The organism is Streptomyces sp. NPDC027962 (assembly GCF_055566095.1).
The window spans coordinates 111,971-167,638 of record NZ_JBVHTA010000012.1; the positions used below are offsets into that span (position 1 = coordinate 111,971).

Here is a 55,668-nt window from a genome sequence, read left to right on the forward strand (position 1 = left end):
CGCTCAACAAGCTCTTCCCCGCGATCGACGAGCACTGGGACACCCTGTTCGAGCCGAACACGACGCGCATGCTGGTCGCCATGGCGTGGTGCCTGGCGCTGGGCCTGGTGCTGCCGGCCCTTCCGGCGCTGCGGCGGAGCGCCACCGTGCGGCCCCGGCCGCTGCCCCTCGTGGCGCTCGGGCTCGTCGCCCTGACGGCCGGCGGCGCGCTCGTCGCCTTCCGCACCCCGGTACCGGATTCCTACTGGGCCGTGCGCAAGGCGCAGCCCTCCCAGGCGGCCTGCGCCACCAGTGGCCGTACGACGGCCTGCCTGTGGCCGGAGGACCGCCACCTGCTGCCCCGCGCGGAGGCCGCCGTCCGGCACGTCGACACGGGCCTGGGCACCCTGTCGGGCCTCAACCGCGGCTACTACGCCACGGGCCTGGAGCTTCCCCAGGGGCACACCGCCGAACTGCCGCTGACTTCCCCCGACATGAGCGAGGAGGAGCTGACCGACGCCATGTTCACGGCCTCGCTGCCCCAGCCTCCGCCGGAGTGCGAGCCCCACCTGCTGAAGGAGACCGGAGGTTACCCGGACACCTTCCTCTTCGAGGCCGTGGTGCGTCACCGGCTCGGTGCCCCCGTCGAGTACTACGGGGACGACTTCGGCGCGGCCCTCGAACGCGTCACCACCGCCCCGCGCGCCGAACAGGACCGCTGGATCGAGGCTTCGGCCGGCCACATCCGAGCCTGCCGCCCCGTCCCCGCACTCCCGCCGGCGCCCCGGGCCCGCCCGTGAACGCCGCCCTCGCCTACGCGCGCAGCCGCGGCCTGCCGCGTGCCGCCGCCATCGGCGCGGTCATCGCCTCGGCGACGGCCCTGCTGGCGCAGCAGCGCGTCGCCGTACCGGAGTTCCGCCACCTCGTCGACTTCAGCGTCCCGGTCGCCGAGGTCGCGCCGGTGGCGTACGCGGTGGTCCTCGGCACCACCCTGTTCTCGCCCATGGGCGACCTGGAACAGACCGCCGCCCAGCCGATGCGCCGTCACCGCGCCGTCCACCTGTCCGTGCTGCTCGGCCTGGCCGTCGCCCTGAGCGCCCTCCCGCTGCTGGGCGGAGCGACCGGCGCGGTGCTCGGCGCGTCCGTACGCAATGTCGTCGGCCACCTCGGCCTGGCCATGATCAGCGCCCGCCTCTTCGGAAGCGGCCTGTCGTGGTTGCTCCCCCTGGGCATGCTGGGCCCCACGCTGCTGCTGGGCGTACGGTTCGACAACACGCCCGAGCCGTGGGCCTGGTCGCTCCACCCCGCCTCCGGGACCTCGGCCGCCGCCGTGGCCGTGTCGCTGTGGGTCCTGGGCGCGATGGCGGCGGTGACGGGGCAGCCGAGGCGGACTGAGCGGGCCGAGCAACGCTGAGTACGGAAACCGCTAGTAGGACTCCGTTAGGTCGGTCTGGTCTGCCGTCTGGCGTGTGGTGCGGGTAGGGGGCGGTGGCAGGTGGTGCAGGTGCCGGTCCAGCAGTTCAGCAGGTCTTGGAGGGCGTCGAGGATCTGGTAGAGGGACAGGCCGGTGTGTCGGCTTTTGGGGTCAGCCGCTGCTCGGTGATGGCTTTGTTCACGAGAATGGGTTCTGGCTCAGGTTCTGTGGAGTGGCCACGGCGAGTGAGCGAGCCGCTGCCGAATCGGATGCGCTCGGAGCTGGGGTGAGGTGAGCTCCAGAGCCCGGTTGTCCTGTCCGGCAGCCATGTGGTCGAGCCATCGTTCACACCAGGCGAGAAAGTCCGGGGCTGAGGAGACGTTCGGGCCCCAGAAGCCGTCTGCGTTGCCGATGAGCACGCGCCCGGTGAGAGGGCCGGTTATGCCTATGAGGACGAGATCGCTGCAGCCGCGTTCGATGACGTGCAGGAACAGGTCACCACGGCGGGTGGGGCGGTAGGCCCGGCTGAATCCTCTTGAGCCCGTGCTGGCGTCTCTGGAGTTCATCGTGAAGAGCGTGCAGTCCTCCAGCGGGATCAGTCCGTAGTACGGAGCCGCACCACTGCCGCCCATGTTGGTGAGGAAGTCTCGGTAGAGCTGCGGGAGTTCCACGTCATGCTCGGCCTGAAAGGCATCTGCCTGACCTTTGGTGAGGCGGGGGCCGAGACGAAATTCGTGCCGCTCCTCCCCAAAGGAGTGGCTTCGGTTGGGCGCGTAGGGGATGCGTGCCAGCTTGCGTCGCAACCGCGGGATGCGGGAGTCCATGCGAGCTCTTCTCTCGTGTCGCCCGCAATCTATCGCACGGCACCAGAGCTCATCCTGCGAGCAGGACTCGCTTCCTCAGCAGTTGGAAGCCGGCCCGGCCGAACATCTGGCGCTTGAGCATCTTGATCCGGTTGACGTGCCCTTCGACGACGCCAGAACTCCACGGCAGAGTGAGGCCGGCGATGACGGCGTCGCGGTCGCGGTCGATGCCCGCGGCGAGGGTGTGGAGGCTGGGCAGGTCGTCCTGCCGGACGGCGTCGAGCCAGTCGGGCAGGCGCTCGCCCTGGCGGTCGGTGAGCATGGTCGCGAAGGAGCGGACGTGCCCGGTGAGGGCGTCGAGTTCGGAGCAGTGCGTCCGGACAGCCTTGAGCTGGAGTTGCTCGGTCTCGGTGAGGGTGTCCGGACGGCGGAGGATCCATCCGGCGACGGTCCGGGGCGAGGGCGGCCGGGCGGTCACCTGCTGCGGTGAGGTGCGCTTGTCGTGCAGGTAGGCGCGAACGCGCTGGTAGCTGCCCTTGTAGCCGAGTGGCACGATCTCTTCCCACAGCTTCCAGGCGTTGGTGCAGCCCTCGCTCCAGCGGTCGTCCAGGTAGGGCTTGTAGTCGTCGAGGACGGAGGGCCGGTTCTGCCACTGACCGGTGAACAGCTCTTCCGGCGTCGCGGCGTCGGCGAACTGCTTGACGGTGCGGTAGGTCATCCCGAGCTGCCGCTGGACCGAGCGCCGGCTGTGTCCCGCCGTCAGCAGTGCGTGGACGGCGGCATGCCGGGCCCGGGTCCGGTCGGCGAACCGGTGCCCGCGCGGCCAAGGAGAACCGGACGAGTCCGCGGCTGGAACAGCCTTGGGTTCGGGTCCGGGTTCAGAGGCCGTGGGGACCAGAGCGCGGAGGCAGCGACGGTGCTGGGCGACGCTCCGCTCGGTGGCCTCGCTGAGGTTGTGCCAGAGATGCCACCGGTCCGCGACCTGGACGGCCTGCGGTGCACCGGCGGTGGCGCCCTCCGCGAAGAACGGCGCCCGGTCCCTGCACACGACCTCGACGCCGGGCCGATCGGCGAGCCAGGCCGCCAGGCTCGATGCCTCCCGGTCGGGCAACAGGTCGACAGGGCGGCGGGTTTCGACGTCGACGAGAACGGTGCCGTAGTGGCGGCCCTTGCGGGTGGCGTACTCGTCAACGCCGACCACACGCGGGGCGGGCACTTCCGGCTCGGGAAGGGCGTCGACCAGGCGCAGGACGGTGCTCCGGCTGACGCAGACCCCGAGCGCGGAGCTCAGGCGGGCGCCGGCACGGCCCGCCAAGGCGAGACCGACCGCGGCCAGCGTCGCGCGCAGCCGCTCGGTCCGCTGACCGTGCCGACGGGTCAGGCCGGGTATCTGCTCGACGAAGGTGCGGCGCGTGCACCCCGAGTTCCTGCAGGAGAACCGGCGGACCCTCAGCTGAAGAACAACGCTTCGTCCGGCGCTGGGCACATCAGCAGGAAACCGCAGGTAGGAACCATGAACCCGGTTCGACCAGACCCCGCACGCCGGGCAAGCGGCACCGTTCGCAGTGCATTCCGCGTCGACCCGCACTATCGCGATGCTCACGTCCACCGACAGCACCGCAACGTCCGCGATCGACGGGAACAACAGCTCCTTCAACCGGAGCACGATCTCTTCCACGGCCCCGAACTGTCATCCCAACCGCCTTGACCACGGCTCATTTTCGGGCGACTTCACCTACTGCCCGGAGAAGCTCAGCCGTCACTCAGCGTGGCCGCGTCACAGAAGTTGAGCCAGAACCCAATCTCGTGCACAAAGTCAATCCCCTTCGCCATCGGTATGTCCGACGAGATCGGCGATACCGACGCAATCCACTACGCTGCCCAGTTCTACGCTGCAGTCGCCAACGGGCAGTCCATCGCGGCCGCTCATGCGTCCGGACAGGCCGCTGTCGAACTCGCCGGCCTTCCCGACCATGACCTCCCAACTCTTGCCCACGCGACCGATGTCGACCCTCGGGCGACCTTCCTCGTCAAGCCACCCCAGTAGCCGTGCCACACCGCGGCACTGCAGTGGTGGGCAAGGTAGCGCTCCTCGCTGGCGGCGCGCTCGCGACTCTCGGCGCTGTGCGCGTGAATGTGAGGGCCTGCACGCCGTCATGGGAGGGGGAACCGGCCCGCTGACGCGCCATGAGCGCAGCAGAGGGCCAGGGCGGAGTGGCGGCGCAGTCACTGGGGGTCGGACACAGAGACGTTGTAGGTACCAGCCATGGCTGGTACCCCTCACGATGGCATTGCACCCACAGCCGCACCGGGGCACGGTCGTAGCGCTCGCGCCACGACACGGGATCGGCCCACGTAGGGGCGAAGCTCCGCTTCAGGTGGAGCTTGCGCTACTCGCCCAGCTCCATCGGGGCGGCAGGCACCTCACGGCTATTACGCGAGGCACGATCATTTACTGAAACGCCCGCATCGGCTGTGCTGACATCCCCGAGTGAGCCCTCGTGTCACTTTCGCCAGAACAGGTGGTGCGTCACGCCGCTCGGGCTGGGCACGACCTCAAGGTGGAACCGGTCGAGCAGCTCATCGGGTGACTCCCAGAGTCGTACTCCGGACCCGAGCTTCACCGGCGAGACCGCCACATGCATGGTGTCGACGAGGTCGGCGTCGAGGAACTGCCGGATGGTGGTAACCCCGCCGCCGAGTCGGACGTCCTTGCCCTGCGCCGCTTCCCGCGCCTGCTCGAGGACCGTGGCCGGGTCGCCGTCGACGAAGTGGAACGTGGTGTCGGAGAGCGAGAACGAAGGCCGCTTGTGGTGGGTCATGACGAGCACCGGGGTGTGGAACGGGGGCTCGTCGCCCCACCAGCCCCGCCACTCATGGTCCTGCCAGGGCCCGCGCTGGGGCCCGAACTTGTTGCGGCCCATGATCTCGGCGCCGATGTTGTGGGTGAAGTCCCGCGTGAAGTAGTCGTCGAGGCCCCGGCTCCCCCCGGGGTCGGTGCGCCCGGGCCAGCTCGCCGTGGCGCCGGCCCAGGAGACCAGCCTCCCGGGATCGACATGACCGAACGGCCTCTCGAGGGTCTGGTCCTCACCGGCACCGATCCCGTCACTCGAGATGCAGAAGTTCTGCACTCTCAGTAGCTGAGCCACGTGTTCCTCCTCTGTTGTCGATAACGGTGGTGAGACTCTCCGGGCCGCGAAAACTCATCGCTGCGTCCGCCACAACAACGATCCCCAACGCTTCTTCGTCTCCAGGATGGACCGGGGGCCGATGTCGGACACTCCACACCTCACAGTCTGCGGGAGAGCGGCGGACGTTCGAACGGTCGCTCGACGCCTCCGAACGCACTGAGGTGGGGCCAATCGACTCATTCACAGCAGGCCCTGAAGATCGCTAATCGGGGCCAAAGGACTCGTTCCCCTGGGGCCAGAAAACTCGTTCGCGGCCACTTCACCTCGACGGCGTCCAACCGCTCCAGCGCCGGTGGTCGTTCGAACGTCAGCATCAGGCCGGCCTGGTCCGTCGCCGGTCCCAGCCTGGTGATCGTGACGTCGAAGCGCGGGGTCATCTCGTGGTGCCACCGGTCCCGCTCGATCTGCGCCACCGCCTCGGCGGCGGCCCTCGATCGGTCCGCGGCCGGTTGGACTGGCGGGCGGCCTCATTGGCGGTACGGCCGATCTTCAGTGCAATCAAGGCCGTGCCAACGCCGGCTAGGGCGGACACCGCGCTGAGGCCATCGGCCCAGGAGATATCTGCCATAGCTGAGCACGGTAGCCCGCAGTGGCCCGTTGTGTCCGAAGGGTCGGTGGAAGCCCAGGACTGCTCTCCCTGCCCTGCGGCACGAGGTAGCGGTCAGCGCTTCACGGCTGTGGTCTTCTTTGGCTGGCGGGGAAGGCTGCGATGTCTCTCAAGACACGCAGGCTGCGCTCGGTGCGTGTTCGAGCGGCCTCGGAGGCGGAGCGATGCAGCCGTTCGGGAGCCGGGACGTGAAGGCGGCTCCCAAATGGCTCCCAAAACGGCCCCCACAACCACTCAGGGGCCCGACCCGCGATGCGGATCAGGCCCCTGACCTGGTGTTTCTCTGTCGGGGTGGCGGGATTTGAACCCACGACCTCTTCGTCCCGAATGAGGTTCGGTTGCTGATCTGGCCTGCGTGGCTGGTATTTGGGCAGGTCAGAAGGTTGGTGCTGGTTGGTCTCGGTGGGTACGGAAGGGAGCCGGGGAGCAGGTCGGCTCCCAGATGGCTCCCAGAGCCCACGTCCGCCGACCGCGATCACTCGCTGTCGCCGCGAACCGCTAGGAGCTCGGATGCAGCGGTTGCTACCGCCCTGCTTTCGTTCGGGCGAAATCCTCGCTGTTTCCGTCGCTGTCCGGCTCAGAGGTCCTAGCGTCAGCCACGTTGCGTTGCATGGGTGAGAGGACCTGAGTATGACCGACCTCGCCGAAGCTGTTTGGCCACCTCCTTCGCCGCGCCGACTTCCCGGGCGGGCGAGGCGACGCACGGATGTTCTGCGCGAGTACGAGAAGCCGGGCGTGGCGGTCGGCGGGCGGGCTTCCGCGGCTTCGTCATGCTGTCGCGGCGGAGGAGCCGGATACCGAGGAGACCCGCAGCCGCGTGCCGCGTTCGGCGCACCGACGGATGGAGCGTGACGTGAGCTTCCTCGACACGGCCCGCGGGGCCACCCGGCTCCCCGCCCGGGACCTGGACCGGGCACGGCGCTCCTACCTCGGCGCTCCTTCCCCGATCACCACCCGCCGACACGGTGCCGGCGGTGGAGCCCGGCTCGTGGCCCGCATCCGAGCGGGGCGCCGGGCCCGTCCGGCATGGCGCCGGGGACCACCGTCCCGCGCGACGGATGGCGATGCCTCCGCCCCGGCAGCGTCGCCCGTCCGCGCCCCACACGGATCCGTGGCCACGGAGGGGGCAGAAGCGACGGACGGCGTCTCAGACCAGATGCACGTCCGGCACGTAGAGGATCCACTTGCCGCCCGCCGCCCGGAACTCCTTCTCCTTCGCCATGATCTCCTCGGCGTGGTTCCAGGCGAACAGCAGCGCGTAGTCCGGGTACGGGGCGGAGAAGTGCTCCGGACCCACCACGGGGATGTGGGTGCCGGGGGTGAGCCTTCCCTGCTTGGCGGGGGTGGTGTCCGTGACGAAGGGGACCAGTTCGGGGCCGATGCCGCAGTAGTTCGTGACCGTGGCACTCTTGGCGGTGGCGCCGTAGGCCACGACGCGGTGGCCCTCCTCGCGCAGCTTGTCCAGCAGCGCCCTCAGCTGTTCGCGGATCGCGACCACGCGCTCCGCGAAGGCGGTGAGCGCCGCGCTGCCGGTCAGGCCCCGGCGCTCCTCCTCGCCGAGCAGCTCGCCGACCGCCGCCGAGACGGGACGGGTGCCCTTGCGCGCGACGGTGTAGCGGACCTCGCCGCCGTGCACGGTCAGGCGCGTGACGTCCACCAGTTCGAAACCGTGGCGTGCGGCGAGGGCCGAGACGGAGCGGGCGGTGAAGAAGTAGAAGTGCTCGTCGTAGATCTGGTCGAAGGAGGTTCGCTCGACGATGTCGCCGAAGTACGGGTCCTCGAAGACGAAGACGCCGCGCTCGGTGAGAAGCGCGTCGAGGCCGCGGAAGACCGAGTCCAGGTACGGGATGTGGCACAGGGTGTTGGCCGCGTACACCACGTCGGCCGAGCCGTCTTCGGCGGCGATCTCCCATGCGGTGGACTCCTCGAAGAACGCGGTCCGGACGCGGATTCCCTTGCCCCGGGCGACCTCGCCGACCCCCGCGGAGGGCTCCACGCCCAGATGCCGCACACCGGCCTCCCGGACGGTGCCGAGCATCACGCCGTCGTTGCAGCCCAGTTCGACGACGAACGGGTCGGCCCCGGTGAGTTCGTCCGTGAGGAAGTGCCGTGCCACGGAGGTGAAGTGCTCCCGCATCACCGAGGAGCCCGAGGAGTGGTACGGATAGCCGGCGTGGAACATCCGCTCACGCGGCACCTCCTCCATCAGCTGGACCATGGTGCACGAGGTGCAGCGGCCGACCGCCAGGCGGAAGAAGAACTCCTCCTCGGTGGCGTCCGGGGCGCGGAAGGCGTCCGAGACGGGCTGCCGTCCGAGGTCGAGGAACTCCTCGACCGGTGCTGCGCAGACGCGGCAGCGAGGGGCGGCGGCGGTGGCGGAATCGGGGGAGGTGGTGCTGGGGGTCATGGATCAGCTCTCCTGCGCGGCATCGCGGTGGTTCGGGAACGGTCCGCCGTCCGGGCGGTACATGGGAAGGTCGCCGGTCGCACGGGCCTCGGCCAAGGTGGGCGCCGCTCGGTCCCGGTCCGAGAGGACGGGCACGACGTCGCCGGGAATCGGCAGGCCGAGCTCCGGGTCGAGGACCGACAGAGCACGCTCGTGGAGCGGGTCGTAGCTCTCCGCGAGCAGATACGACATGACGCTGTCGTCCCGCAGGGCGACGAAGGCGTGCCCGACCCCGGGAGGCAGATAGACGGCGCGGCACGTCAGCGGGTCCAGCACCACCGCGTCCCAGGCGCCGAAGGTCGGAGAACCCTCGCGGAGGTCCACCACCAGGTCCAGGACCTCGCCGCTGGGGCAGTGCACGAACTTCGGGTTGCCCCCGGGCGACATCGTGTAGTGCACGCCCCGGACCACTCCGCGCCGGGACCGGCTGTGGCTCAGCTGGGCGACGGGGAACAGCGGGCCTGAGTGCGCGTCCGTGAAGACCGGACTCTGGAACGGCGAGACGAAGGCGCCGCGCTCGTCGGGATAGACGGTGGGACTGAACTCCAGGGCCCCGGCCACGGCGAGTTCGCGCACCTCAGTGTCGCCCGTTTGCCGCACGGCGCCCTTGGCCGTGGCCGTGGCGGACATCCTCACAGCGCCGCCAGGACGGTGCGCAGGGCGCCGATCACCTCGTCCTGGACGGACGGGGGCAGTGACGGGTACATCGGCAGCGAGAAGATCTCTCGGGCGAGGCGTTCCGTGTCCGGGAGCGAGCCTTCGGGCACGCCCAGCCCGGCGAAACCGGACATCGTGTGCACCGGCCACGGGTAGCTGACGTTGAGCGCGATGTCGTGCTCGCGCAGCGCCTCCAGGACGGCGTCCCGCTTCGGGTGCCGTACGACGTACACGTAGTAGACGTGGTCGTTGCCGTCGGCGAGGACGGGCAGTTCCAGGTCGGTGTCGGCGAGTCCGGCGGCGTAGCGCGCGGCGACGCGCCGCCGGTCGGCGATGTAGGTGTCCAGGCGGCCCAGTTTGCGGCGCAGGATCTCGGCCTGCACCTCGTCCAGGCGGCTGTTGTGTCCGGGCGTCTCGACGACGTAGTAGCGCTCCGCCATGCCGTAGTAGCGCAGCCGCCGCAGCCGTTCCGCGACTGCCGCGTCACCGGTGACGACGGCGCCGGCGTCGCCGTATGCACCGAGCACCTTGGTCGGGTAGAAGGAGAACGCCGCCGCGTCTCCCATCGTCCCCGCCAGCCTCCCCTGATGACGGGCACCGTGGGCCTGCGCGCAGTCCTCCAGGACGACCAGGTCGTGGCGGTCGGCGAGCTCGCGCAGCGGGCCCATCTCCACACACTGGCCGTACAGGTGCACGGGCAGCAGGCACCGGGTGCGCTCGGTGATCGCGGCGGCCACCCTGCTGGTGTCCATGAGGTGGTCCTCGGGGCGGACGTCCACGAAGACGGGCGTCGCGCCGACCGCGTCGATGGCGACGACCGTCGGAGCGGCGGTGTTCGACACCGTGACGACCTCGTCGCCGGGGCCGACGCCGAGCGCCTGCAGAGCGAGCTTGACCGCGTTGGTGCCGTTGTCGACGCCCACGCAGTGCTCCATGCCGTGATAGGCCGCGAACTCCTCCTCGAAGCCGCGCACACTGCGGCCGAGGATCAGCCGGCCGGATTCGAAGACGGTCTCGACGGCGTCGAGGATGTCCTCCCGCTCCGCGCGGTACTCCTCCTGGTAGTCCCAGACGTATGTGGTCATCACAACCTCCTTGTGTGGGGCCCGCCGTGGTCCTGGGCCGCGAGGGCGGCTACGGTCCGTTCCAAGGCGGATCGGGTGTCCGGGCCGGGGCGCCATCCGGTCACCGCGCGGAAAGCCGCGGAGTCGGCACGGACGTCGCGGAAGTCGGAGCCTGTGGCGGCGCCCTCCGGTGGTTCGCTGAAACGCACGGGCACGGGAGACCGCCCGGTGCGCGCGGCGACGAGCGCGGCGATGGTCCGGAAGACCTCGCCGATCTCGACGGTGCCGTCGGCGCCCACCGTCCAGCTGCGGCCCGCCAGCTCTGGTGCGTGGTCCAACGCCGCGAGGAAGGCGCTGACCGCGTCTGCCGCGTACAGCAGGTTGCGCCGTGGCGTGCCGTCGTTCCAGAGCGTGAGCGGCTCTCCGGCGAGCGCGCGCCGGATCATGGCGGTCACCACGCCCCGGTCCGGGGCCTGCGGCGCGGCGGGCGGGCCGAAGACCGTGGGCAGGCGGAGCGGGACGCCCAGGAGGGTACCCGCCGACGTGGCCCGGTGCAGGGCTTGTTCGGCCGTGTGCTTCTGGCGCTCGTAGCCGGCCAGGGGTGTCGGCCCGTCCACGTCCAGGCCGGCCGTCGATGCGAACACGACGGTCGGAGGACGCCTGCCTTCGATCCGCGGCCGTTCCGCGAGGAGTTGGATCACGTCGGCAAGTACGGTGACGTTGACGCGTTCGGCGACCGGGTCACCGTCTTCGGTACGCCAACTCCCGGTCGCGGCACGACGGGTGACGAGATGGACCACCGCGTCAGCGTCGGCGATCGACTCGGCGAGCCGGTCGCGGTCGGTCAGGTCGGCGGTGCGGACCTCCGTGCGCGCGGCCACGTGCGGGGCAAGCGCGACGGGCCGGCGGGCGACGGCGCGCACCGTCACCGGGAGTCCGGCGAACGCGTGCACGAGCGCGGAGCCCAGGAAGCCGGAGGCGCCGAGCACCGTCACGCGGGCGGCCGTGCGCGTCGCGGTCAACGCTCGTCCCCCGGAGCCTGAGAATCCCTCGCGGTCATGGCGCGCAGGCACACCAGCAGGCTGCGGGCCTGCATGTTCACGTAGTGGCTGTGCCGCAGCAGGGTGGCGAGCTGGGACTCGCGGACCCAGCGGTGGTGGGGGCCCTCCTCCAACCGCTCCGTCTCGACCACGACATGCCGGGTGCGGGCGTGCAGGAAACGGCCGCCCTCCTCGGAGAGCACCGCGTCGAAACGGACGGACGACCGACGGGAGCCGAGGGCGTCCAGGACCCGGTCGACGTGGCGCGGGCGCAGCGAGGCGGGCAGGAACTGTTGCGACCCGGCGTCGTACTGGACGGTGGGGCCGAGTTCGGTGGTGTCCACGAATCCGGGTTCGGCGCGACAGTGCACGAGGACGTGCGGGACGCCGTCGATGTGCGTGCGCAGGAACGCGACCAGCCCGGTGTCGGCCGGACTGATCATCGGCTGGCTCCAGCGGGAGACCTCACGGCCGGCCGCCTCGACCCGTACGCCGACGACGCTGAAGAACCGGCCGCTCTCGTGTGTGATGCCCCAGCCGTCCTGGTGCCAGGAGCCGAGGTCACGGAGCGGTACGCGTTCCACGTGTACGTCCGTGCTCGCGCGTACGTCGATGATCCAGCTGAGCAGCGACCGGGTGTCGTGCAGTGCGGCCGGCTCGTCCGGACCGCCGGGGCACGGCTCCGGGGCGCCGAATCCTTCGGGCAGGCAGGCGAGTACGGACCGGGTGTCCATGTTCACCAGGTCGTCCACGGCGAGCAGTGAGAGGAGTTCGCCGAGCGGCAGCCAGACGAAGCCCTCGTGCAGCGGCACGGGATGGCCCGGGTCCACCTCGACCGCGATGTTCCGGTTCCGCTTGCGCAGGAACCAGTCCCCCTGCTCGGACTGGCGTGCGTCGCACAGCACCCGGTGCCGACTCCGTCCCTCGGCGGTGAAGTACTCGACGTACGGGACGCGTCTGCCGCCGTGGACGCCCTGGTAGTTGCTGCGGGTGGCCTGCACCGTGGGGGAGATCTGGATGCCGTTGCAGTTGCCGGGCTCGGCCTTGAGCTGGACGAGCACCTGCGGCACACCGTCGACGCGGCGCGTGAGCAGCCCGAGGATGCCGGTCTCCGGCTGGTTGATGATCGGCTGGTCCCAGAGCGGCACCGCGTGGTCCGGGCGCCGGACGCGCAGGCCCTCCACCGAGAAGAACTGTCCCGAACGATGCCGCAGGCAGCCCGTCGCCGCGTCGACGTACCAGTCGTCCAGGCGGTCCAACGGGACGCGTTCGACGCTGGTGCGCATCCATCCGCGCGCCTCGTCCAGCAGCCGTCCGAGGCCGGCGGGGAGCGGCGGCGGGCCCGACGGTCGTACGAGCGTCGGAGTCATCGAACCGTCCCCGTGAGGACGTGTCCCGTGCCCGCGAGGTGCTCCTCGGGCGATCGCACCACACTGCCGGCGGGCAGCACGTTCTCGAAGAACGCCATCTGGTGACGCATACGGGCCCGGAAGAACTCGCTGTAGCGCGCCGCGTGTTCGGCCGTCATGGTGCCGAGGACCATGGTGAGGGCCACGTAGCCGTCCTTGGGCTCGATGATGAGGTTGTTCCAGACCGGTTCGACGTTCTCGAGGTGCCGGGACACGGCCCGTTGGAGTTCGGCGGTGCCGCCCTGCCAGCCGAGAGGGAGGACGAGCTCGCCCCGGTCCGCCAGAGATCCGTACCAGTCCCGCAGGTCGGCGGAGACGGCCTCGGCGCCGGCCGCGAAGTGCCGTGGGTGCGTCAGCGCGCGGAAGGCGGCCCGGGCGGTGCGCAGGTCGGGGAAGCGGGCGATCTCGTGGTCGTGGTCGCAGGGCAGGTTGTGCTGCCGGGTACCGGGGTCGTGGAGCATGGTGACCGTGCAGTCGAGCAGGGTGGTACAGCGTGCGCCGAGATCGGTCAGACGCAGCCACAGGTCCCAGTCCTCAAGGCCCACGCGCGACTCCCGCCAGCCGCCGGCCCGGGCGGCGAGACCGGTACGGTGCGCGGCGCAGGAGTTCTCGAACAGGGGGTTCATGAGCTGGAGTTCCGGATGCCAGCACATGGTGAGGGGGTCGGCGACCGAGATCAGGGTGCCGTTCGCGTCCACCTTCCGGGCCCGGGTGGCGGCGAAGTCGGCGCCGTCGTCGAACACCTCGGTGAGCAGGGCCAGGTGGTTCGGATCCCACACGTCGTCGTGGTCGAGGTAGGCCACGAACTCACCGCTGACCTCGCTCAGTGCGATGTTCGTGGGCCCGGCCTGGAAGCCGAACCTGCGGGTCCGGATCAGTCTGATCCGCGGGTCGCGGGCGGCGACCCCGGTCGCCACCTCGTCCGTGTCGTCATCGCTGGCATCGGACATGACGAAGAGCTCCCAGTCGGTCATCGTCTGGGCGCGGACGGATTCCAGGGTGGGCACGATGGCGGGGCCGCGATTCCAGGTCGGGCAAATCACGGAGATGCGGGGCATCCTCGCGTCCTTTCGTGCTCAGTGGGATTTCGCGGTGCGCGTCCGCAACTGCGCGCGAATCATGAATGAGCAGACCTGCCGTGAATCGGGCAGGCCGCCGAACGGTGCTGGGCACCGAGAAATCCCCCGTGAATGCCATGCGAAGAGGCATGTGCGAGGAACAGGGTTAACGGAACACTCTCGACGTGTCAATCCGGGAACTGCGTGCATGCGGAGGGTGAGCGCGTGCCGTCATTAAGTGAGGGAGCGGGCGAGAGGCGCCTCCTGGCGGCCGATCAGGTCTGGACCTGGAGTGGGCGCTTTGGCCTCGGCTTTACCTAGCGTGCCGTTCCTGCGATGATCGCCGGGACCAATCGCAACCCTCGGGGGAAAAACAAGGGTGGACGCTGTTGCTGTCTCTGTCAGAACGCCGTCGCTGAGATACAGGGTGACGAAGGCTCTGTCCGCGGCCGGCATGGGGGTGTCGGCGGCGCCGCGACCGGGCGACGTGACTTCTTCCGTGACGATCGTGGAGTCGTGTGAACTGCTCGACCGGCCGAGGTCGGCCTACCGCCACACGGCGCTCGTCGCCCTGGTGCACGGCGAGCAGGACACCGTCTGGGAATCGGCGGCCGACCTCATCGAGGTCGTCGGGATCGTCGACCGCGACGACATGGACGAGGTGCTGGTCACCGCCGTCCGGGAGGTGCTCGACGGGCGGGGGTGGGTCTCTCCCAGCCTCGCCCGGCGCGTGCTCGCGGCCCTGGGCGAGGCGCGCGGCACCCCGTCCCTTCCGCCCGGCCGGCTCACCAGCAGGGAGTTCGACGTGGCGGCCCTGGTGGCGCGCGGCCTGTCGAACGCGGAGATCGCGCACGAGTTGCAGGTGGAGGTGAGCACCGTGAAGTTCCATGTCTCCAACGTCCTGCGGAAGTTGGAGTGCACGGGCAGAGCCAAGCTGGCCGCGGTGGTCAACTCCGTCACCGTTCCCGCGGCCTGATAACCGTCCTCTCCTCGCCGCCCCCGTCTTCCGGAGGGGGTGGCGGGAGAGGAAGACCCGTCTTCCGGTGGGGGCGCGCCACTTCGGTCGTGAACTATCTTGGATCTTGTTCGGCTGAGCGACCGACCTCTCACAGGCGCCGTGTCGAAATTCTAACGGGGTGCATTTCGCAGAACTGGTTCCGGTGACGCACCGGGCTCTCTGGCGAATGCTGCAAACTTTTCGGGGAAACTCTGCGATGCGTCATACTGCCGCACCGGGGCGGGGCCGTTCATGAGCGAATACTCGGTGCTCGTCCCTTTCTTGCCGCGCAGGCCGGAACAGCTGCTTTCTTATGCCGCGTTCGTGCAATGGACCGATGCCGCTCGTCTGTGGCAGGGTCAGGCGATGCTGGTGGACCCGGTGCAAGGGTTCAACAGTGCCGCAGGCGCCGGTTTCCGGGTGCCCACCGGGCTCGGCGTCACGCTGATGCCGCTGCGTCACCCCTTCGACGCCGCGCATCAGGTCCGCTCCCTCGCCCTGACCACCGGCCGGCCGGTGGTGGCGGGCTTCGGGCCGGGCGGCAGGTCGCTCCAGACCAGCCTCCGGGGCGAACCGTACAAGAGCCCGCTCACCGCCTGCCGCGAGTACCTGGGCATCGTGCGCGGGCTGCTGGCCGGGCGGGTCGTGGAGGAGCGGGGCACGTACTACTCCTGCCACGGCGGGCTGCCCCAGGCGAGTTTCCCCGACATCGAGCTGGGGCTCGGCGTGCTGCGGCCGGGCATGGCGAAGCTGGCCGGTGAGGTCGCCGACCGCGCGATCACATGGCTCACTCCGGCCTCGTACCTCAGCGAGGTGATCCAGCCCGCACTGCGTGAGGGTGCTCGCGAGGCGGGCCGGGACAAGCCGCGGCTGACGGCTATCGTGCCCGTGGCCCTGGCCCGTCCTGATCGCCGGCCGGAGCAGCTGGCCCTGTCGAGCAACGCCGCGCATCTGGCGGCACCGCACTACCAGGACATGCTGCGCCGCGCCGGCATCGATGTGCACGACGACGACCCGGTGCGCAGCGCCGAACGGCTCGTCGCGGGCGGCGGCTTCCTGCACGGCGACCTGGACGAGGTCCTCGCGCAGCTCGACGCGTACCGCGCGGCGGGCGTGGACGAGATCGTGCTCAACCTGACCGGCGTGTTCAACCTGTTCGGCCAACAGGCCGCGATGACGGACCTCAAGACACTTCTGGCGGCCCTCGCATGACGACACGGCACGGAGAACGGGAGCAGCCCATGGAAGGCAACGACGCCAACGGTTCCGACGTCGGCAGCGCACCGGGCGTGGTCAGGCGGCACCTGGCATCGTGGGCGGCGGGCAGCGCCGCACACCGGACGGACGCCACCGCCACCGGCACCGGCACTCTGGTCCTGGAGTCCGCCGGACACCTGGACGCGGTGCTCGCCTCGGACCTGACCGGACCCGACACGCTCGTCCTCGTGCCGGGCCGGGCGCCGGAGCGCCACGACGACGCTCCTCTCGTCCTCGGCTACGAGGGCTCGCTGGTGGAGTCGGGCGACGAGATGTCCATCGACGACGCCTTCTTCCTCCAGACGCAGGACTACGGCACCAGCCCGTACATGTCCGTGATCGGCCCGACGGTGCTGAGGATCACCGAGACCGCGGACTTCGAGGCGTTCCTCGCCGACGCCGACGCCGCCCGGGACAAGGGCGACTTCCCGGCCCACGTCTGCGACCCCATGGTCCGTCTCGCGGATCTGTCCGCGCTCGGCGCGGGCCCCGGTGCCGACGGACCGCGCACCCGCCTGTACGTCGACGGGGACGGGAACGCCTCCACCGCACCCGGCGGCCTCCCGCTCGGCACGGCGAGCGACCCGCTGGCGTCGCTGGAAGCCGAGTGGCAGCGCGTGAACGCCGTGGCCGACCACCCCTGCGGGGTCAGCCTGGCCGCCGTGGTGCCGGACGACGTCCGTTCGGCCGCACTTGCCGAACGCCCCTGGCTGGGCCGGTACCTCGCCGCCCTCGACGCCCTACGGGAGCTGCGCTCGCGCGGAGTCGGTTCCCTGAAGGTCTCCGGATTCGGTGAACGACTCGACCCGGCACTGGCCGAGGCCGGGCCCGCCGCCGACCACACCGGCACCGACGTGCCCCTGCTGCTGTGGTCCGGCGAGACGGTGTACGTCCACGTCCCGGCGACCGGCCGGTTCTTCCAGCTCGACACGCGCGCCGGGCAGGTCGCCGAGGCCCTGCTCGTGACCGGCGGCGTCGAAGCCGCGTTCGCGTACGCGGCGCCCGGCCACCTGCGCCAGGTGCTCACCTTCTTCGGCACCGCGGGAGTCGCCCTGACCACCGCCGACCGCGAGCGGACCGACGCGTGACGGCCCCGGCGGACACCGCGATCGGCGGAACCCCGCGCACCGTCCCCGGCCGCGCGGGCCGGTGGCTGGCCTCCCTGGAGGAGGGCCGGGTGCGGCTGTGCGGCGTCTACGACGAGGCGGGCTCGCGCATCTACGACGACATGTGCCGGCAGGACACGCACGAGGTCCGGGAACTCGTCGCGCTGGTGCGCGGGACCACCGGCCCGGTCCTCGACCTGGCCGCCGGTTCCGGCCGGCTGACCCTGCCGCTGCTCGCCATGGGACGGGACGTCACCGCTCTCGAACTCTCCCCGGCGATGCTGGACCTGCTGGGTTCCCGCCTCGCCGAGGCTCCCGCGAAGCTTCGTGAGCGGTGCACCCGGGTCCGGGGCGACATGTCCGGCTTCGAGCTGGACCGGCGCTTCGGCGCGGTCGTGCTCGGTACGACGTCGATCTCGCTCCTGGACGAGGAAGGCCGGGCGGGCCTGTACCGCTCGGTACGCGCACACCTCGCGCCCGGCGGCGTCTTCCTGGTCTCCACGGCGGAGGTCGTCGACGGGGAGGCGGCGACCGACGAGGTGCGTGTCGAGGCGGCGGGAGCCAGCGGGCAGCGGTACCACCTGCACGAGCACTGGGACGCCGCGGCCGGAATCCGCACCGTCACGGTCCACCGGGCCGAGACGGACCGGAGCGATGAAACGAGCGCTGCGGACGATACGGATGAGGAGCCGCTGATCGTGTGCACGTCGACCGTGGCCGTGATCCCCGCGGACGTCCTCGCCGGCGAACTCACCGCCGCGGGCTTCCGGATACGAGCCCGGCACCGGCCCGTGGGCGGCGACGGACGGCACGAGACCGTACTCCTGGAAGCGGAGGTGGCAAAGCGATGACCGACTCCACGACGGGCACCGTCATCGGCCCTCCGCGGAACGAGGGGGGTCCCGTCCCCGGACCCCTGTGGCCCTCACTCCTGCCGCCGTCCCAGCAGGGGCGCGACGACCTGTGCGCCGTCTCCGCCGAAGGCGTGCGGGTCACCTTCGCCGACGGCCGGGAACTCCTCTGCGGCACCAGCGGCCTGTGGAACACCAACATCGGCTACGGCAACAGGGCGGTGGCCCAGGCCATCGCGGAGGCCGCGAGCACCGCCTCGTACCTCAGCGTCTTCCGCTACGAGAACGGCTACGCGCGCCGCGCGGCCGCCGCACTGACCGAGGCGGCCGGCGCACACCACTTCGGCCGGGTGCTCTTCTCCACCTCGGGCGGCGCGGCGAACGACCTGGTGATGAAGGTCGCCAGGATGTACCACGCCCTGTGCGGAGAGCCGCGGCGCAAGCTCGTGGTCGGCCTGCGCGGCAGCTACCACGGTCTGACGTACGGGAGCTTCGCGCTCACGGGAGAGGAACTGGGCCAGAGCGCCTACGGCGTCGACCAGCGACTGATCCGGCACGTCACCCCCAACGATCCCGAGGAACTCGCCACCCTGCTCGGCAGGCAGGGGACGCAGATCGCCGCCGTCGTGGTCGAGCCGGTCCTCGGCAGCGGCGCGGTCCCGCTGAGCGAGGAGTACGTCGAGGCGTTGCTGCGGCTACGTGAGGAACACGGGTTCCTCCTCGTGGCGGACGAGGTCGCCACCGGGTTCGGCCGTACCGGAACCTTCTTCGCATCGCAGTCCTGGCCCGCCCACCCCGATCTGCTCGTGGCGTCCAAGGGGCTCACCAACGGCACCATGGCCGCGGCGACCGTCCTGGTCGCGCACCGGGTCGCCGAGGCGTTCCACCGCACCGACACCCTCTTGATCCACGGCGAGACGCAGGCCGGCACCCCGACGACCTGCGCCGCGATCCTCGCGACCATGGAGGAGATGCGCCGCATCGACGCGGTGGCACGGGGCCGCGGCCTGTCCCGGGCGCTCGACACCGCCCTCGACCGCCTGGCCATGGAGACGGATGCGGTCGCCGGCCACAGCGGCGCGGGCTGCTTCCGCGCCGTCCGGCTGGCCGACGCGACGGGTCAGCCACTCCCGCAGGCGGAGGTACCGGCGATGGTCGCCGCGATCCGTGCCGCCGGGGCCATCGTGCATCCGGGCCCGCACGGCTTCCAGCTCATCCCGGCCCTCACTTACACCGAGGCCGAACTGGGCGAGCTGTTCGCCCGCGTACGCGAGGGACTGGCGGCTCACCGGGAGGCGGCGCGGTGATCCCCGGCACGGTCTCCCTCAGCTCGCACGCGCCCACCCGCACGCTGTACGGCGCGAGCGGCCTCGTCGACTGGCTGCGGCAGACGGACCACGCCCGGGCCGTCCTGCTCCTCGACTCCGGCGTCGCGGACGGGGCCATCGCCACCCGGATCGGCGGGCTGCTCGCCGACGCCGGCTGCGAGATCCGCACGGTGGTGCGCACGGGCGCGGGAAGTCTCCGGGACGTCGACGAGATGGCCGGGCTCGCCGAAGGCGGCGACGTTCTCGTGGCGGTGGGCGGTGGCGCACTGCTCGACCGGGCCAAGCTCGCCGCGGTGGTGCGTGACGACCGCGCCGCCCGCGCGCGGCTGGCGCTGCGTCAGCGCGGCGGTCTCGTGATGTTCCCGGCGGAGATCCGGCGGGGCCTGCCGCTGGTCGCGGTGCCCACGACCGTGGGGACCGGCGCGGAGCTGAGCGCGGCCGCATGCCTGCGCGCCGGGCACGGCCGCCGGCTCGTGATCGGCGAGAGCCTGCAGCCCGACGTCGCGGTCATCGACCCGCTGGCCACGGCCACGCTGCCGTACGAGCTTCTCGCCGAAGGCGTCGTGGAGGCGCTGTTCCGGATCGTCAGCCTGTACATCGGCGACGCACGTGAACTGCCCACGGAGGACCTGCTGGCCGAGGCGCTCGCGCGACGCCTGGTCCAGCTCGGTTCGGACGTACGGGAGACGGGAGAGGCGGGGCTTGTCGCCGACGGTGAACTGCGAGCCGAGATCGCCAAGGTGTCCGGGCTCACCCACCTCACCTTCGCCTCCCTCGGCCGCAACCGCTACGGCGCCAAGGGCTGGTACCTGGCCAACGAACTGTCCACCACGCTGGAGATCCGCAAGATGACCGCCGTGTCCGCCCTGCTGCCGCCGCTGTGGCGCGCAGTGTGCGCGGGCGACGAACGGCTCGGATCCGCCCGCCGGCTGCGGCGGATCTGGCGGCTGCTCCGTGAGACGGCGGAGGGCCGAAGCGGCGGCCGGGTCCTGCCCGCCGATCCGGCGGACGGCATCGCCGCGCTCCTCGACCACTGGCGGATCGGACGCCGCATCACCCTGACCGAGGAGCAGGCGGCCACCGTCTGCGAGCGCGCCGTCCGCGCCTGGGGCGGCGGACTGCCGATGCTCCGGGGCCTCGGCACCGCGGACCTGCGCCCGCTGCTCGACGCGGCGGCGTGGCGTCCCGCCTCCGGAACCGCGCGGGAACGGACACCGGAACCAGCCGCCGTCTGAGGGCGGCCCCACAGACTTCCGCTCTCCGGGCGACCGGTGAGCGGGGGAAACAGCAGATCCCCGAAAACAACCAGGGAGGGAAAGCAATGCAGGGAGTCATCGACTCTTCCGCTCACGGCGCCGAGGCGCTGGAGCTGGGCATGCAGGAGCTCGAGGCCATGGAGGCCCCGGGCTGGAGCACGTGGGCCGGCTTCGGTACCGGCACCGCGGTCACCAGCGCCGTCGCCTACGGCAGCGTGTACCTGGCCGTCAGCGGCGCCGCGTTCACCTGATCGGACCTGCGGTCGCACGTGCCGCACAGCGGGTCCCGGCTGCCTGGACCGCGGCCGGGACCCGTGCCCAGGGGCACGCACACCGTTTCACCATCCGTTCTCATTCGACAATGAGGTGACACACAATGCAGACCACGATCGACACCGTCTCGGCAGACCTGCTGAAGGACGGCGCCGTGCCGGCGCTGGAGCTCGGCATGCAGGAGCTCGAGGCCATGGAGGCCCCCGGCTTCTACACCGGTTTCACGGGCGGCCTGACGTTCACCATGAGCGTCGCCGGCCTCAGCGTGGCCGCGCTCACCTGATCACTGATCACTGATCAGCCGGTCAGCCGGTCAGCCGGTCAGCCGGCCGGTCGACCGGTCATCGGGCGAGTGCGGCGCGCCACGCGCCGCACTCGCCCACTTCCCCCACCACTCCCCCCACTGAGACGCGACAGATAGGAGAAAGCCGTGTCGAACTCCGTACCGCGCTCCTCGAACGACAAAATCGTCTGGTTCCTGATCCTGCTCAGCGCGGTGTGCCTGCCCGTGGGCTTCGCGCTCGACGGACTCAACCAGTGGATCTTCCTGGTTCTGGCCGCCGGTGCCGTCTACGTGAGCGCCTACCGGATCAACCTCAACAACCGGCGTACGAGGCGCCAGTGAGCGGGGCAGCGGTCGCCGCCTTCGCCGGCCTCGGCAAGCGCTTCGGCGCCACCACGGCGGTGGAGGACGTCTCCTTCGAGGTGCGGCCCGGCCGCGTGGTCGGCCTGCTCGGCAGCAACGGCGCGGGCAAGACGACGTCGCTGCGCATGCTGCTCGGCCTGGTACGCCCGACCTCCGGCACGGCCACCGTCTTCGGCCGTCCCTACGCCGAACTGCCGGACGCCGCACGGCGCGTGGGCGTCAGCATGGACCACATTGCACCGATACCCGGCACGACCGGCCGTCGCGACCTGCAGATCTGGGCCCGGATGCTCGGCCTTTCGGCGTCCCGCGTGGATGCCGTGCTGGAGCAGGTCGGCCTGGGCGGCAACGCCGCCGACCGCAAGATCAAGGGCTACTCGACGGGCATGCGGCAGCGGCACGCGCTGGCCGTCGCCCTGCTCGCGGACCCCGAACTCCTGGTGCTGGACGAGCCGGCCAACGGACTCGACCCGGAAGGGATCCGCTGGCTGAGGCTGTTCCTGCGCTCCCTGGCGGCCGAGGGACGCACCGTGCTGCTCTCCAGCCACCAACTCGCCGAAGTCGAGCAGACCGTGGACGACGTCGTCATCCTCCAGCGGACCCTGCGCTTCAGCGGCCCCATCGAGGAGCTGGTCCCCCCGGGCTCCGGCGCCACTCTGGAGGACCGCTTCTTCGACCTGATGGGCCGGGCCGGGTCCCACGGCGGAACCGCCGGAGCGACGGCCCGGGGCGACGGCGGCGTGAACGGAGGGATGCGGCATGAGTGACGTACTGCGTGCCGAATGGCTGAAGGCGTGGAGCGGCCGAACCTGGTGGATCATGCTCGGCGTCGGGCTCTTTCTCGGCCTGCTCGGGTCGAGCGGTGCCGCCGCGGCAGCGGACCTGCAGATCGACCAGGGTGCGACGACCGCCGTGCTCGGCTCCGCCGAGGTGGTCCGGTCCTGGTTCTCCGTGCTGCTCGCCTCGATGCTGTTCGGGGCCGTGTTCGTGACGCGCGAGTACAGCGGGGGAGCGATCAGCCGCTCGGTGCTGCTCAGCGGTGGACGTGATCGGCTGCTGGTGGCCAAGACCGTCGTCGGGACACTCATGGGCGTCCTGTTCGCGGCGGTGGCGGCGATCCTCGCTCCGGTGTCGCTGTGGACGTTCTTCCCGATGTTCGGTCTCGACCCGGTGTGGAGCCGCGAGGCGACGCTGACCCTGATCGGCGTGAGCGCGGCGATCGTGATCGCCGCCCCCTGGGGCGTGCTGCTCGGCTGGATCATCCGCAACCAGGCCGCCACGGTGGCGACCCTGCTCGTGGTGACCCTCTTCGTCGACGAGGGGCTGCACGCTCTCCTCCCCGAAGTGGGCCGCTTCACCATGCAGGTGTCCCTGGGCTCCGTCTACCTGGACGACAAGGCGGAGGCGCTGTCCGTACCCGTCGCCCTGCTCGTCGTCGCGGGCTGGCTGAGCGTCGCCGGCTTCGCCGCGAGACGCCTGTTCACCCAGCGAGATGTCACATGAGCAGGACCGGACTGCTCGTGGGCACCGGCAGGCACCGCCGACCAAGGGGTATCCGGGGCCGGCGGGCCGGGCGGTCCCAGGGGCCGGGACCGCAACGGGACCCCAACGAGTTGATGCGCCGCCCTCGCCTCGCCCCGCACGTCCTGGTCCACGAACCGGCCGAGGACGGCTCGCCGTGGATCGTGCAGTCCGGTCAGCAGAAGTACATCCGGGTCGGCGCCGACATGGGACGCCTGATGACGTGCCTCGACGGCGCCCGCGACAACTCGGCGCTGGCCAGGGAGCTGGGCTCGCCGTGGACCGAGACGATCGTGGACGGCGTGGTCGGCCGGCTCGGGAAACTGCGGCTGCTGGACGACGGGACCGAGCACCGCAGCAGCAGCCCGTGGTTCAAGTTCGTACCGCCGGCGACCTTGCAGTTCACCGTGCTCCGACCGTACGGCCTGCTGCGCAGGCTGGCACCGCTGATCCGGCTGCTCGCCAACCGGATCGGTGCCGCGGTCGCCGTCCTGATCGTGGCGGGCGGTCTGCTCGGCCTGATGCTCCAGGCGCCCGCGCTGAGGGCCGCGCTCGGCGAACCGGTCTCGTTCACCGTGCTCCTCGGCGTCTTCCTCGCCACGCTGGTCACCACCGCGCTGCACGAGATGGGCCACGGCGCGGTGCTCACCCACTACGGGGGCCGACCGAGCCGTATGGGCGTGATGCTCTTCTACCTCACGCCCGCCTTCTTCTGCGACGTCTCCGACGGCTGGCGGCTGCCCCGCAAGGAGCAGCGCATCCACGTGGCGCTCGCGGGCATCGCCACCCAGCTCGTGATCGGCTGCGGTACCGCCCTCGCCGCGCTCGCGGTCGGGGGACCGAGCGGTGACTCGGCGCTGCACCACGGGATGCTGGTGTTCTGCGTCTCCACCTGCCTCACGGCGGTCCTGAACTTCGTTCCCTTCGTGAAGCTCGACGGCTATCTCGCGCTGATGAGCCATCTCGACCTCTCGCACCTGCGTGACCGGTCGATGACGGACGCCCGCAGGTTCCTGGCCAAGGGCCTGTTCGGCGGCAGGTACCAACGCGAACTGCCCCAGCTGTCCTGGGCCGTGGCCTTCGGCCTTGCCTGCATGGTCTTCCCGCTCTACCTCGTCGGGACGGCCGCCACTCTCTGGACCGACGTCATCGCGGGTCTCGGCGTCGCCGGCGCCGTCCTGCTGGCCTGCGGCATCGGCTACCTGCTGTACCGAGCCGGGCTCGGCTGCAGGAAGGTCCTGGCCGAGGCGCGTACCGCCGGGGCACGCCGAGGACGGATCGCCGTGGTGGGCGTCCTGGCCACGGCCGTCCTCACGGCGGTACTGAGCCTGATCCAGGTGCCGTACTCCGTGGCCGGCGGCTTCGTGCAGGACGAGGGCCGGGTGACGCTGGTGATCGCCGAGGGAGGCGACGTCGACGCGATCGTCGAAGGCGCCGAGGTACGTCTGCAGAAGCGCGGCATCGTGCTGCGCGCGGACCTGGGCACAGGTGTGGTCGGCGACCCGAGGCCGCACGCGGGCGAGGCGCCCATGTCGGCCTTCCTGCCCATGAAGGAGGGCGTGTACTTCCCGGTGCCGGTATCGGGCATCGCGCTCGGCGCCGTGGGCGGCCTGCCGCCCTCCGTGAAGGCCGGCATCGCGCAGGTGGACGCCGGCAGCCGGCCGCTCGGGCAGTGGCTCTATCTCAAGTACATGGCTCCCAGCCTGCGGTGACGTGCCCTGACACGTCGAGGCGGGGGAGGAGCGGCCCGTGCGTACCCGGAACGGGCCGGACAGTGAGGGACAGGTTTACAGGTACATGGACATCGATCGGCATCTGCACTTCTGCCCGCCCGGCAGCCCCTACTTCGACCTGCCCGTCCGGTTGAACGACGAGGAGTCGAACTTCCCGTTCGCCCGTGAGGAACTCCCGCCGGGCTGGACCCGCGGCGGCGACACGGAATGGCTCGGTGTGACCCCGCCGGACGTACGGCTCCCGGCACAGGGCTGGAAGATCCACGTCTCCGCGACCCCCGACAACGCCGAACGCGTCCTCACGACCACCGCGAAGTACTGCCTCGCCAACGGGCTCACCTTCAAGTTTATCCGCAGCCCGCACCTGCTCGCCCAGCGCAACGGCAAGTACGGAGACCGCAGCGCCAGCGGCAAGTTCCTGACGCTCTACCCGGTGAACGAGGCGGAGCTGGCACGCGTCCTGGACGAACTCGGCGACCTCCTCGACGGTGAGGACGGGCCGTACATCCTCAGCGACCTGCGCTGGCGCTCCGGCCCGCTGTACGTGCGCTACGGCGGCTTCACCGCGCGGACCGTGCGGGGATCGCGCGGTGAGCCGGTGCACTGCGTCGAGGATCCCGAGGGCAACCTCGTGCCCGACCACCGCGGCCCCGGCTTCCGGCCGCCGTCGTGGGTGACCATCCCGGACTGCCTCGGCGAGGCGCTCGCCGCCCGCAACGCGGGAACCCTCACCGACTTCCCCTACCGGGTGACCGCCGCGGTGCACTTCTCCAACGGCGGCGGTGTCTACCGCGGCACGGACACCCGCACGGGAGGAGAGGTGCTCCTGCGCGAGGCCCGGCCGCTCGCCGGACTGGTCGAGGGTGTGGACGCGGTCGAGCGCCAGCGCCAGGAGCACTGGGCGCTCGAGCGGACCGCCGGCCTCGACTGCGTGCCCCGGCTCCTCGACTACCGCCAGGGCAACGAGCACTGGTTCCTGGTGCGCGACTACGTCGAGGGCGAGCCCCTCGCCAAGCTCATCCTGCGGCGGAACCCGCTCACCAGAGGCAGCGACGACCCCGAGGACTTCGCCGAGTACAGCCGCTGGGCGCTGGACGTCCTCGCGCGCGTCGAACGGGGCGTCGGCGAACTCCACGGCCGGGGCGTCGTCTTCGCCGACCTCCACCCCTCCAACGTGCTCGTCCGCCCCGACGGCGGCGTCACCTTCATCGACTTCGAGACCGCGAGGCCGACCGACTCCACGGCCCCGCAGACCCTCGGCGCCGTCGGCTTCACCGCGCCGCAGGACGTCACCGGTACGGACATCGACCGCCATGCCCTGGGCTGCCTGCGCCTCGCCGTCTTCGTCCCGGCCACGGCCCTGCTGATCTGGGGCGCCGAGAAGGCCCAGCACCTCCTCGACGCGATCCTCGCGCGCTTCCCGCTGCCGGCCGGCTTCGCCGACGACGTCCGGCGCGACCTGCGCCTCGACCCCCCGGCGCAGCCCACGCCGCCGGCCGACTGGCCCGCCGCCGGCGGGGAGCGATGGGAGGAGCTGCGGCACGAGATCGCCGAGGGCATCCTCGCCACGGCGACCCCGGACCGTGAGGACCGGCTCTTCCCCGGCGACCCCGAGCAGTTCTTCACGCCCGAGGGCGGCTCGGCCTTCGCGCACGGGGCGGCCGGGGTGCTCTGGGCACTGCACCGGTCCGGCACCGAGATCCCCGACCCGCTCGTGGAGTGGATGACCGACCAGGCACGTTCCGTCGACGCACCCCGGCCGGGTTTCTACGACGGCCTCAGCGGCATTGCGTACACCCTGCTGAGCCTCGGTCGCACCGACGAGGCCCGGGAACTGCTCGGCCGCGCGGTGGCCGCGTACGAGGAGGCGGCGGCCGGGCAGGCGGCGGCCGACGACTCCCTGCGCGGCGGCACCAGCGGCCTCGGCCTCACCCTGCTGCACTTCGCCCGTGCCACCGGCGACAGCGCCTGGCTGGACCGCGCCGACGAACTCGCCGCGGCCCCCTGCCCGCCCGGACCCGCGGACGGCAGGCGCCGGTTCGGTCTCCTGCGCGGCCCGTCCGGGCGCGCCCTGTTCCTGCTGCGGATGTACGAGGAGACCGGCGACGCCGCACACCTCGATGCCGCGATACGCGCCGCGCGCCAGGACCTCGACCACCTCGCCCACCCGGAGGGGGGCCTGCCCGAAGGCATCACCACCCCGGTCCCCGTGCTGGGCCTCGGCTGCGGTGGCACCGCGATGGTGCTGCACGACCTGCTGCGGCATCGCCCCGACGCCGGGCCGGCCGCCGCCCTCGACACCATGCGCGCCCTGGCACACCGGCAGTTCCTGCCGCAGGGCGGCCTGTTCCACGGGCGCGCCGGCATGATGCTCGCGCTGCTGCACTGCGGTGCCGGGGAGGGCGACGCCGACGGCACCGCGCTGCGCCGGGCGGTCCTGCGCAACGCGCGGGACTTCGCCCTCCAGACCGTGCGGGACAACGGCCGTACCGCCTTCCTGGGCCACGAGTCGCTCAAGATCTCCACCGATCTGGCCACGGGAGGTGCCGGCGTGCTGCTCGCTCTCGACGCGGCCTTCGGCGGGCGCGGGACCACGCTGCCGTTCTTCGAGGCCGCGCCGGACCGCTTCACGGCCACGCCGCACCCCGTGGTCGCGGCATCGTGATCGACTTCCTGGCCACCGTCGGCGCGGAGCACGGCCTCGCGGACCGGTTCGTGGTCCGGCCCCCGAGCCCGGGTGATCCGCTCTGGCAGGTTTTGGTGCGGCTCACCGCGGGTGCCACCGAACAGGACGACGCGCACGGCGGGCGACCGAGCGGCACCTTGAGCCCCCGGGTCGTCGGTGCCTACGGCCACTCCCGTACCGACGCCCTGACCCGTGGGGTCGGAGAGGCGGTGGAGCGGTACGCCCTCTTTCCCGAGCACGGCGCTCCCACGGGCGCGGTACGGGGAAGGCTCGGCCGGCTCGGCGAGGCCCGTGCGCTGCCTTTCCACAGTCCCGAGGTGGCGCTGGGCGATCCGCACGCCGCGGACGAGGAGCACCTCTGGTACCCGGCCCGGCGGCTGCGTGACGACAGCGAGGTGCTGGTGCCGGCCGGCCTGGTGGACTACCCGGCGCCCACGGAGGCGTACGCGTCCTTCGACCCCACCCCCTCGGGTGCCGCCGCCGGCCACGGGTACGAGTACGCGCTGCGCTCCGCGCTCCTCGAAGTGATCGAGCGCGACGCCTTCATGGTGGCCTGGGAGCGGGGCCTGCGCCTGCGGCGCGTCCTGCCGCCCGAGCTGCACGGGGACGGCGGGCGGCGGGCCGCCCGCCACCATGTGCTCACACTGCTCCGGCGGACCGAGCGGGAGGGCCTCACCCCGGTCGTTGCGGACCTGCCCACCGGTCTGGCCGGCGTCCACTGCTCCGTCGTCGCCGTCCTGGACGAGCGGCAGCCCCTGGCGACGGTCGGCTGCAGTACGAGTGACGACCCGTGGCAGGCCGTGCGCGGCGCGCTCCAGGAGGCGCTCCAGCTGCGCACGGTCGTGCGCGAGCTGAGGTGCGAGGCGACGCACGAGGCCCCCGAGCTGGTGCTCACCGACGACGACCGGCTGCGGCACCTGGTGTCCCGGCGCGGCTACGAGCAGGTCACCGAGTGGGTGTCGGCCTTCTCCGGGGACGCCGCCACCCCGCCGCCCGAGAACTCCTCGGTGACCACGCCGGAGCTGGCTGATCTCCTGCTCGCCGACGACGCCGACCCGCTGGTGGTCGACCTGGGGTTCCGTCTGCCGCCGGGGCTGCGGGCGATGGGCTGGTCCGTGGTCAAGGTGATCCCGGTCGGCTACCAGGCGCTGCGGCTGTCCGAGGCGCACGACTTCACCTGGCACCGGGGCCGGCTGGGGACGGCCGAGTCCCGTACCGGCTGCGCATCGGCCCCGGCCTCGCCGCGGCACCTCCGCCCGCACCCACTGCCATGACCACATCGCCCCTTGCCATGACCACCACCCCGATCGCCCTCTCACGTCAGGAGCCCTGGTGAAAGCGCTGGTCCTCGCGGGAGGCAGCGGGACGCGGCTGCGGCCCCTGACCCACACCTCCGCCAAACAGCTCGTGCCGGTCGCCAACAAGCCGGTCCTCTTCTACGGTCTGGAGTCGATCGCCGAGGCGGGGATCACCGAGGTCGGTGTGATCGTCGGGGCGACCGGCCCGGAGATCCGCACGGCGGTGGGCGACGGCTCGCGGTTCGGACTGGACGTCACCTACATCGAGCAGGAGGAGCCGCTCGGACTCGCCCACGCGGTGCTCGTCGCACGCGACTTCCTGGCCGATGACGACTTCCTGATGTTCCTCGGCGACAACTTCATCGTGGGCGGGATCACCAAGGTCACCGAGACCTTCCGCAGGTGCCGCCCGGACGCGCAGATCCTCGTGACGCGGGTGCCCGACCCCTCCGCTTTCGGCGTGGTGGAACTGGACGCCGAGGGACGTGTACGGGCTCTGGAGGAGAAGCCGCGGGTCCCGAAGAGCGACCTGGCTCTGGTCGGTGTCTTCTACTTCACCCCGGTGGTGCACGCGGCGGTTCGAGCCGTCGCGCCCTCCGCACGCGGCGAACTGGAGATCACGGACGCGCTCCAGTGGCTGGTGGACACGGGACACGAGATACGCTCCGAGTCCGTCACCGGCTACTGGAAGGACACGGGGAACGCGAACGACATGCTCGACGTCAACCGCACGGTGCTCGGCAGCCTCGCGCACCGCGTCGAGGGCCTGGTCGACGCGGAGTCCGATCTCACGGGGACGGTCGTGGTCGAGCGCGGAGCCGTGATCACGCGCTCCCGGATCGTGGGGCCCGCGGTGATCGGCCCCGGCACCACGGTCACCGGCTCCCGGATCGGCCCGTACACCTCGATCGCCGGCGACTGCCGCATCGACGACAGCGACATCGAGTACTCCATCGTCCTCCAGGGCGCCCGCGTCACCGGTGTCCGCCCGGTCAACGCCTCGCTCATCGGCCGGGAGGCGACGGTCGGACCGGCCCCGGCCGCCCCCGGGGCCCATCGCCTGATCGTCGGCGACCACAGCAGGGTGCAGATATGCGCGTGATGTCCACCGGCTCCGAGGCGGCCCCGGCCAGGATCCTGGTGACCGGCGGGGCGGGCTTCATCGGTTCGTCATACGTGCGGGCCCTGCTCGGCCCCGACGCCGAGGCCCCGCCCGCCGCCCTGACCGTCCTGGACAAGCTCACGTACTCGGGCAACCCCGCGAACCTCGCCCCGGTCCGCAGCGATCCCCGACTCTCCTTCGTCCGCGGCGACATCTGCGACGCGGCGCTCGTGGAACGCCTGCTCGCCGACCACGACGAGGTCGTGCACTTCGCCGCCGAGTCACACGTGGACCGCTCCCTGGACAGCGGCGAGCCGTTCGTCCGTACGAACGTGCTGGGCACCCAGATCCTCCTGGACGCCGCGGCCCGAGCCGGGGTACGGACCTTCGTGCACGTCTCCACGGACGAGGTCTACGGCTCGCTGGGCCCGGCCGACGCCCCCTGGACCGAGGACAGCCCGCTGGCGCCCAACTCGCCCTACTCCGCCTCGAAGGCATCCTCGGAACTGCTGGCCCGCGCCGCCTACCGCAGCCACGGCCTGGACGTGCGGATCACCCGCTGCTCCAACAACTACGGGCCGTACCAGTACCCGGAGAAGCTGATCCCCCGCTTCGTCACGAACCTCCTGGACGGACTGCCCGTACCCCTCTACGGCGACGGCTCCAACCTGCGCGACTGGCTGCACGTGGACGACCACTGCCGCGCCGTCGACCTGGTCCGCACCCGGGGCCGCGCCGGCCGGACGTACAACATCGGCGGCGGCACGGAACTCACCAACAAGGAGCTCACCGCCGAACTCCTCACGGTCTGCGGAGCCGACGCGGACCAGGTACGCCACGTCGCCGACCGCAAGGGCCACGACCTCCGCTACGCGGTGGACTGGACCCGGGCTCACGACGAACTCGGCTACCGCCCCCGCCACGATTTCGCCGCATCCCTCACCGCCACGGTGCACTGGTACCGCACCCATCGCACCTGGTGGGAGCCGCTGGCAGCACATGTACGGGGCCAGGCGCGGGTCGGCTGACCGACATAGGACGGCTCGTGCCGCCCGCCGGCCTGCGGCCCTGGGGAACTGCTCCCGGCGGCACGGGCGGTGTGGTCGCTGAGGTCTGTGGCGCCGGAGGTTCCGCCCGGTCAGCCGCTCTGTGGAGCTGAGGGGGTCCGCGGTATCTCGTTGGTCCTGACGGATCTGATCGACCCGCGCTCGGCGATCAGCGGTTCCACGGATCTGGAAGTCCGCGAGACCAAGCACCTCTTCCTGCTGCAGTCCAAGCTCCAGCACGAGGTCGAGGCGTGGATCGGCGCGGTCAGCGCGGAGTGGCCGCACCTGTCCTCGGCCATCGCCCGCAAGTGGCTGACCGAGGGCCTGAACGACCGCGCGATCACCCGCGACCTCGACTGGGGTGTCCCTGTCCCCGCCGACACCTGGCCGGACCTCGCCGCCGGAGGCAAGGTCTTCTACGTCTGGTTCGACGCCCCGATCGAGTACATCGGCGCGACGAAGGAGTGGGCGGACACCGCCCAGGACGGTGAGACCCGTGACTGGAAGTCGTGGTGGTACGAGGCCGACGACTCCGTTCGGTACACGCAGTTCATGGCGAAGGACAACGTCCCCTTCCACACGGTGATGTTCCCGGCGACCGTGCTCGGTGTGCGTGAGCCGTGGAAGAAGGTCGACGTCGTCAAGGGCTTCAACTGGCTGACGTACTAAGGCGGCAAGTTCTCCACCTCGCAGAAGCGTGGCGTCTTCACCGATGCGGCCCTGGAGATCCTGCCCGGTGACTACTGGCGCTACTTCCTGATCGCCAACGCCCCCGAGTCCGACGATTCCTCCTTCACCTGGGAGCACTTCACCGCCACGGTCAACAAGGACCTGGCCGACACCCTCGGCAACTTCGTCAACCGCGTGCTGTCCTTCTCCCGCAAGCGATTCGGCGACGAAGTCCCGGCGGGTCACGGCGCCGGCGAGGCCGAAGCGAAGCTGGGCGAGGAGATCGCGCGGCTGCTCGCCGAGTACGAGGAGCAGATGGAGGCCCTCCAGTTCCGCAAGGCTGCGGCCGCGCTGCGCGCCCTGTGGTCGGCCGGCAACTCCTACCTGGAAGAGAAGGCCCCCTGGCTGGAGATCAAGACCGACCCGGACGGCGCCGCGCTGACCCTGCGTACGGCGATGAACCTGATCCACCTGTACGCGGTCGTCTCCGAGCCCTTCATCCCGGCCTCGGCCGCCGTCATGCGAGGCGCCTTCGCCCTGGAAGGCGACACCTAATTAGCCTTTCGTGCGGCCTGCCGCAGCGCCCGCCAAGCTATCCGCACCACCGCGCTTCGAGGGGTAACGGCGTTCACCAGGCCATGCTCGGCGTTTCCCGGTCTCACGACCTAAACTTCACCGGATAACCCACACCCTATACGGGGCTGCCTTCGAATTGCATTGCGGAGCAAGTTTGCAAGGTTCTGCAGGCGAGACGGTATCTGTGGGGATGGAGCGATTTAGACCTTGGCCTTGCGCCACGGTGCGGTGGGGTCCGACAGGGTGTCGAGGATCAGCTCGCACCAGGCGACGGCAGCGTTGACCGTGAGTCGGGCGTGGCGCACTCCAAGCCCGGACGGTGCGCTCGCCTGGCCGTGACCGCTGCCGAAACCCTTGTTGCGTAGTTCGGCGACCCCGACGGCGATGTTCACCGAGCCCGAAAGGATCTTCTTCACGGCCTTGCTGCCGTCTGGTCCGTCAGGCGCCGAGCCGGCGTCAAGCCTCAGCGCCTTCTGGACAGTGCTGATCAGAGCGGGAAGTGCGGCGTTCTTGTCGACCTCGATACTGAGTTCGTTAAGAGCCGTCTTCGCGGTTGCCTCGATGAGCTGCTTGGCTGCGCCAATGGCACCGTGGGGATCTGTTGTGAGGTCTCTGCGGATACGCTCCAGCTCGATCGTGATGCCTGAGGCGTCGCTCAGGCCGCTCAGATCACGGACCAGCACCGGCGGGTTGGACCAAGAGATCCTGCCCTCCTGATCGAGAGCGAAGCCGTCCCGTTCCAGGCGCACCCTGATGTCGTCCAACCACTTCGGTGTGCCCTGATCGCCCGGGTCGCGGTACGCGCGAATGAAGTCCTCGAAAACCAGGAGCGCACGCCGCGCCTGGTTCGAGTCTGACCAGTCGACACCTTCCGCGTAGAACATGAACTCGGTTCGACGCTGGCCCGAGTCCTGGTACTTCAGCTCGTCTGGAGGGATGGGAGCGAACCCGTGGTCCTCCCACAGCTCGGCCACAATGCGGACGGTCAGGTCCGTGGCCAGAGAGCGAAAAGCATTGCGGGTCGCGGGGCTCACCAGATCCCGCCGTGCGGTGACGGTCATAGTCTGAAGATGGGAGCAGACGCTGGCGCCCGTCTCGGTCTTTTCGCAGTGGACGTCTGTTGCTGGCGAACGTCGCCCCCTCTGTTGTTACTGGGCCTACGCCCCTCTGTGGAGTACGAGCCTGAACGCAGCGGCCCGCTTGGCCATCCCCTGCTTCCACGGCGTTGGATCCTCCTCGGCGATCTCCCGCCACAGCACCGCGGATGCGGAACCGAATGCCGTCAGTGCCTCCGGATCGGTGTTCCGCCACGACGGGAAGCGGCCTGCGAACATGATCGCGTCCTCCGCCGGGTGCCCGGCGTCCATGAGCCTCAGCGCCAAGGCGCCTGGATCGATCCACGCCGCACCGCGCGTTGGCCACGCCCAGTCGATGAGGCGAGCACGCCCGTCGGCGATCAGGACGTTGTGCGGTGCAAAGTCGGTGTGCAGCAGGGTGTTGCCGCTGAAGTGCTGGAGCGTTCCGGGCGGAGCGTAATCCGCCCAGCGGTCCACCGCGTCCTTGATCTCGATGTCGGCCGGAGCGGTGACCCGTTGCAGTTCGGTGAGCGCGGCTTCTACGAGCACCAAGTCGGCTGAGCCGGGCCTGTAGTCGGCGTGGCGACCGCTCAGGACCTCGTATCCGAGAAGGCTCCATCCACCGACTTCCAGGTGCCAGTACAGGCGGGGACAGGACGTGGGCAGGTGGGGGGCGATCTCCGCCTCGCGGCGCTGTGCTGCGACCTGCGGATGATCACTCGCGATGCCCTTCACGAAAACGCTGCCGCTCTCGGTCTCCAGGACGGAGGCGACACCGGAGTTCATGCCGCCGGTCATGGTCACCGCCTGATGCACGGCGCCGGTCTTGTCGGTGACAGCTTGGCGGACGTCGGCGGGGAGCTGATCGAAGGGAATGCGAGACATGGACACGCGCGGTTCCTCATGGGGCTCGGAGACAAGGGAGTGCCGCCCCAGCCAGGGTATGACCGGGGCGGCACTCATGGGATGCGTACGCGAGCGGTGCGGCGCCCGCCTGCGGTGTATTTAGTACGGCTGGTCGTCGCCGGCCGAGCAGCTGCACTCGGCGCCTTCGGCGGCCTCGTCCAGGTCGATGATGATCTGGACCTCGTCGTCGCGGATGGCCGCGGCCGGCAGGGGCACGGGCAGGGTTCCGACGGTTCCGTCGGTGGGGCGCTGGCCCAGACTGAGCAGCACCGGTTCGCGTGGCGAGGTGAGGGTTGTGGTGGGTGGGGTCATGATCCGTAGCCTCCGTGTTGGCAGTAGAGCTCTCGTCGGTCCCCCGCCTCCTGGTAGAGCTTGGCCAGCGGCCGGCAGGTACGGCAGGTGCCGACCTTCGTGCAGCCGGAGCATCCACCGGTGCGGAGCTGTAGGGACTCGGCGATGGCGCCGAGCCGGGTGAGGGCGGCGACGCCCTCGGTCACGAGGTTCACGCTCGGGTCGCGGCCGACCTTGCAGACGGACGCGATGCCGTGCGGGTTGACGTGGAAGAACGTCCGGCCGGCATTGCAGCCGGTGAAGATGCTCCGGGCCTTGATGTGGCCCTCGGCCTGCGTCGCCAGCGGGTTCGCCTCGCCGTCGATCGTCGGCGACATGTTTGTGAAGACCTGGTGCGGGAAGCCATAGCGCACACACAGAGCCACCATCGCGTCGACCTCATGGGCGTTGTCGTCCGACACGATCACGTTCAGCCGGACCGGCAGCCGGTCCTGGTGGGCGGCGTCCAGGCCCTGGATGAACCGGCCGAACGCGCCGCGGTTGCGAGTGACCTTGTCGTAGGTGCCCGCGGTCGCGCCGTAGACGCTGAGCGTGAGCCGGTAGGGCCGGTGGCGGGCGAACAGCCCGCGGATCGGCTGCTTGCGCAGGGAGGAGCCGTTCGAGGAGACCTGCACCATCATCCCGAGCTGGTGGGCGTACTCGTAGGCAGCGCCGAACTCGCGGTCGATCAGTGCCTCGCCGCCCGTGATCTGCAGCCAGAGCACGCCCGCGTCGCGCATCGTCCGCAGGAGCTGCTGCTTGCCCGTCCAGTCCAGGCCCTCGAAGCGCTTCTCGCCGAGGTAGCAGAACTCGCAGTCGTAGTCGCAGCCGAGGTTGATCTCCCAGGATGCTTTCGCGTACCCGTACGGCGAACGCTCGCGGACGAGGACGAAATCGCCGACCGCCCCGTTAGGCAGTTCGATGCCCCACGCCTGCCGCGCGGCATCGGCAAGCCAGGCCGGCAGGGGGTCTCCCTCGTGGCTCGCGGCGCGCAGCTCCTCGTAGCGGATCCCAGGAATGCGCACACCGACCGCACGGCCTGGCTGAAGAAGGAGGTGCTGGGCGAGGAACGGGCTGGCCACGAGACGCGTGCTTGAGGCGGCAGGCGCAGCCCGATCCGGTGTGCCGATTGTGGTCATCGGACCTCCACAGGGCGGTCGTCGCGGTCTGAGCCGGGAGGGCTGATCGGGTGTGCGGCGCCGCCCACAGTCTTGAAGCAGGACCAGGTGATCTTCCCGAGCGGGGTACGGTCCTCGACTCCCCACTCGTCGGAGAGCGCGGCCACCAACGTCAGGCCCCTCCCGGAGAGATCCGTGGCGGTCGGCTCACGCAAGACAGGTCGTTGGCGACGGCTGTCGTGTACTTGCAGACGTACGCAGCCGTCGTCGATGTCGAGCCGGACGAGGAAGCCGTGTCCTGGGGCGGTGCCGTGGACGACGGCGTTCGTGGCGAGTTCGGAGACGCACAGGCGGATGTCCTCGGTGCGGGTCCGTAGGCCCCAGCCGTCCAGCGTTCGAGTGGCGAACTCCCGTGCCTGACGTACGGACTGGTGTCGAGCGTCGAAGAACTGCTGAAGCGACTCGGGCATGACGTGCCTCATGACTCCGCGCCCAGGACGCGAACTTGTGCCCGGAAGCTGCGGTGGGCGGGCTCGTGACGAAGAGCCGAGGGACGCGTGGTGCGGGGTCGGCGAGCCAGTAGGAGGCGGGCGCCGGTCGTCTCGATCCAGCGAGTGCGTTCGGCCGCGACGTGCTTCGGCCCCAGGTGGGAGAGGGCCGGCGCGACGACGCCATAGACGTCCGGAAGAGCCAGCGCGTCCAGCAGTCCCGTGAACGCGGCGGATCTGGGTTCGGTTGTCACGTATCGGTCCATGAAGACGCCGGAGAGCTGCAGTTCGTGGGTGCGGCAGTAGTCCACCAGCGACGCGCGCAGGGCCGTCTGACGGGCTGCGGAGACGCCGACCAACCGCAGAAGGCCGTATACGAGGGGACCGCTGACCGGGCGATGCTCCGTGAGGGGTTCCATGCTTGCGACCGTCCAGGCGACTCGGTGAAGTGGTGACCTCTTGAGCGTGGCTGTTGCCCAACGTCGTTGGAATCACCGACTGTTCTACTTGCGTTCCACTTCCGACCCACCGGCCGCACGCTTCTGCTTCCATGACCGGTGGAAGGGAGCGACGCGTGGCGACCGTGCACCACTGGACCGGCCTGGAGGCCAGAGCCTTGCGGCTCGCTCTCCGCCTGAGCGTGCGGGCTTTCGCCGAGCGCCTCGGTCTCGCCGCCGCGACCGTCTCCAAGTGGGAAAAGCTCCTGTCCACGACCGAGCCCCGACCCGACACGCAGGCCATCCTCGACACTGCACTCGGCCGCGCCGATGCCTCCGTACACCTGCGCTTCGAAACACTCCTGTCCGAGATGGCCGGCCCTGGGCAGGCGGCGGCCGGACGCCGGGTGACGACTTCCGGGCCCAGAGCCTGGGAGTACGAGTCGTGGACCGACGACCTGGACCGTGCCGTCGTCGCCCTGTCCCGGCAGAACTTCACCTTCGCCGACAGCCTGCTGGGCAGATGGCTCAACCGCTTCAAGGCCACTGAACTCGACGACAAGGGCCTGTACCTATACGCCCGATCCACCGCGCTACTCGGTGACCTCAAGCGTGATCAAGGCGCCGTGCTCGGACCACTGTCCGCCCGCCACTCCTACGCGGGCGCACGCTCGATCTTCACCCAGCTCGACATCCCCCGCCGCGTCGCCCAGCTCGATCTGTCCCTCGCGGTCGTCGCGGAGATGTCCGGTGACCTGGAGGCGTCAGCCCGTACGTACGAGACGCTCGCCGTCGACGACCGGCTCTCTCGCCGTGACCGGGCCAGAGCCCGCCTGTGGGTGGGCACCGCGCTCAGCAAGGACGGCAACCACGACTACGCGACCCGCGTGATGCAGGCCGCGACCCGTGAATTCGAAGACCTCACCGAACCCGACGACTGGTCGGTGGCCCATCAGAAGCTCGCCCTGGCCCGCCAGGGCGTCGGCGACCTCACCCAGGCCCTGCACTTCATTGACATCGCCCGAAGCAGCGGGAGTACCGACTCACCGATGCAACGCGTACGACTGGATACCGCTCACGGCCACATCCTGCTCTCCGACACGGCGACCCGCGATGATGGGCTACGCGTTCTCGGCCAGGCCGCTCGGACGGCCGCGCAGTACGGCCTCGTGCACCAACTGCGCAGTATCGAGAACGTCAAGGCCAGCAGTGAGGGGCCGCCCGGGGCCTCGCCGACGGTGATCAGGGAGACGAACGCGTGAGTGACAACCAGCAGGCCATCACCGAAGACCAGTGGCACCAGGCCAAGGCGATCTGGGACTACCACCAGATGCACCACCAGGCCCGCCCCGTGGACGTGGCGATCGGCCTGGGCAGCCACGACCTGGGGGTGGCCACGCGCGCCGCCGAGCTGTACCACGCAGGTCTCTTCCCCACGCTGGTCTTCACCGGCGGCAACAGCCCGACCACCGCCAAGGTCTTCCCCCGCGGCGAAGCGGTGCACTTCCGCGAGCACGCCATCGACCTCGACGTCCCCGCCTCCGCGATTCTGCTGGAGCCCCACGCCGCGAACACCGGGGAGAACATCACCCTCGCCCGCGAGGTCCTGGCCGACGCCGGCATCACCCCGAAGAAGGTGCTGCTGGTCTCCAAGCCCTACATGGAACGGCGGTCGTACGCCACCGCCCGCAAGCTGTGGCCCGAGGCCGAGATGGTGTGCGCCTCGGAAACCCTGGAGTTCGACGACTACCTCAAGTCCATCGGCGACGAGAGGCTCGTGGTGGACATGCTCGTCGGCGACCTCCAGCGGGTGATCGAGTATCCGAAGCTCGGGTTCGCCATCGAGCAGGAGGTCCCGGAGGACGTGCATGCTGCGTACGAATCCCTCATCCACGCCGGCTTCACCAGCCGCCTCATCGCTTCCTGAACCCTCCTCCCCGGGCGGCCTGTGCGCCATCCACCAGCCCAACTTCATGCCCCGGCTGACCACGCTGGCCAAGCTGTTCGCGGCGGACCACTGGATCGTCCTGGAAGACGTGCAGTTCGTCCGCCGCGACTACCAGCATCGCGCCCGCATCGCCACACTCGACGGTCTCGGCCCGAACCGGTGGCTGACCATCCCCACTCACCGCCCCTCCGGGCGCGCCACCCTCATCAGAGACACCCTGATCGCTGACCCTGCCGCGGCCCGACGCAGAGCCTCATCGATCCTGCGCCAGCAGTACGGGACCAGTCCTCACTGGCCCGCCGTTGAGCGAGCCCTTCAGCCGGTCTGGAACGCGTTCGACACAGGAAGGGTCGCGACGGTGGCCGCAGCCTCGACTCGCGCCCTGCTCGAACTGCTCGGATGGCGGGGACAGATCTTCATCAGCAGCACCCTGCCGACACGCACGGGCCGGTCCGAGCGGCTGGCCGACCTGGCCGGCGCTACCGGTGCACGCGCGTACCTGTGCGGCACCGGCGGTATGACCTACCTGGACCACGCCCCCTTCACCGAGCTGGGCGTCGCCGTCGTCCCGTTTCTTTCCCCGGCCACTGGGCTGTGGACCTCGGGGCGACAGGTCAGTGCTCTGCGGGCGCTGGCCTCCCGCGGCCCCGACGCCGTGGGAGCCCGGATCCGGGCTCTCGCATTCGCCCACGATGCGCTGGGGTGCGCGGCCTGACACCGCTTCGGGTACGGAAGCGGGTGTGATCAATGAAGCTTCCCCTTGATCGTGGACACCTGGAGACTGGGATCTTGAGTTCCAGAGGAAGTAGCACCAGGTGGGAAGCAAGTACACGAAGCGGTACACCGAGGAGTTCAAGCGGGACGCGATCGCGCTCGTGGATTCGTCCGGCAAGACAGTCACCGCGGTGGCCCGGGAGCTCGGCATCAGCTCGGAGTCCCTGCGGGGCTGGTACCGCCGGGCGAAGGCGGACCGGGGCGAGGGCGGGTCCGGCGAGCTGACCAGCGTCGAGCGCGAGGAACTCAAGCGGCTGCGCAAGGAGGTCCGCGAACAGCAGCAGACGATCGAGATCCTGAAAAAAGCGACGGCCTTCTTCGTGAAGGAGAACGACCGGTGAACGAGCTGTACCGGTTGATCCACGCGGAGAAGGCGGCCTATCCGATCGTCCTGCTGTGCCGGGTGCTGAAGGTCTCCCGCTCCTCCTACTACGCCTGGCGCGAGGGCGAGGCCGCCCGTCGCGCTCGTCAGGCTGCCGACGATGCGCTCGCGCACGAGATTGCCGTGCTGCACATCGCCTCCCGGTGCACCTACGGTGTCCCGCGAATCCACGCCGAATTGCGCCGCCTGGACCGACGGGTGAACCGCAAACGCGTCGCCCGCGTAATGCGTGAACGCGACATCCGCGGTGTCACCCGCCGAAAGAGGCGTTCGCTGACCCGGCCTGATGTGAAGGCGAAGCCGGCCCCGGACCTGATCGGCCGCGACTTCCACGCCGAGCGCCCCGGCACCAAGCTGGTCGGTGACATCACCTACCTGCTCACCGCAGAGGGCTGGCTCTACCTCGCCTGCTGGCTGGACCTGGCCACCCGCGAGGTGGTCGGCTATGCCATGGCCGACCACCACCGCGCCGAGCTCGTCGTCGACGCGCTCGACATGGCCCACGGCCGGGCCGGACTGCAGCCCGGCTGCGTGATCCACAGCGATCGCGGCAGCGAGTACACATCCACCCAGCTCCGGGAACGAATAGGGAAATTCGGGCTGCGGCAGAGCTGCGGACGCACCGGATCATGCTTCGACAACGCCGCTGCGGAGAGCTTCTGGGCCCTGCTCAAAGAAGAGATCGGCACCCGCACCTGGCCCGACCGGGCCACCGCCCGCGCCGAGGTCTTCAACTTCATCGAGACCTTCTACAACCGCCGCCGCCTGCGCAAGCACAAGACCTTCGGCTATCTCACCCCAGCCGAGACCAGACAGCGGCATCAGCACGCCCTCGCGGCATAACGATCACATGTCCGAGATCACGGGGAAACTTCAGCGCAACTGTCGCCCCAATGACCGTTGAGGCAGTTAGGCATGTTTCTCGGGCGGATGGAGCGCTGTTTTGCGGTCGCGTAGCGCCGAACGGCTCCGGCTGCCGCACCGCACGCGGCCCCCACTGGGAGACTCTGACCAAGATCTTCTCCCAGATTTCTCCCAAGCGATCTCCAGGAATCAGTCAGGGGCCCGACCCGCACTGCGGATCAGGCCCCTGACCTGGTACTTCACTGTCGGGGTGGCGGGATTTGAACCCACGACCTCTTCGTCCCGAAGCAATTCGATCGCCGGGCCGGCCTTGGGCCGGAGCCTCGCTGACCTGGCCCGACGGTGCCTGAACGTCCGTGGTTGTTCGTGTCAGTACGCCGTCGTTGTAGCGCAGTTAGACACTCAGCTGCGCACGGGGTGTCAGGGGTGGGCAGTCGTCTCGTGCCCTGCGACGGGCTTGCCCCAGGCCCGGTCTGTCAGCTCGCCCCAGACTCCTGGCGCGACGGTCCTCGGGTCCACTCCTTCGCTCGGGGCCCCGGTCTTGTAGGTTCCGTCCGGCTGTTCCGAGCGGTCGTAGTCCTTAACCCAGAACACCCTTCGTTTGAACATGCCGGGGGTGGTGCCGCTGGACGCGTCGGCCTTGAGGACCGAATAGCCAACACGTCGGCCGGGACCATCCCACCGCACCGGGCGCCGACGGGTTCCGGCAGTCTCCACCAGCGTTTCGCGCACGTAGTCGAGGGGCGCTATGTCCTCGGTCCAGACGATGCCATCCTCGTCCTTGATCTCGTCAGGGTCGCTTCTCATCCTGTTCCCTCCCAGAGACTTGGCGTAGGTGCTTCCCGCCCTGAGGACGCGCCACTCATGGGGCAGCAAGGCATATCGGAGACGCCTGCGGCGACACAACTGACCAAGAGTCGGCTTCGCCGACGGGCTGTAACACCCTGGGTGTTACAGCCGGTTGTACCGCGAGCACCCGCTTCCCACTGATTGGCGTTGGAGATGCCCGCATTGTCAGTCGAGGGTCGTACGGTCGTCTCAACGAGCGGTTGGAGGCCAAATGCCGGAGGGCTTAAGCGAGTTCATGTGGTGGTGGATCAAGGTGCGCAACCCGAAGGAAGAGAAGCTCTTCCTGTACTACCCGAACAGCGCGAGCGCAGATGCCAAGGTCATCCGAGTGTGCGATCGGGACGGGCTTGATCACGCAATCCTGATTTGGAACGTCTGCCATGGGTGCAGATGCGGTGTGATCGCGAAAATCTCGATCATCAACGAATGGCAGCGGCAGGGCCTCGGGCGGCGGCTCTTGCTGTGGGCTCTGCGCGATGGGCCGGGCTACGACTGGGTCACCTCAAGCCAGTCGCCCGAGGGGCAACAGTTCTTCCCGGCTCTGGCGAGGGAGACGGGCGCTGCCCTCACCAACAAGGGGAGCGCTTGTGGACACATTGACATCGCAAACCGGTCATTCCCCCGCCCCCGGCTCATAGAGAACATCTGAGCTCGCTTTGGCCGGACACCCCGGACAGCCCATGCCCCAGCTGTCCGGGGTGTTTGCGCAGGTCTGAGACCTAACCGGACAGCCGGACAGCTCGGACACCCTTCACAAGAGTCGTATGCCGGCCTACGGCAGGTCCTCTTCCACAGCAGCCAATTCTTCCGAGTCTGGAATATCCCACAAGAGTGGGAGAGCCGTCGACAGCCAATCTGTAAGCGTGATTCGTGCGCTGGTCACGGCTGACGCGTCGCGGCCCAGGAAATCGCAATGTATTTCCTGACCGCCGGGCGTCTTGGAAGTGGCCTTAATGGCACGCGCTTCATTTAGGTAGCTCGCCGGCAGTGCGGATAGACTCTCGGTTGCAAGGACGCTGCGATTTCCCTCTGACTCGACTGTGAAGCTTTCCACACCCTTCTTGATCGTTAGCTCGCTCAGATGGATATTGCTTGAGCGGCGCCTGACGTCTTCGACGGGGATTCCATACGCTTGATCCTGCTTGATGTGCCTTAGGCTCGGCGAGTTCTCTGCAAAGTATGCAGAGTAATCGTCGCCGCGCAGGCAGAGGGCTTTTCGCGTAACCGTCCACTTTGCTGATGTCGCGACGTCGGGCAGCGTCAATTCTCCGACCTTGAGCCGCATGTGTCGAGACCAGAGTCGGTCGAGATTTGCGTGCACGAGGTGCTGGAGATTGACTGGTTCTGCTGTAACTCTCAGGCGAGACAATTGCTCGACTGTAACCGAGGTTCCCAATGCGCGCCAGAATTCAGGGTCGCTGATGGGTTCGAAGTGAATCAGGTATTCGAGGGACTCGTCACCGATCTCGCCGGTCAGTTCCTTTGGTCCTGGGAATCCTTCAATGCGCCCTTGGGAGGAAATCCATACGGCCTGTAGGAACTGGGTCATCTGCCTTGACTGGGCTGGCATGAGGTGATGTTGAAGGGAATCAACGGCACTCTCTGTAGGGGCGACGTCCGCGGCCCGTGCCCCCTCGAACCCCCGACTTACCGCTGCTGAGATCTGCTCCGCACCGGCCGAGTCCATCAAGCCACGACCACCCCTGAGGAGGGCCGACGATACGAGATTGGCAATGCTGCGATCCTCGCGGTTCTTGGCCAATCGATCCATACCATGCACGTCAGTCACGAGTACGTCATTCTGGTGACTCAGGTCAGCTACGGCGTTCATTGACGCTGAAAGGTTCACGCCGTCGTCCAATCCGTAGACGATGGGGTGAAGTTCGCTGATCAATTCGACATCTTCAGCGAAGTATTTGGGGGCGTCTGGGAGACGCAGAAAGACGAAACGCTTTTTGGTCGCGTTGGACTCGGGCCAAGAGAGCACTAGGTCCGGAGAGAAGGTATGATTGAAGTAATCGGTGTTTTTGATTTCGATCCGAGGGTCAACGTCTCGAAGTTCCCTGATTACCAACTCTTTTACGCGTCGCGCGCTTGAGTTAGGGTTTGGATCGTATAGGGCATCCCGCAAGGCGTGCGCATAGTCGGTTTTTGACATCAGAACCCCTCCTCTGCGGTCTCGCGCTCTCGTATCCAGCCGAGGTGTCTCTTGCTGATTACTAGCTCTTCCTGGCGCTTACTCAGGAGTATGAGCCAAAGTCTATCGGCTACTTCCTTGCAAACTTCGTCGTCAACAATTGATTCTGCTTCGCCCTGAACGTCGCATCCGAGCGCCTTCTCGTGGTGCAACAGGACGGCGGAGCGCACTTCGAGGGCTGTGCACAATTTCGACCATTTGGTTAGAGAGAATGGATGCCAGGTGATCCACATGAAATTGTCGCAGCGATCGGGTCGCGTGACGTACGCCCGATAGCATTTCGCCAGATACTCGACGTACATTGAGCCCTGATGCCCGGGCGTCTCGTAGAATTTTGATTCAACGAGGAACTCTTGCCCGTCTAGGTCTCCACCGATCAGAATGCCGCCGAGGTCGTAAGAGAACTTGGCGCCGTCAGTCCAATCGAACGTCAGTTTCGGGATGGCGGTTGGGTTCGGGTTAACCCAGCGGGCGTTGGCGCGCGTTGTCGCGTCGAGCCAGTGCTTGGCCCGTCGAGCCCCCTCTTCGCCCTTGCTGTGCAGCAATTCTCCCGACATGCGGATCAGCGTACCCACAGGGTGGCCGTTCGGGGACCCTGTGTAGCTGGACCTTGTCGACGAAAGGTGCTTGATCGTTGCCTGGATCACGATCACCGCCCCCCGGCCCACGTTAGGCGCCAGCTGCTGACTGCTCTGGCTTGAACCTAGCTGGCTCTGAGCCCGGACAAACTGGCGGGGTCGTCGCCGAGTTGAGGCGGCACACTGGCGGCGGCAACCGGACCTCGGTGCGCGTTCCGACCACAAAACGTCAGTACCGTGAGAAGTGGTTCCCTACCCAGTTAGCGGGAGGCAGCACCAATGCGTGGTCTTGGAGATCACCTCAGCATCGGCGAACGAATCGCGTTCTACCGGAGGCGCCGCGGATACACGCAAGAGGTGCTGGCCGGGCTGGTGGGCCGGAGTACCGACTGGTTGGCCAAGGCCGAGACCGGCCGGCGCAAGCCGCCCCGGATCGACATGCTCGCCGAACTCGCGCGCATCCTGCGCGTCCCCCTCGCGGACCTGGTCGGTCAGACCGTGCTCGTGGAAGACGAGAAGCAGCAGGATGATGTGCCGGCAGTGCGCGACGCGCTCATGAGTCCAAGGCGGCTCTCACGTCTCCTCTTTGGCCCGGAGGCAGAGGCTCAACTCCCTACGCCTGCGCCGATTGCCGTCCGAGTCGAAAAAGCGTGGAACGACTATCAGGGCGGCCGCCTTGGCAGCGTGATCGCAGCGCTACCCGGTCTGCTCCAGACTGCCCAAGAGCTCGAGGACCGAGCCGCTCGCCGCGAGGAGGACCGTCACGACTGTTGGGCAGTATCGGCCCGGACGCACCATCTCGCAGCGACGACGCTCGCGAAGATCGGCGAATCGGACATCTCATGGCTTGCGGCAGAGCGAGCCATGCAAGCGGCGGACTCATCGGACGACCCGCTCGTATTGGCGTCGGCAGCCCGCTCGGGTACGCATGCCCTGCTCGCCAACGGCCGGTACGAGGCTGCGATGCAGCTGGGCGACGCCACTGCCAACTGGCTTGCCCCGCGGGTAGCGGATAGTGACCCGTCCGCGCTGAGCCTGCTCGGCATGATTCATCTGCGGGCTGCCGTAGCGGCGGCCCGCCACCAGGACCGCCCCACAGCGACCCGTCTCCTCGACCGTGCCGAAGAACTCGCGGACGACCTCGGCTCGGATGAGAACTACTGGCAGACCGGCTTCGGTCCGACGAACGTCCTACTGCACCGGCTGTCCATCGAGCTCGACCTCGACAATGTCGCCTACGTGGTCGAGAACGGACGGATCAACGTGGACCACATGCCCCAGGAGCGCAGCGTCTCCCACCGCATCGACTTCGCCCGCGCCCTCTCGCTGGCCGGACATGGAGATGCGGCGTTCGCGGAACTCCGCATGGCCGAACGTACGTCGCCGCAGCTCGTACGCAACAATCCCAGGGTGCGCGAGACGCTGCGGGATCTGACCAAGCAGTCCCCGGTGACTGCGGGTGCCCGCTCGTCCGAGGTGTTCGTGATGGCTCAACGGTGCAGGGCGGTGCAGTGAGTACGGGAAAGCAGGGAGTTCTCGGGGTCGTGGCTTCGGGGGCCGGCGGGGTGGAAAGGCTTCGCACCGGGCTGGTGGAGCCTGCGATCGATCGGGGATGGCAGGTGGCCGTGACGCTCACGCCCACCGCCGGCAACTGGCTTCGGATGAGTGGTGAGGTCGCCAGGCTGGAGAGTGCGACAGGCATCCCCGTACGCGATGAACCGCGGCTCCCAGGAGATGCGCGACCGCATCCGCCCGTTGACTGCTACGTGGTCGCCCCCGCGAGCGCCAACTTCGTAGCAAAACTCGCGACAGGCATCGCGGACAACCAGGCGCTGACTCAGGTGGGCGAAGCCCTCGGCACGCTGGGTCTTCCCGTTGTCGCCTTCCCGAGGGTGAACGCAGCCCACGCGCGTCACCCGGCTTGGGAGCGTCACCTCGCAGCTCTGAGGGAGGCAGGCGTGCACCTGGTCTACGGGCCAGATGTCTGGCCGCTGTACGAACCGAGGGAAGCGCCGGCTCAGCGCTCAATCCCGTGGGCGGCAGTGCTCGGCACGGTGGACCAAGCCATGAAATGACGCTTCGTCAACACCCCTGACCTGCAACGACAATGGACCCGGACAGTCTGTCCGGGTCCATCGTCGTTTCCGCTCCCAAGCTGTCTTGCATGTCCGAGACACTTCAGCACCATCACAGCAGAGCGGCGCTCACGCCCGCTCAGCACGCGCTGCTCACGGCAAGTCTCCGTAGGGCGCGAACCGACGTGGCCGGGCTCGTCTTGCGGGCCCACTCCGTCACGGGGTGGGTGTTGAGTCGTCGGAGTTCACGACGTGCTCAAGGTGATCAAGCCGCTCACCGAGCTGACGGAGCGTCTCGTGAATCGCGCTGATCTCCGTAGCGAGGGCGATGAACGCCGACCCGCCGCTCTGTACTTCGTTGGCCGGGTGCGCCGGGTCGACCACAAAGGTGCCGCGCCCTTGCTGGGAGTACACGAGACCTTCCTCGCTGAGCTCTCGATACGCGTTCTGCACCTTGACCAGCGTCACTCCGTACTCCTTGGCCAGATCGCGGGCTGCCCGCAGTTGGTCGCCGGGGCTGAGGGTTCCGTTCACGATCTCTTGCCGGATGTCTGCGGCGATGTCTTTGGCCGTGGGGCGAGGTGTGCCGGCGCTCTTCTCCATGCGTCGAGGGTAACCGGCCTAGGTCAATTTCCATCCGGACGCTCCCCTTGACGATGCGGATAGACCTAGGTAACTTCCTACCTGGAATTGACTTAGGTCAATCTGACGCTCTGCATTGGCGAAGCCGAGCCGAAACCGCAGTACCAGCGCCCGGAGAGCCCCGTGAGACGGGTCCGAAGGAAGCGCCCGTTTCTTGAGAACTGAATCGCACGGCGTCTGGCAACAGACCGTGCACCTACCAGTGGTTTGGGTCCCGCCGCCTCCTCTCGGGGCGGCGGCGGTGGCCATGGCCACTCGTCACAGACGAACGGCTGCCGCGGACCTGCTCGTGGGTTGCGGCTTGCTCAACACGCACACGCTCGTGCAGCGGGACTCCCCAGCAAGGTCGCCCGCCGCCCGGGTTCTCCCTGTTCCTTCGATTCAGGAGAGCACCATGCGCACATTCATCGGCGGCCATCAGGTCGTCAGTGACACCGATTTCATCGAACTCGCCCTGGGCACGCCGGTTGAGCTGTGGCTCGGGGTGGAGGGCGAGAGCGAGATGGAGCGCGCGGCCCGCCTGGACGCGGCCCGCGACATCCTCGCCGACAACCCCGACCTGCCGGACGACGTGAGCCGGGTCGCCGCGGAGGCGATCGAGATGTTCGCGCCGGAGCTGTTCAACGTCATCCCGCTGCCCGCGCCGAGGGTGGCTCGCCGCCGGCCGCGCCGGAACGGGGTGGCGGCATGACTACTGCTGCCGAGGTGTCGCGCCCGGCGGTGCCGCCGTTGACGCGTCCGGAGATGGGCCTTGCCGGTGTCGGTGCATTCGCCGCGGCCGGTGTCGGGGCGCTGGGTCTGATCTCATCGTTCGACGCCGTGTCGGCCGCCGCGCTGCGGTGGGGGTTCGGTGAGCCGTGGATGCTTCCCGTCGGTATCGACGTGGCGATCCCGGTGTTCACCGTGGCGAACCTGCTGTTGATCCGGATGGACATGGCTCTCGCCTGGGTCCGGTTCGTTCCCTGGATTCTCACGCTGGTGACGTGCGGCCTAAACGTCGCCTCCGGCCCGGGGGCGTGGGCGAAGGTTGCACACGGCACGATGCCGCTGCTGTGGGTGGTGTTCTCCGAGATCGGCGCCCACATCTACGCGGTCAGGATCGGCGCGGCAACCGGCCGGCGGATGGACAAAATCCGTGCCTCGCGATGGCTGCTCGCTCCGCTGTCGACGTTCGCCCTGTGGCGGCGGATGACGCTGTGGGAGATCACCTCCTACACCGACGCTCTCGGGCGAGAGCGGGAGCGGCAGCTCGCCCGCGCAGACCTTCGCGAGCGGCACGGCCTTCGGTGGCGTACGCGCACCCCGCGCCGCGAGCGCGTGCTCCTCAAGCTCGGGGAACTCACCCCCGCGGGCGAGGAACTGCCGCCTGCGGAGCCCGCCCCCGAGCCGCCCGCCGCGCCGGAGGCGGACGCGCCGAAGCCACCGCGCAAGCGCACCACCAAGACCAAGCCCAAGGCAGGCAAGGGGCAGCGCACTGCGGCGGAGCTGCTGGCCGAAGCCCGTGAGACCACGGCCGGTTGGGCGGATGACGCGATCAACGCGGAGGCGATCCGCACCACGCTGCACTGCTCTGCAGCCAACTCCCGCGTACTGCGGGACGCGCTGCTGAGCGAGCGGGCCGACGGCCGGCGCCTGCACCCCGTCGACGCCGACACCACCAAGGACAGCAACGACAGCGAAGGGGCGGCGGCATGAGCACCCTCTTAACCACCCTGGCCACCGCCGCGCCGCTGTCGACAGCTTGGGCACTGCACGCGCTCTGGCTGCGCCGCCGCCTGCACACTGCCCGCCGCGACCCGATGACCGGACTGCGGACCCGCCAGGGATTCACTCGGCGTGCCACCGCGCTGCTGCGCGATGAGCGGGCGGTGGTCGTCCTCGCCGACGTCGACCGCTTCAAGCAGATCAACGACCGACACGGCCACGCGGCCGGGGACGCGCTGCTCAAGGCCACGGCTCAGCGGCTCGCCCACTACGTCGGCACCGATGGGGTGGCCGGGCGGCTCGGGGGCGATGAGTTCGCCGCCGTGGTCATCGACCGCAACGGCACCGCGGCCGATCTGCTGGCGGTGTTGCATGGGGTGCTCGCCCGCCCGGTCGATGGCCAGGCGCCGGCCGTGCGCACCACGGTCTCGCTCGGCTGGGTCCGCGCCGCCGACCATCCGGGCGAGGACCTGTCCCAGCTGCTTGGGCGGGCGGATGAGGCCATGTATGCGGCCAAGCAAGCACGCGCCGGTGTCCGGCGGGCGGGGCTGGGGCGGCTGTTCGCCACGGTGGCCGGCCGACGCTCCGGCCGCCGCGGAGCCCGCACCGATACCCCGCCGGTCGGGATGGCTGCCTGATGTTCCCGGCGTTCGGCAAGTGCTACGACCCGGCGGGCGCGATATGGGGGATACCGACCTTCCCGTGGCGCTTCGCACCCGACGGCTACGCCACCCGCCGCCAGCTTCGCGCCCGCGGCCTACGGCCGGGCGGACAGCCGGTCGCCGCGCAGGTGATGCGCCGCTCCCGCCGCCGCAAGAACGGCGTGCTGGTCGCCTACCTGTACCGCGTCGACCGGGCCAAGCCCATCCGGCCCATGACCGCCGGGAAGTCGGCCGCGCTCGCCAAGGCGATGCGCGCCCGACGCACCTGCCCCGCCTGCCGCACGGACGCCGGATACGTCATCCCGACCTCACTCGGTATGTGCGTCTCCTGCGCCTACCCCGAAGAACAGCGCGCCGCCTGAACAACCACCACGGGCCCGACCGCTCACCTCTCACAGCGTCGGTCGGGCCCACCCTCCCTTGGAAGGAACTGTCAGTGAAGCACCCCGATGATGAGAACGAACTGTTCAACCGACTCGAAGCCGAGATGAGCGCCGACTCCGGCGCGGATGTGGTCGACCTCGGCAAGGCGCGGTCGGCCCGGTCCGAGTCGGCCGACCGGTCACCCGACGCGTCCGCCGACTCCCGCACCGCCGGGTCGGGCAACCCGCTGCGCGACGCGTCGGCCGACTCGGAGACGGTCCGGGTCGATGCGATGGTGCCGACCGAGTCGGGTCCGGGTCTGCTGGATCGGATCAAGGGCTCCAAGCGGCTGGACGTCATCCCCGTGTGGATGAAGTCCAGCCCGGAGTTCAAGGATGCGGCCGGGTGGATCGCCGGGCATGTCGGCCACACCGTCGCCTTCCACGCAGTCCGTGTCCCGGTGTTGTACGTGCCCAAGCTCGTGGTGCGTGCACCGCGCGGCGTGGTGAACACCCTGTCCAAGGTGGGTCACTGGGCCGTGGACGCGGAGGGCGAGCCGCTGCGCCAGGCGGAAGCCCGGCGGGAGAACTCCGAGCTGTACCTGAAGCTGTCCAAGCAGCGTGACCGCCGCGTCCGGCTCCGGATGCTGCTCACGGCCGTGGGCGGGCTCGGCTCGCTGGTCGGCGTGCTCTACCTCGTCTACGGCGCGCAGCCGTTGACGCAGGTCATCGCCGCCGTCGCAGCGGTGCTCGGGTTCGGCTGGGTCGGGGCGCCGGCGGATGCGCCGCTGTCGACGCGCGCGGTCATCAAGACCGAGGTGCAGAAGCTCACCAGCGACATCGTGGTCAAGGCCATGGCGTCGATCGGGATCGGGCAGATCGCCTCCGCGGTCGCCAAGGGCCAGGACGGCATCAAGTTCGCCTCCCCGATCACCCGCGAAGGACCCGGTTGGCGCGCGGACATCGACCTGCCGCTGGGTGTCACGGTGGCGGACGTGGCCGACCGCCGGGCGCGGCTCGCTTCCGGTCTGCGTCGCCCTCTGGGTTGTGTGTGGCCGGACGCCGACCCGAACGAGCACGAGGGACGGCTCATCCTGTGGGTCGGGGACCGGGACCTGTCCAAGACCGGCATCGTCAAGTGGCAGCTCGCCAACGCCGCGCGGCACGACGTGTTCAAGCGCATCCCGTTCGGGTTGGACCCGCGCGGCCGGGCGCAGGCGGTGCCGCTGATCCAGCACAACGTGCTCATCGGGTCCCTGCCCGGCCAGGGCAAGACCAGCTCCGTGCGCGTCCTCGCCTGCGGCGCGGCCCTCGATCCGTCGGTGGAGCTGTGGCTCCACGAGAACAAGGGGACCGGTGACCTCGACTCCCTCGAATGCGTCTCGCACCGATTCGTCTCCGGCATCGATGACGACTCGGTGAAGTACGCGGCCGACTCGCTCAAGCTGCTGCGCGAAGAGGTCATGCGCCGCGCCAAGGCGATCAAGCACCTGCCGCGGGACCTGTGCCCGGACAAGCGGGTCACCCGGCAGATCGCCGACAAGCGCTCACTCAAGTTGTGGCCGCTGCTCGCCGTGTTCGACGAGTGCCAGAACCTCTTCGCCCACGGCACCTACGGCAAGCAGGCCGGCGAGGATGCCGAGTTCATCATCAAGCTCGGCCGCGCCCTGGGCGTGAGCCTGGTCCTGGCCACGCAGCGCCCCGACAAGGACTCGCTGCCGACCGGGGTCAGCGGCAACGTGTCCATCCGCTTCGCGCTCAAAGTCGCAGGCCAGACCGAGAACGACATGATCCTCGGCACCAGCGCCTACAAGAACGGCGTCCGCGCCACGCAGTTCCGGCCCGAGATCGACGCCGGAAACGGCTACCTCAAGGGCGCCACCACCCTCCCGGTCGTGGTGCGCACCGCTTACCTGGACGACCCGGCCACCAACGCCATCGCCCAACGGGCGCTGGCCCTGCGCAAGGCCGAAGGCACCCTGTCCGGCCGCGCATTGGGCGAGGACACCGAGCAGGCCAAGGGCCCGTCCTACGACCTGCTCGCCGACATCGCCGCCGTCGTGCCCGAGACGGAAGAGCGGGTGTGGAACGAGCGGATCGCGCTGCGCCTGGCGGAGCTGCGGCCGGAGGTCTACGGCGGCTGGAAGGGCGAGAACGTCACATCCGCGCTCAAGCCGCACGGCATCAAGACCCGCGACGTCGCCGGCACCACGGACGACGGAGCCCGCACCACTAGGCGCGGCATCGTCCGCGCCGACCTCACCAAGGCGATTGCGGAGCGTGACCAGAACCGGGGCGCCGCATAGCCCGATCGGGCCGCTACCGGTAGCAGGTTCGCCTGCTACCGGTAGCACCCCCACTAGCGACCCAAACCGGGTCTCATCAGCGATCTAGTGGATAGCACCCCACCTGCACAGACGCCGGAAACCGCCCTGGGAGGGCCCCAATGACCCCCGTCGCCCTTGCTATCGCCTGCCTGTTCGCCGTCACGTTTGGTTACGCCGCCATGTGTGCCGCGGCCCCGTTCGGGCCCTGCCGCAAGTGCCGCGGCTTCGGCTTCGAGACGAAGACCGACCGCAAGGGACAGCTCAAGCGCGGCAAGAACTGCCGCCGCTGCAAGGCCACCGGCCGCCGCATACGCATCGGCCGCTGGGTCTTCAACCGCGCCCAGCGCCTGTACCGCGAAGGCACCCGCTGACGCAGACGCGAAGCGGCCGACGGTGCCCGTCATGAGACGTACCCCGCTCTTTGCAGGAGCTAGGTGGGCGCAACCGTCGGCCAAACCCTCGAGCTTGCCAGCACCCCAGGGTGCCCGCAGCTTACCCAGCCGCCCCGATCCACCGTCAAAGGAGTATCCGGCCATGGCCGTGACCGTCTCGCTCGTCGCCCTCTTCGGGCTCGTCCTGTTCTTCCTTCTGCGCTCCAAGACCCTCGGCTACGGCTCCGCGTTCGTCGCCGCAGCGTTTGGGTTCTTCCTCGCCTCCACCGGCGCGGCCGGGCCCATCTCCCAGCTCACCACCGCTGTCATCGACGCCATCCAGCAGATCAACTGAGAGGGACGCGATGAACCAGCCCATCCTCGTCCGCCATCCACTCGCCCACCTCGCCCCCAAGGCGGCCCCGGCCATCGCCACATCCACCGTGCTCATCCTCGGGCGGATCTGGAACGCCAACGGCGCCGAACACTCCGTCGGCAACGCCACGCTGATGGTGGTGCTCGCCACGGGAGCCGCAGCGGCCGGCGCCTGCGCGTCCGTCGGCCGTTCCGGTGACGGCACCCTCGCCGGAACGTGCTTCGCCGCATCCGGCGGGCTCGCCCTGGCCGGGGTCGCCGGATACACCGACGGCATGTCGCTCCCCCTGCTGCTGTGGGCGCTCGCCACCGCTATCGCCTACGGGCTCGCCGCCCGCTACTGGCGCACCGACCGCCGCAGCACCCTCGCGCACGAGCGACACATGACCGAGAAGCGCGAGGACCACAGCCACACCGAGCGCATCGAAGCCATGCGGTCGCGCACACAGATCGAGGTGGCCCGCGAGGGCGCCGCCTATGCCACCGCGCTCGCCGAGGCCATGACCGCCCGCGCCATGCTCCCCGGCTTCGACCCCCTCGCGGTCAACGACGCCGGACTCCCCGAACTGCCCACCACACACACCGCATCGAAGGAGAACTGACCATGTTCGAGATCCGCATCATTTGCGACCCGGCCGACACCGATCGCGTGACCAAGACCCTCGCTGCAGCATTCGCCACCGGCCCGGTACGCCAGTACCCCACCCGCGAGGGTGAGCTCGCCCGCCTGTACGTCACGGCCGACCACTTCACCGACGGTGACCCGGAGCCGGTCTGGCCGACGCCGGCAGAGGCGTACGTGCTCGCCCCGAGCATCACGAGCGAGATCGGGTGGACGGCCAACGAAGCCATCGGACGGCCGTCGTTCGGCTGGCTCGGGCGGGAGTTCTGGCTCCGCAAGGCCGCGCTCCTGGACCGCATCGCGCTCGCCGATGAGAGCCACGGCGTCGGCAGCGACGCTCCCGAGCTCGCGGACAACGCCGCCCGGCGCGTCATCGAGCTGGACCGCGCGGACACGGTGAGCGACCCGCGCGGCTACGTCCGTCACCAGTATGCCCACTGGGCCAAGACCAAGTAGCAACGCCGCGGCGGCGGGACTCCCCAGCAAGGTCGCCCGCCGCCGCGGTTCTCCCCGCCCATCCGAAGACAGATCAGGAGACCTCCAGGATGCCTCACCCCGAACACCTCGCGCTGCCTCAGGCCGCGCTCGACGCGGCTGCCCGCGGCTGGCACGTCTTCCCGCTCCGGCCCGGCGACAAGCGCCCCGCCATCACGAACTGGGAGGCACGCGCCACCACCGACCCCGACCGCATCGCCCGGTGCTGGGCCCACGCTCCGTACAACATCGGCATCGCCACCGGCCCGTCCCAGCTGGTCGTTGTCGACCTCGACATGCCCAAAGGCCCGGCCGACACCCCGTCGGCCGACTGGGCGCTGCCAGGCGTCACCAACGGCTCGGACGTGCTTGCCGTCCTCTGCGAGCGCCACGGCCAGCCCCTCCCCGATGACACGTTCACCGTCCGGACCTGGAGCGGCGGCACCCACCTGTACTTCACCGCCCCCGAGGGCGATCCGCTGCGCAACACCAGCGGCGACAAGGGCAACGGGCTCGGCTGGAAGATCGACACCCGCGCCCACGGCGGCTACGTCGTCGCCCCCGGCAGCACCTTCACCCATCACCCGTACGAGACCGCGAAGGACGCTCTGGCCGCTCCACTGCCTCTGTGGCTCGCTGAGGCGCTGCGCCCGGCACCGCTTCCGCCGCAGAGGCCGATCGCCGTGGCCATCGCATCTGACCGGCGTGGCAAGTGGCTCCGGGCCGCCGTCAACGGAGAGTTGGAGCGCGTCACCAGCTCACGGGAGGGCGAGCGCAACAAGACGCTCTACGTCGCAGCGATCGCCCTCGGGCAGCTCGTTGCCGGGGGCGAGCTCGGGCAGACCGAGGTGACCGAGTGGCTCACCGCCGCCGCGCTTCAGATCGGCCTGGGCAAGCGGGAAGCCGGCCGCACCATCGACTCCGGTCTGAGGGCCGGGGCGAACAGGCCGCGGAAGGGGGCGGCATGAGCGCGTCCTCGGACCCGATTCCACCGCTCCACCTGTACTCCGTCCCCAGCGACCCGCAAACCGCGCCCGGACCACCTCCGAAGCGGGAGCGACCGCGCACGGCATGGACCGCCGATCAGCTCATGGCCGCGCACTTCCCCGAGCCGAAATGGGCCGTGCCCGGCATCCTCGCCGAAGGCGTCAGCCTGCTCGCTGGCCCCCCGAAAGTGGGCAAGTCCTGGCTGTCCCTCGGGCTCGGCCTCGCCGTCGCCGCAGGGAGCAAGGCGTTCGACTCCGTCCCGGTCCAAGGCGGCCCTGTGCTCTACCTCGCCCTGGAGGACACTCCACGCCGGTTGCAGACCCGCATGGGCAAGCTGCTCGGGGGACAGCAGGCGCCGGCCGGGCTCACGCTCGTGACCGAGTGCCCGCCCTTCCCTCAGGGCGGGGCGGAAGCCATCGCCGCATGGCTGGAGCGCAACCCGGACGCGCGCATGGTCGTCATCGACGTGTTCGCCAAGATGCGCGGCCAGGCCCCGCAAGGCGTGTCCGCATACGACGCTGACTATCACGCCGTGGGCTTCGCCAAGCGGATCGCGGACCACTACGGCATCGCCGTCGTCCTGGTCCACCACGTCCGCAAGGCGGGCTCCGAGGACTTCCTCACCGAGGTCTCGGGCACCAACGGCATTGCCGGAGCCGCGGACGCCACCCTCGTCCTCAAGCGGGCACGCGGTCAGGCCGACGGCATTCTCCACGTGACCGGACGCGACGTGAATGAAGCCGAATACGCCCTGCAGTTCCAGGACGCGTCCGGCGCCTGGCATCTGCTGGACGGGCCGGTCTCCGACCACACAGTCGGTGACACCCGAGCCGCAATCCTCAAGTACGTCCGGGCCAACCCCGGCGCGAAGCCGAAGGACATGACCGTCGCGCTGCCGCACGTCGATGTTGAGACGATCCGGCGCACCTGCTCGCGCATGGCCGCAGACGGGCAGCTCGCCCGAGATGCGGGAGGCCGGTACTTCCCGGACACCGACACCCGGACACAGTCAGCACAAGAGGTGTCCGAGCTGTCCGGGTGTCCGGTTAACCAGTCTGACCTGGGAGAACGGCCCGGACAGTCAGAAATCGAGCTGTCCGGGCTGTC

Annotated in this window: 57 protein-coding genes and 1 pseudogene (2 of these 58 only partly in view); 39 read left to right on the forward strand and 19 right to left on the reverse strand. The window is 69.6% G+C overall.

Going from position 1 to position 55,668, the window contains the following annotated elements; genetic code table 11:
• Together ACZ4SA_RS14285 and ACZ4SA_RS14290 are read left to right on the forward strand one after the other, a co-directional pair.
• Positions 1 to 779, forward strand: partial view of a DUF7224 domain-containing protein gene (locus ACZ4SA_RS14285; RefSeq protein WP_468273743.1) — the 3' portion only. It extends 538 nt beyond the left edge of the window; the window shows 779 of its 1,317 coding nt (coding positions 539-1,317); its start codon lies off the left edge, out of view; it ends in the stop codon at positions 777 to 779.
• A complete protein-coding gene (locus ACZ4SA_RS14290; RefSeq protein WP_100110218.1) occupies positions 776 to 1,393 on the forward strand; it encodes a hypothetical protein in 618 nt (205 codons plus the stop codon). The genes ACZ4SA_RS14285 and ACZ4SA_RS14290 overlap by 4 nt, the downstream gene beginning before the upstream one ends.
• Before the next feature lie 218 nt (positions 1,394 to 1,611).
• Here the strand turns inward: ACZ4SA_RS14290 and ACZ4SA_RS14295 are convergent, their stop codons facing one another.
• Positions 1,612 to 2,217 carry an SMI1/KNR4 family protein gene (locus ACZ4SA_RS14295; protein WP_468273746.1) on the reverse strand — a complete coding sequence of 202 codons (606 nt, stop codon included), beginning with the start codon at positions 2,215 to 2,217 and terminating at the stop codon, positions 1,612 to 1,614.
• A 49-nt stretch (positions 2,218 to 2,266) separates the two neighbouring features.
• A complete protein-coding gene (locus tag ACZ4SA_RS14300; protein ID WP_468273749.1) occupies positions 2,267 to 3,874 on the reverse strand; it encodes an ISL3 family transposase in 1,608 nt (535 codons plus the stop codon).
• Positions 3,875 to 4,033: 159 nt separating this feature from the next.
• Here ACZ4SA_RS14300 and ACZ4SA_RS14305 point away from each other — a divergent pair, with 159 nt between their 5' ends.
• The gene (locus ACZ4SA_RS14305) at positions 4,034 to 4,243 is read left to right on the forward strand and encodes a hypothetical protein (RefSeq protein ID WP_468273751.1); all 210 of its coding nucleotides are present in this window, start codon (positions 4,034 to 4,036) and stop codon (positions 4,241 to 4,243) included.
• A gap of 457 nt (positions 4,244 to 4,700) precedes the next feature.
• Here ACZ4SA_RS14305 and ACZ4SA_RS14310 read toward each other — a convergent pair whose 3' ends face one another.
• The 7 genes from ACZ4SA_RS14310 to ACZ4SA_RS14340 all read right to left on the reverse strand — a co-directional run bounded on the left by ACZ4SA_RS14310 (position 4,701) and on the right by ACZ4SA_RS14340 (position 13,668).
• Positions 4,701 to 5,345: a dihydrofolate reductase family protein gene (locus tag ACZ4SA_RS14310; RefSeq protein WP_468273754.1), complete on the reverse strand. Its 645-nt coding sequence runs from the start codon at positions 5,343 to 5,345 to the stop codon at positions 4,701 to 4,703.
• Between the two features lie 1,796 nt (positions 5,346 to 7,141).
• A complete protein-coding gene (locus ACZ4SA_RS14315) occupies positions 7,142 to 8,401 on the reverse strand; it encodes a methyltransferase domain-containing protein (RefSeq protein WP_468273757.1) in 1,260 nt (419 codons plus the stop codon).
• A gap of 3 nt (positions 8,402 to 8,404) precedes the next feature.
• Positions 8,405 to 9,070, reverse strand: coding sequence for a dTDP-4-dehydrorhamnose 3,5-epimerase family protein (locus tag ACZ4SA_RS14320; protein WP_468273759.1), 666 nt, complete (start codon positions 9,068 to 9,070; stop codon positions 8,405 to 8,407).
• Positions 9,071 to 9,072: 2 nt separating this feature from the next.
• Complete coding sequence (locus tag ACZ4SA_RS14325) at positions 9,073 to 10,182, reverse strand: DegT/DnrJ/EryC1/StrS family aminotransferase (RefSeq protein ID WP_468273761.1); 1,110 nt, start codon at positions 10,180 to 10,182, stop codon at positions 9,073 to 9,075.
• The gene (locus tag ACZ4SA_RS14330) at positions 10,182 to 11,183 is read right to left on the reverse strand and encodes an NAD-dependent epimerase/dehydratase family protein (RefSeq protein WP_468273764.1); all 1,002 of its coding nucleotides are present in this window, start codon (positions 11,181 to 11,183) and stop codon (positions 10,182 to 10,184) included. Before ACZ4SA_RS14330 ends, ACZ4SA_RS14325 begins: the two co-directional genes overlap by 1 nt.
• Positions 11,180 to 12,571: an NDP-hexose 2,3-dehydratase family protein gene (locus tag ACZ4SA_RS14335; protein ID WP_468273767.1), complete on the reverse strand. Its 1,392-nt coding sequence runs from the start codon at positions 12,569 to 12,571 to the stop codon at positions 11,180 to 11,182. Before ACZ4SA_RS14335 ends, ACZ4SA_RS14330 begins: the two co-directional genes overlap by 4 nt.
• The gene (locus ACZ4SA_RS14340; protein ID WP_468273770.1) at positions 12,568 to 13,668 is read right to left on the reverse strand and encodes a glycosyltransferase; all 1,101 of its coding nucleotides are present in this window, start codon (positions 13,666 to 13,668) and stop codon (positions 12,568 to 12,570) included. Before ACZ4SA_RS14340 ends, ACZ4SA_RS14335 begins: the two co-directional genes overlap by 4 nt.
• Positions 13,669 to 14,167: 499 nt before the next feature.
• Between ACZ4SA_RS14340 and ACZ4SA_RS14345 the strand changes: the two genes are divergently transcribed.
• The 17 genes and pseudogenes from ACZ4SA_RS14345 to ACZ4SA_RS14425 all read left to right on the forward strand — a co-directional run.
• Positions 14,168 to 14,644: a helix-turn-helix transcriptional regulator gene (locus tag ACZ4SA_RS14345; RefSeq protein WP_468273772.1), complete on the forward strand. Its 477-nt coding sequence runs from the start codon at positions 14,168 to 14,170 to the stop codon at positions 14,642 to 14,644.
• A gap of 273 nt (positions 14,645 to 14,917) precedes the next feature.
• Positions 14,918 to 15,877, forward strand: a complete 960-nt coding sequence (locus ACZ4SA_RS14350; RefSeq protein ID WP_468273774.1) for an LLM class flavin-dependent oxidoreductase — start codon at positions 14,918 to 14,920, stop codon at positions 15,875 to 15,877.
• Between the two features lie 29 nt (positions 15,878 to 15,906).
• The gene (gene mpaB / locus ACZ4SA_RS14355) at positions 15,907 to 17,010 is read left to right on the forward strand and encodes a daptide biosynthesis RiPP recognition protein (RefSeq protein ID WP_468273776.1); all 1,104 of its coding nucleotides are present in this window, start codon (positions 15,907 to 15,909) and stop codon (positions 17,008 to 17,010) included.
• Positions 17,007 to 17,879 (forward strand): daptide-type RiPP biosynthesis methyltransferase, encoded by an 873-nt coding sequence (gene mpaM / locus ACZ4SA_RS14360; RefSeq protein WP_468273778.1) that lies wholly within the window; start codon positions 17,007 to 17,009, stop codon positions 17,877 to 17,879. Before mpaB ends, mpaM begins: the two co-directional genes overlap by 4 nt.
• On the forward strand, positions 17,876 to 19,186 hold the full coding sequence (mpaD, locus tag ACZ4SA_RS14365) for a daptide-type RiPP biosynthesis aminotransferase (RefSeq protein ID WP_468273780.1): 1,311 nt from the start codon (positions 17,876 to 17,878) through the stop codon (positions 19,184 to 19,186). The genes mpaM and mpaD overlap by 4 nt, the downstream gene beginning before the upstream one ends.
• Complete coding sequence (gene mpaC, locus ACZ4SA_RS14370) at positions 19,183 to 20,442, forward strand: daptide-type RiPP biosynthesis dehydogenase (protein ID WP_468273782.1); 1,260 nt, start codon at positions 19,183 to 19,185, stop codon at positions 20,440 to 20,442. The genes mpaD and mpaC overlap by 4 nt, the downstream gene beginning before the upstream one ends.
• Before the next feature lie 86 nt (positions 20,443 to 20,528).
• A complete protein-coding gene (locus ACZ4SA_RS14375; protein ID WP_468273784.1) occupies positions 20,529 to 20,714 on the forward strand; it encodes a daptide-type RiPP in 186 nt (61 codons plus the stop codon).
• Positions 20,715 to 20,839: 125 nt separating this feature from the next.
• Complete coding sequence (locus tag ACZ4SA_RS14380; protein ID WP_468273786.1) at positions 20,840 to 21,019, forward strand: daptide-type RiPP; 180 nt, start codon at positions 20,840 to 20,842, stop codon at positions 21,017 to 21,019.
• Between the two features lie 147 nt (positions 21,020 to 21,166).
• A complete protein-coding gene (locus tag ACZ4SA_RS14385; RefSeq protein ID WP_468273788.1) occupies positions 21,167 to 21,361 on the forward strand; it encodes a hypothetical protein in 195 nt (64 codons plus the stop codon).
• On the forward strand, positions 21,358 to 22,149 hold the full coding sequence (locus ACZ4SA_RS14390) for an ABC transporter ATP-binding protein (protein ID WP_468273791.1): 792 nt from the start codon (positions 21,358 to 21,360) through the stop codon (positions 22,147 to 22,149). Before ACZ4SA_RS14385 ends, ACZ4SA_RS14390 begins: the two co-directional genes overlap by 4 nt.
• A complete protein-coding gene (locus ACZ4SA_RS14395) occupies positions 22,142 to 22,885 on the forward strand; it encodes an ABC transporter permease (protein WP_468273795.1) in 744 nt (247 codons plus the stop codon). The genes ACZ4SA_RS14390 and ACZ4SA_RS14395 overlap by 8 nt, the downstream gene beginning before the upstream one ends.
• Entirely contained in the window at positions 22,882 to 24,615 is a 1,734-nt protein-coding gene (gene mpaP / locus ACZ4SA_RS14400; RefSeq protein ID WP_468273797.1) for a daptide biosynthesis intramembrane metalloprotease, read from the forward strand. The genes ACZ4SA_RS14395 and mpaP overlap by 4 nt, the downstream gene beginning before the upstream one ends.
• Before the next feature lie 85 nt (positions 24,616 to 24,700).
• A complete protein-coding gene (gene lanKC, locus ACZ4SA_RS14405) occupies positions 24,701 to 27,301 on the forward strand; it encodes a class III lanthionine synthetase LanKC (RefSeq protein ID WP_468273799.1) in 2,601 nt (866 codons plus the stop codon).
• Entirely contained in the window at positions 27,298 to 28,596 is a 1,299-nt protein-coding gene (locus ACZ4SA_RS14410; RefSeq protein WP_468273802.1) for a YcaO-like family protein, read from the forward strand. Before lanKC ends, ACZ4SA_RS14410 begins: the two co-directional genes overlap by 4 nt.
• Before the next feature lie 58 nt (positions 28,597 to 28,654).
• Positions 28,655 to 29,722: a glucose-1-phosphate thymidylyltransferase gene (locus tag ACZ4SA_RS14415; RefSeq protein ID WP_468273804.1), complete on the forward strand. Its 1,068-nt coding sequence runs from the start codon at positions 28,655 to 28,657 to the stop codon at positions 29,720 to 29,722.
• Positions 29,713 to 30,750, forward strand: a complete 1,038-nt coding sequence (gene rfbB, locus ACZ4SA_RS14420) for a dTDP-glucose 4,6-dehydratase (RefSeq protein WP_468273806.1) — start codon at positions 29,713 to 29,715, stop codon at positions 30,748 to 30,750. The genes ACZ4SA_RS14415 and rfbB overlap by 10 nt, the downstream gene beginning before the upstream one ends.
• Positions 30,751 to 30,900: 150 nt before the next feature.
• A pseudogene (locus tag ACZ4SA_RS14425) lies at positions 30,901 to 31,989 on the forward strand (methionine--tRNA ligase); the annotation flags it as partial.
• Positions 31,990 to 32,213: 224 nt separating this feature from the next.
• Here the strand turns inward: ACZ4SA_RS14425 and ACZ4SA_RS14430 are convergent.
• The 6 genes from ACZ4SA_RS14430 to ACZ4SA_RS14455 all read right to left on the reverse strand — a co-directional run bounded on the left by ACZ4SA_RS14430 (position 32,214) and on the right by ACZ4SA_RS14455 (position 36,350).
• Positions 32,214 to 33,074 (reverse strand): abortive infection family protein, encoded by an 861-nt coding sequence (locus tag ACZ4SA_RS14430; protein WP_468273808.1) that lies wholly within the window; start codon positions 33,072 to 33,074, stop codon positions 32,214 to 32,216.
• Positions 33,075 to 33,170: 96 nt separating this feature from the next.
• Positions 33,171 to 33,974 carry a protein kinase family protein gene (locus ACZ4SA_RS14435; protein ID WP_468273811.1) on the reverse strand — a complete coding sequence of 268 codons (804 nt, stop codon included), beginning with the start codon at positions 33,972 to 33,974 and terminating at the stop codon, positions 33,171 to 33,173.
• Positions 33,975 to 34,094: 120 nt separating this feature from the next.
• Entirely contained in the window at positions 34,095 to 34,307 is a 213-nt protein-coding gene (locus ACZ4SA_RS14440) for a hypothetical protein (RefSeq protein WP_468273813.1), read from the reverse strand.
• Positions 34,304 to 35,407 (reverse strand): radical SAM protein, encoded by a 1,104-nt coding sequence (locus ACZ4SA_RS14445; RefSeq protein WP_468273816.1) that lies wholly within the window; start codon positions 35,405 to 35,407, stop codon positions 34,304 to 34,306. Before ACZ4SA_RS14445 ends, ACZ4SA_RS14440 begins: the two co-directional genes overlap by 4 nt.
• Positions 35,408 to 35,460: 53 nt before the next feature.
• Positions 35,461 to 35,913 carry an ATP-binding protein gene (locus tag ACZ4SA_RS14450; RefSeq protein ID WP_468273818.1) on the reverse strand — a complete coding sequence of 151 codons (453 nt, stop codon included), beginning with the start codon at positions 35,911 to 35,913 and terminating at the stop codon, positions 35,461 to 35,463.
• 8 nt (positions 35,914 to 35,921) lie between these two features.
• Positions 35,922 to 36,350 (reverse strand): hypothetical protein, encoded by a 429-nt coding sequence (locus ACZ4SA_RS14455; protein WP_468273820.1) that lies wholly within the window; start codon positions 36,348 to 36,350, stop codon positions 35,922 to 35,924.
• A gap of 155 nt (positions 36,351 to 36,505) precedes the next feature.
• Here ACZ4SA_RS14455 and ACZ4SA_RS14460 point away from each other — a divergent pair, with 155 nt between their 5' ends.
• The 5 genes from ACZ4SA_RS14460 (at position 36,506) to ACZ4SA_RS14480 (ending at position 40,315) form a co-directional block, all read left to right on the forward strand.
• Positions 36,506 to 37,630: a hypothetical protein gene (locus ACZ4SA_RS14460; protein ID WP_468273823.1), complete on the forward strand. Its 1,125-nt coding sequence runs from the start codon at positions 36,506 to 36,508 to the stop codon at positions 37,628 to 37,630.
• On the forward strand, positions 37,627 to 38,295 hold the full coding sequence (locus tag ACZ4SA_RS14465) for a YdcF family protein (protein ID WP_468273825.1): 669 nt from the start codon (positions 37,627 to 37,629) through the stop codon (positions 38,293 to 38,295). Before ACZ4SA_RS14460 ends, ACZ4SA_RS14465 begins: the two co-directional genes overlap by 4 nt.
• Before the next feature lie 46 nt (positions 38,296 to 38,341).
• Positions 38,342 to 39,031, forward strand: a complete 690-nt coding sequence (locus ACZ4SA_RS14470; protein ID WP_468273827.1) for a WbqC family protein — start codon at positions 38,342 to 38,344, stop codon at positions 39,029 to 39,031.
• Positions 39,032 to 39,131: 100 nt separating this feature from the next.
• A complete protein-coding gene (locus tag ACZ4SA_RS14475; RefSeq protein ID WP_468273829.1) occupies positions 39,132 to 39,431 on the forward strand; it encodes a transposase in 300 nt (99 codons plus the stop codon).
• Positions 39,428 to 40,315: an IS3 family transposase gene (locus ACZ4SA_RS14480; RefSeq protein WP_468273832.1), complete on the forward strand. Its 888-nt coding sequence runs from the start codon at positions 39,428 to 39,430 to the stop codon at positions 40,313 to 40,315. Before ACZ4SA_RS14475 ends, ACZ4SA_RS14480 begins: the two co-directional genes overlap by 4 nt.
• Positions 40,316 to 40,756: 441 nt before the next feature.
• Here ACZ4SA_RS14480 and ACZ4SA_RS14485 read toward each other — a convergent pair whose 3' ends face one another.
• Positions 40,757 to 41,143: a DUF6009 family protein gene (locus tag ACZ4SA_RS14485; RefSeq protein WP_468273835.1), complete on the reverse strand. Its 387-nt coding sequence runs from the start codon at positions 41,141 to 41,143 to the stop codon at positions 40,757 to 40,759.
• Positions 41,144 to 41,396: 253 nt separating this feature from the next.
• On the opposite strand from ACZ4SA_RS14485, the gene ACZ4SA_RS14490 reads away from it, so the two are divergent.
• Positions 41,397 to 41,834, forward strand: a complete 438-nt coding sequence (locus tag ACZ4SA_RS14490) for a hypothetical protein (RefSeq protein WP_468273838.1) — start codon at positions 41,397 to 41,399, stop codon at positions 41,832 to 41,834.
• A 123-nt stretch (positions 41,835 to 41,957) separates the two neighbouring features.
• Here ACZ4SA_RS14490 and ACZ4SA_RS14495 read toward each other — a convergent pair whose 3' ends face one another.
• Positions 41,958 to 43,343: a hypothetical protein gene (locus ACZ4SA_RS14495; protein WP_468273841.1), complete on the reverse strand. Its 1,386-nt coding sequence runs from the start codon at positions 43,341 to 43,343 to the stop codon at positions 41,958 to 41,960.
• The gene (locus ACZ4SA_RS14500) at positions 43,343 to 43,957 is read right to left on the reverse strand and encodes a hypothetical protein (RefSeq protein ID WP_468273843.1); all 615 of its coding nucleotides are present in this window, start codon (positions 43,955 to 43,957) and stop codon (positions 43,343 to 43,345) included. The genes ACZ4SA_RS14495 and ACZ4SA_RS14500 overlap by 1 nt, the downstream gene beginning before the upstream one ends.
• Before the next feature lie 282 nt (positions 43,958 to 44,239).
• Here ACZ4SA_RS14500 and ACZ4SA_RS14505 point away from each other — a divergent pair, with 282 nt between their 5' ends.
• Together ACZ4SA_RS14505 and ACZ4SA_RS14510 are read left to right on the forward strand one after the other, a co-directional pair.
• Entirely contained in the window at positions 44,240 to 45,475 is a 1,236-nt protein-coding gene (locus tag ACZ4SA_RS14505; protein WP_468273845.1) for a helix-turn-helix domain-containing protein, read from the forward strand.
• A 29-nt stretch (positions 45,476 to 45,504) separates the two neighbouring features.
• Positions 45,505 to 46,035, forward strand: coding sequence for a flavoprotein (locus tag ACZ4SA_RS14510; protein WP_468273848.1), 531 nt, complete (start codon positions 45,505 to 45,507; stop codon positions 46,033 to 46,035).
• Positions 46,036 to 46,251: 216 nt separating this feature from the next.
• On the opposite strand, the gene ACZ4SA_RS14515 is transcribed toward ACZ4SA_RS14510, so the two are convergent.
• Complete coding sequence (locus ACZ4SA_RS14515; RefSeq protein WP_468273850.1) at positions 46,252 to 46,638, reverse strand: winged helix-turn-helix domain-containing protein; 387 nt, start codon at positions 46,636 to 46,638, stop codon at positions 46,252 to 46,254.
• A 433-nt stretch (positions 46,639 to 47,071) separates the two neighbouring features.
• On the opposite strand from ACZ4SA_RS14515, the gene ACZ4SA_RS14520 reads away from it, so the two are divergent.
• The 11 genes from ACZ4SA_RS14520 to ACZ4SA_RS14570 all read left to right on the forward strand — a co-directional run.
• The gene (locus ACZ4SA_RS14520) at positions 47,072 to 47,368 is read left to right on the forward strand and encodes a hypothetical protein (protein ID WP_468273852.1); all 297 of its coding nucleotides are present in this window, start codon (positions 47,072 to 47,074) and stop codon (positions 47,366 to 47,368) included.
• The gene (locus ACZ4SA_RS14525) at positions 47,365 to 48,372 is read left to right on the forward strand and encodes a DUF2637 domain-containing protein (RefSeq protein ID WP_468273854.1); all 1,008 of its coding nucleotides are present in this window, start codon (positions 47,365 to 47,367) and stop codon (positions 48,370 to 48,372) included. The genes ACZ4SA_RS14520 and ACZ4SA_RS14525 overlap by 4 nt, the downstream gene beginning before the upstream one ends.
• Complete coding sequence (locus tag ACZ4SA_RS14530) at positions 48,369 to 49,019, forward strand: GGDEF domain-containing protein (RefSeq protein WP_468273856.1); 651 nt, start codon at positions 48,369 to 48,371, stop codon at positions 49,017 to 49,019. Before ACZ4SA_RS14525 ends, ACZ4SA_RS14530 begins: the two co-directional genes overlap by 4 nt.
• Positions 49,019 to 49,405 (forward strand): RRQRL motif-containing zinc-binding protein, encoded by a 387-nt coding sequence (locus ACZ4SA_RS14535; protein ID WP_468273858.1) that lies wholly within the window; start codon positions 49,019 to 49,021, stop codon positions 49,403 to 49,405. Before ACZ4SA_RS14530 ends, ACZ4SA_RS14535 begins: the two co-directional genes overlap by 1 nt.
• A gap of 74 nt (positions 49,406 to 49,479) precedes the next feature.
• Complete coding sequence (locus tag ACZ4SA_RS14540) at positions 49,480 to 51,711, forward strand: P-loop NTPase family protein (RefSeq protein WP_468273860.1); 2,232 nt, start codon at positions 49,480 to 49,482, stop codon at positions 51,709 to 51,711.
• 140 nt (positions 51,712 to 51,851) lie between these two features.
• Positions 51,852 to 52,103 (forward strand): hypothetical protein, encoded by a 252-nt coding sequence (locus ACZ4SA_RS14545; RefSeq protein ID WP_468273863.1) that lies wholly within the window; start codon positions 51,852 to 51,854, stop codon positions 52,101 to 52,103.
• Positions 52,104 to 52,266: 163 nt separating this feature from the next.
• Positions 52,267 to 52,458, forward strand: a complete 192-nt coding sequence (locus ACZ4SA_RS14550) for a hypothetical protein (RefSeq protein ID WP_100109127.1) — start codon at positions 52,267 to 52,269, stop codon at positions 52,456 to 52,458.
• Between the two features lie 10 nt (positions 52,459 to 52,468).
• A complete protein-coding gene (locus ACZ4SA_RS14555; protein WP_468273866.1) occupies positions 52,469 to 53,080 on the forward strand; it encodes a hypothetical protein in 612 nt (203 codons plus the stop codon).
• Between the two features lie 2 nt (positions 53,081 to 53,082).
• Positions 53,083 to 53,556, forward strand: coding sequence for a hypothetical protein (locus ACZ4SA_RS14560; RefSeq protein WP_468273869.1), 474 nt, complete (start codon positions 53,083 to 53,085; stop codon positions 53,554 to 53,556).
• Positions 53,557 to 53,645: 89 nt separating this feature from the next.
• A complete protein-coding gene (locus tag ACZ4SA_RS14565) occupies positions 53,646 to 54,542 on the forward strand; it encodes a bifunctional DNA primase/polymerase (protein WP_468273872.1) in 897 nt (298 codons plus the stop codon).
• Positions 54,539 to 55,668: the 5' portion of an AAA family ATPase gene (locus tag ACZ4SA_RS14570; RefSeq protein WP_468273875.1), read on the forward strand. Its footprint extends 40 nt past the window's final position; 1,130 of the gene's 1,170 nt are visible here — the first part of the coding sequence; it begins with the start codon at positions 54,539 to 54,541; its stop codon lies off the right edge, out of view. Before ACZ4SA_RS14565 ends, ACZ4SA_RS14570 begins: the two co-directional genes overlap by 4 nt.

Coding starts and splice junctions, on each gene's coding strand:
- ACZ4SA_RS14535 (WP_468273858.1), top strand. CDS start 49,019: ATGTTCCCGGCGTTCGGCAAGTGCTACGACCCGGCGGGCGCGATATGG.
- ACZ4SA_RS14315 (WP_468273757.1), bottom strand. CDS start 8,401: ATGACCCCCAGCACCACCTCCCCCGATTCCGCCACCGCCGCCGCCCCT.
- lanKC (WP_468273799.1), top strand. CDS start 24,701: ATGGACATCGATCGGCATCTGCACTTCTGCCCGCCCGGCAGCCCCTAC.
- ACZ4SA_RS14495 (WP_468273841.1), bottom strand. CDS start 43,343: ATGTCAAAAACCGACTATGCGCACGCCTTGCGGGATGCCCTATACGAT.
- ACZ4SA_RS14295 (WP_468273746.1), bottom strand. CDS start 2,217: ATGGACTCCCGCATCCCGCGGTTGCGACGCAAGCTGGCACGCATCCCC.
- ACZ4SA_RS14380 (WP_468273786.1), top strand. CDS start 20,840: ATGCAGACCACGATCGACACCGTCTCGGCAGACCTGCTGAAGGACGGC.
- ACZ4SA_RS14305 (WP_468273751.1), top strand. CDS start 4,034: ATGTCCGACGAGATCGGCGATACCGACGCAATCCACTACGCTGCCCAG.
- ACZ4SA_RS14350 (WP_468273774.1), top strand. CDS start 14,918: ATGAGCGAATACTCGGTGCTCGTCCCTTTCTTGCCGCGCAGGCCGGAA.
- ACZ4SA_RS14565 (WP_468273872.1), top strand. CDS start 53,646: ATGCCTCACCCCGAACACCTCGCGCTGCCTCAGGCCGCGCTCGACGCG.
- mpaP (WP_468273797.1), top strand. CDS start 22,882: ATGAGCAGGACCGGACTGCTCGTGGGCACCGGCAGGCACCGCCGACCA.
- ACZ4SA_RS14435 (WP_468273811.1), bottom strand. CDS start 33,974: ATGTCTCGCATTCCCTTCGATCAGCTCCCCGCCGACGTCCGCCAAGCT.
- ACZ4SA_RS14555 (WP_468273866.1), top strand. CDS start 52,469: ATGAACCAGCCCATCCTCGTCCGCCATCCACTCGCCCACCTCGCCCCC.
- ACZ4SA_RS14325 (WP_468273761.1), bottom strand. CDS start 10,182: ATGACCACATACGTCTGGGACTACCAGGAGGAGTACCGCGCGGAGCGG.
- ACZ4SA_RS14515 (WP_468273850.1), bottom strand. CDS start 46,638: ATGGAGAAGAGCGCCGGCACACCTCGCCCCACGGCCAAAGACATCGCC.
- mpaB (WP_468273776.1), top strand. CDS start 15,907: ATGGAAGGCAACGACGCCAACGGTTCCGACGTCGGCAGCGCACCGGGC.
- ACZ4SA_RS14395 (WP_468273795.1), top strand. CDS start 22,142: ATGAGTGACGTACTGCGTGCCGAATGGCTGAAGGCGTGGAGCGGCCGA.
- ACZ4SA_RS14525 (WP_468273854.1), top strand. CDS start 47,365: ATGACTACTGCTGCCGAGGTGTCGCGCCCGGCGGTGCCGCCGTTGACG.
- ACZ4SA_RS14490 (WP_468273838.1), top strand. CDS start 41,397: ATGCCGGAGGGCTTAAGCGAGTTCATGTGGTGGTGGATCAAGGTGCGC.
- ACZ4SA_RS14520 (WP_468273852.1), top strand. CDS start 47,072: ATGCGCACATTCATCGGCGGCCATCAGGTCGTCAGTGACACCGATTTC.
- ACZ4SA_RS14560 (WP_468273869.1), top strand. CDS start 53,083: ATGTTCGAGATCCGCATCATTTGCGACCCGGCCGACACCGATCGCGTG.
- ACZ4SA_RS14545 (WP_468273863.1), top strand. CDS start 51,852: ATGACCCCCGTCGCCCTTGCTATCGCCTGCCTGTTCGCCGTCACGTTT.
- ACZ4SA_RS14455 (WP_468273820.1), bottom strand. CDS start 36,350: ATGGAACCCCTCACGGAGCATCGCCCGGTCAGCGGTCCCCTCGTATAC.
- ACZ4SA_RS14440 (WP_468273813.1), bottom strand. CDS start 34,307: ATGACCCCACCCACCACAACCCTCACCTCGCCACGCGAACCGGTGCTG.
- ACZ4SA_RS14505 (WP_468273845.1), top strand. CDS start 44,240: ATGCGTGGTCTTGGAGATCACCTCAGCATCGGCGAACGAATCGCGTTC.
- ACZ4SA_RS14320 (WP_468273759.1), bottom strand. CDS start 9,070: ATGTCCGCCACGGCCACGGCCAAGGGCGCCGTGCGGCAAACGGGCGAC.
- rfbB (WP_468273806.1), top strand. CDS start 29,713: ATGCGCGTGATGTCCACCGGCTCCGAGGCGGCCCCGGCCAGGATCCTG.
- ACZ4SA_RS14470 (WP_468273827.1), top strand. CDS start 38,342: ATGCCCCGGCTGACCACGCTGGCCAAGCTGTTCGCGGCGGACCACTGG.
- ACZ4SA_RS14550 (WP_100109127.1), top strand. CDS start 52,267: ATGGCCGTGACCGTCTCGCTCGTCGCCCTCTTCGGGCTCGTCCTGTTC.
- ACZ4SA_RS14340 (WP_468273770.1), bottom strand. CDS start 13,668: ATGCCCCGCATCTCCGTGATTTGCCCGACCTGGAATCGCGGCCCCGCC.
- ACZ4SA_RS14375 (WP_468273784.1), top strand. CDS start 20,529: ATGCAGGGAGTCATCGACTCTTCCGCTCACGGCGCCGAGGCGCTGGAG.
- ACZ4SA_RS14530 (WP_468273856.1), top strand. CDS start 48,369: ATGAGCACCCTCTTAACCACCCTGGCCACCGCCGCGCCGCTGTCGACA.
- mpaD (WP_468273780.1), top strand. CDS start 17,876: ATGACCGACTCCACGACGGGCACCGTCATCGGCCCTCCGCGGAACGAG.
- ACZ4SA_RS14430 (WP_468273808.1), bottom strand. CDS start 33,074: ATGACCGTCACCGCACGGCGGGATCTGGTGAGCCCCGCGACCCGCAAT.
- ACZ4SA_RS14335 (WP_468273767.1), bottom strand. CDS start 12,571: ATGACTCCGACGCTCGTACGACCGTCGGGCCCGCCGCCGCTCCCCGCC.
- ACZ4SA_RS14450 (WP_468273818.1), bottom strand. CDS start 35,913: ATGCCCGAGTCGCTTCAGCAGTTCTTCGACGCTCGACACCAGTCCGTA.
- ACZ4SA_RS14485 (WP_468273835.1), bottom strand. CDS start 41,143: ATGAGAAGCGACCCTGACGAGATCAAGGACGAGGATGGCATCGTCTGG.